Here is a 56,890-nt window from a genome sequence, read left to right on the forward strand (position 1 = left end):
CTCCCCAACAGCCAGATCGAACTGATCGAGCCGCTGGGGGACGATAGCCCCATCCACGCCTTCCTCGCCAAAAACCCCAAAGGCGGCCAGCACCATATCTGCTTCGAGGTGCCAGACATCCTCGCCGCGCGCGACGCCATGCTCGCCAAGGGCGCCACCGTGCTGCGCGGCGGCGAACCCCGCATCGGCGCCCACGGCGTCCCCGTCATCTTCATCCACCCCAAGGACATGGGCGGCGTCCTCATCGAACTCATGGCAGAGGTTCATCATTGACCGGCTGACGCCGGAGAAAGGCGGCGCACTCGCGCCGGCGCCCGTTCGGGCTTGCCGCCTGCGGCGGATCGTCGACCACTGCCGCGCAGTTGCTCCGCCCCCCATTTGAACTGTCACGATTTTTCGCCTATCGGCGGCCATGAACTCGAACGATATCGTCAACGAACTCGCCGCGCTGCATGCGCAATCGGTCGTCAACCTGCGGGACGCGCTGAAGCTCTTCCTGGAAACCGGCACGCCCCCCTCGGCCGAAATGCGCGCCGCGGGCGCCTTCGCCTATCCCGAGCTGCACCTCGCCTCCCCCCCCGATTCGCCGCGCCCGCGCCTGTCGCGCGCCTATGCCCGCCTGGTCGCGCCCGGCGACCACGCCGTCACCATTACCCACCCCAGCCATTTCCGCCGCTACCTCACCGAACAGCTCGACCTGCTGATGGCCGACTATGACGTCACCGTCAGCGTCCGGCGCTCCGGCGTCGAAATCCCTTTTCCCTATGTGCTGGACGGCGCCACCGACCTCGCGCTCGATGCCACCGCCACCCGCGCCCTCTCCCGCCACTTCCCCACCACCGAACTCGCCGCCATCGGAGACGAGCTGGCGGATGGAATCTGGAACCACCGGCCCGACACGCCGCGGCCGCTCGCCCTGTTCGATGCCCCGCGCATCGATTTCTCGCTCGCCCGCCTGAAACATTACACCGGCGCCCCCGCGCACCACACGCAGAACTTCATCCTGTTCACCAACTATCACCGCTATGTCGATGAATTCGTTCGCTGGTCCTGCGCCGAACTCAACCGCGAAGGCACCCGCTTCACCGGCCTGTCCTGTGCCGGCGGCGTCGTCCTCGAACCCGGCAGCGCCAGCCCGGAACGCGCCGTCGCGGACGGCGCCTGGCGCCGGCACCAGATGCCCGCCTATCACCTGATGGCGCCCGACGGCAGCGGCGTCACCCTTGTCAACATCGGCGTCGGCCCCTCCAACGCCAAGACCATCACGGACCATCTCGCCGTCCTCCGCCCGCAGGCCTGGCTGATGATCGGCCACTGCGGCGGGCTTCGTCCCTCGCAATCCATCGGCGACTATGTGCTCGCCCACGCCTATCTGCGGGACGATCATGTGCTCGATGACATGCTGTCCCCCGAAATCCCCATCCCGCCCATCGCCGAGGTGCAGCAGGCGCTCTACGCCGCCGCGCTCACCACCACCGGCCTGGATGAGGAGGCGCTGAAACCCCGCCTGCGCACCGGCACCGTCGTCACCACCGACGACCGCAACTGGGAACTGCGCTTCGGCCTCTCCGCCCGCCGCTTCAACCAGAGCCGCGCCGTCGCCGTCGACATGGAATCCGCGACCATCGCCGCCCAGGGCTACCGCTTCCGCGTTCCCTACGGCACGCTGCTCTGCGTCAGCGACAAGCCGCTGCACGGCGAGATCAAGCTGCCCGGCCAGGCCAACCGCTTCTACGAAGGCGCGATTTCCGAACATCTCCAGATCGGCATCGCCTGTGTCGACCTGCTGCGCGAAGCCGGCCCCAACCTCCACAGCCGAAAACTCCGCGCCTTCGACGAGCCGCCGTTCCGATAGACCGACGGCTCACTCCTGCTTTGGGTCGATCGCCTTCGCCACATCGGCGGTCTTGCCTTGCGGCAGCATGATCATCACCAGGATGAAACCGCAGGCCAGCAGGCAGATGGCGTTGGGCACCACCATCGCCCATTGTTTCTGCAGGAATCCAAAGGCCATCCAGCAGGCAAAGGCGCAGGCGGTCAGGGCATACATGCCCGGCGACAGGCCTTCGGTCTTGCGCTCGCGGATGATCTTCCAGGCCTGCGGCACGAAGCTGCTGACGGATGCGACGGCCCCAACCGCGCCCACGATATCAACAAGCTGCACGTTCAATTCCATTCAGGCGCATCGGTCATTCACCCTATGCGCGCGACCGCTGCTTGTTCCATGGCCGGGATGCGCGCGACCGCTTTGACCGCGAACCCCCCGGTGTCCGCCGCGGCTGCCCGTGCCTTCCGCCACCGTCCCGTCCACAGTTCGGTCGCCCATGCCAGCTTGGCGTCCAGCCGCGCCTGGCGCAGGTAAAGCCTGAGGTCGCGGGCCACCCGCCCCAGCCGATTGTCCCGCCGGTGCATCATCGTTCCGGCGGCGCGGTCGGCGATGTCCAGCGCCCGCAAGGCCGCGCCCTCCACCGCCTCCCCTGCCAATAACACCCGCTCGATCGCATCCGCTGCCCCTGCGGCGACACCCGCCCGTGCCGTCTCGGCCCACAATCGCGCCGATGTTGCCTCCACGATCACCTGTCCCAGCCGATGCTGCTGCACGGCGTCGGCCGGCCGCGCCGAGATGATGTCGGCCAGCCCGGAAGCAACCGCCTGAAGGGCGCCCGCCTGCACCGCCGCGATGCGCCACAGGCCGCCGTGAAAATGCGGCTCGGCAAACATGGCGTCGCCGGCACCCAGCCAGTGGATCGCCGGCACCGTCATGCCGTCCAGCCGCATCGTCCCGGACCGGGTGCCGACCATGCCGTCCATGTCCCACGCATCCGCGTCGTGCCGCGCCACGTCGCCTACGTCCACCAGCATGGCATGGCAATGCCCCTCCGGGCAGCGCGCCGTCACCACCGCCAGCCCGACCACCCCCAGACCCGACGCAAAGGCCTTGCTTCCCTGCAATCGCGCGGTTGATCCGTCGAAGGTCACACGCACCGGCGAATCCGGCATGTCGGCGCCCCATACCCCCAGCAGTTCGCCACGATGCGCCGCCCGCGCCGCCAGCCACTGCGCATCCGCGGTTCCCAGCCGCGCGACGATGCCCAAAGCATCGACATGCCCCTCCAGAAGCCGCCCCAGCGGCAGGCTGGCCTCCCCCACCGCCATCAGGATCCGTTCCACATCCACCGCATGGACCGCCGCCGGCCAAGCCGCCGGCGCCGCCGACACCGGCGCCATGCCCGTCACCACCCCGGCCTCCGCCAGCAAGGCGATTTCGGCTCGCAGATCGCGTGCACCCCGATCCACCGCTTCCGCGCCCTGGGCGATGGCGTCCAGCACGGACACCGGCAATCGCAGTTCAGCCATCGACCGCCTCCCGCGCCACATCCAGATGCCGTTCCAGCCGCGCCAGCTCATCCGCCAGGCTCGCCCGTCCCAGCGGCACGAACCCGGCCTGCGCCTGCGCCTGCCAATAGGCGGTGAAGGCGCGCGTGCCGGCCAGCCCCGGCGGAAAACCCCGCCGGTGGCTTGCCCGGCGCCGCAGGCGCGCGAGCATCGAATCGGCCGCCTCCAGATCGCTGTCCACCACCACCGACCCTTCTGCCCGTGCCGCCAGCGCATCCGCCATCCCGCCCGCCGCGCGCCCGTGCAGCCGCGCCGAAGCGGTCACCAGCGGTTCCGGCGCATGCCGGATCAGCCCGCCGGCGCGTTCCACCGCCAGAAGCAGCGCCCGATCCTCACCGGTCGGGATCAGCGGCACGCCCCCCACGCCTTCGAACATCGCGCGCCGCACCGCCATGTTGGCGCCGCAACGCTGCCGGTGCCGCGGCCAGGGGTCATGATCCACCGGATCGATCAGCGCCTCCAGCTCGGCCGCCGCCGCCTGGTACCGCCACTCCAGCTCGCCGACGCGCAGTGCCGCTTCCGGCAGTGTCTTCAACTCCTCCCACCGCGCCTCCACACGCCCCGCCACGGCGCTGATGTCCGGCGCGAAGGCATCGCGCAGCGATGCCAGCCAATCCGGCGCCGCCACGCAATCCGCATCGGTCGAGACCAGCAGGCTGTCCGGCGCGGCCAACAGGGTCGCGGCCGTCATCGCCGCCGCGCGCGCGCCACCGGCATGGCTGCGATCGGCGGGCAGGTGGACGTGCCGGACGTGGATGGGAATCGGGGACCGCGCCGCCACGGCCCGCGCCACCGCCACACTGCTGTCGGTGCAGTTGTTGCACAGCACCAGCACCGCCACCTCGCCCGGCGCCAGCCCCTCCTGCGCGGCAATCGCCTCCAGGCAGGCCGGCAGCCGCTCGGCCTCGTTGCGCGCGGGAATCGCCACGACCATGGCGTGGCGCGTCATGCCGCCACCTCATAACGTTCCAGCCGGAACCCGGGATGACGGTCCTGCTGCGCCAGCCGAAACCACGCCGGCAGCGATGCCCGCAGCGCTTCGGCCGCCTGCTCGCCCGACATCGCCGCCTGGGTATCCCCCAGCCAGTTCACCGTCAGCAGCACCCCGCCAGGCCGCATCCGCGGCACCACGGCCTCGACCAGCCGCAACAGGCCGTCCAGCCCCAGATAGTAAAGCATGTCGGACAGCAGGATCAGGTCGAACTGACCTTCCGGCACCTCGTCGGGCAGCCGCAGCCGCTGCACGGAAACGCCGGGTCCCAACCGACCGCGCGCCACCGCCACCGCTTCCGCCGAGGCATCGCTCGCCAGCAGCCGGTCGCACTGCGGCGCCAGCATCGCCGTCAGCGCGCCGTTGGCGCACCCCGCGTCCCAGGCATCGGCGAACCGGCGCCCGCCCAGCGCCGCCACCGTCAGCCGGTGCCGTTCCCGCTCATAGGGCTCGCTGTCATAACGCCACGGGTCCGCGGACGCCGCGAACATCGCATCGAAATGCGCGGCATGCACCGGCGCCGATGTCCCCGGCACGCCGATCAGCGGCGACACCAGCTCATCCCCCCCCAGGAATGGCCGCAACGCCTCCCGCGACAGGCAAAATCCGCTTCCGGCGGGCAGCAATTCGCCCAGCTGGCTGCGGTGCGCCGCGATCGCCTGTCGCTTCGCCGACAGCGCGGCGGTGCAATCCACCGCCACAAATCCCGCCGTATCCCCGCCATCCAGCTGCAGCCCGATCGGCGCTGTCGCCAGGCCGGTCGCCGCGCCGCGTTGCACCAGCCGTACCGCCAGGCGAAACGCCGCGCGATGATCCGGATGCCCATCCGCCGCATCGGTCACCAGCAGGGTCCGCGCGCCCGACCGCGCCAGCACCGCCGCCACCTCGGCGACGGTCGCCTCGTCGTCAACCAGGGCACCGTCCACACGGCGAAGGAAATGCAGCCGGTGCGCCGCCAGACCCAACGCGGCCACCGCCGCCACCGTCTCCGCCTCGCGCACCGCCACCAGCCGCTCCATCGGCCAATCGACGTGACGATGCGAGGCGCCGCCACCCGTCAACACCACCACCGTCACATCGGTGCCGTCCGCAACCGCGGCCGCGATGATGCCGCCAAATCCCAGCGTTTCGTCATCGGGATGCGGCGCCAGCACCATGAACGGTCCCTCCCCCAACACCGCCCAGGGAGAGATCGCGTCAGCCGCCGCTGCCATGGTGGCGCTCAAGCGGCCGCCCGCATGGCGTGTCCGGCCTGCGCCGCCGCCACCTGTGCGGCCAGCTGCACCCGGCTCTCCGGCGTCATGGCCAGGTCCGCCGCCACCGCCAGGCGACCGGGATTCACCACCTGCCGCAGCGACACGTTCGCCAGATCCATCGTCTGAACCGGCGCGACGCCATCCCGGCGCCAGGTCTCGATGGCGCGCCACACCGCCTGCCGGTCGCGCTCGCGCCGGCTGCTGCGATAGCCGGTGGCACCCTGCACGGTCAGGCTGTCGGGCGATTCGAATTTGGTCAGCAGCGCATCCTCGATCAGCCAGACATTCGCCCCATGCATCAGCAACCGGTTGCGGATTTCGCGATCCTCCTCGATGCAATCGGCAAAACCGCCCGCCTGCGCCAGCATCTCGCGCCGGAACAGGCCGCTGTTGATCAGCACCCAATCCCCCAAAGGCCCCGTGTTGAACTGCAAGTTCGGGAAGAAATCATCGACCAAGCTCAACGCGCGGCAGATTTTCACCTGCCCGCCATCCGCGGTCACATGGTCATGCGCCGTCAGCACCAGATGCAGCGGCGCCGGCGCCCCGGCACCCTGCCGCGGCCCCCAGGGCAGGCAGGGATCGGCGATCAGGTCGCTACGCGCCATCACCCGCGCCTGCCGCGCCAGCTTGTCGCGGTGCGGCAGGTCATCGCTGTCATGAAAGGTCACGGCATCGAACGGCAGCAACGCCAGCCCGACATTCTTCGCCTGCGCCGTGCCGACATTGCGGGCCAGGTGGATCGCCACGAAACGCGGATCGGCGGCGAACCCGGCACAGACGTCCGCCGTATCGTCGGTCGATCCGTCATCCACCACCGCCACCGTCAGGTCGCGCCAGCTCTGGGCAAGCGCAGCCTCGATGGCCGGCCCCAAAGACCCGGCACGGTTGTAGGTTGGAATCACGATCAGGCAGTGCATGCCACATCCCCTGTTTCATGCGCCGAATCGAGGCAGTAATCCGTCCATTGCGCCGCCGGCAGCGCCAGCCCGGGCAGCAGCAGCACCAGCCCCGCCAGCGGCGCCCCGAACACCGCCAGCACCACGCCCAGCACCATCAGCAGGGCCGTTCCCCACCACAGCAGCGCGGGCAGCGGGGTTCGCGCGCCGGCCTCCTTCGGCGTGCGGCGGAAGCTGAACCGCCGCCCCCACAGCAGGGGCAACCAGGCCAGGCTGGCGGACCACAGCATGGCCACCCGCACCGGCACGGTCGCCGGCTGCCGCTTCACGATCACCGCTTCCACCAGCAGCGTCACGAAACTCAGGATGATGGTCGCCGCCGCCAGCAATTCCATCACCGGCAGCATCGGCGTTGCCACATCGAACAAGCGGCAGAGCGCGGAAAAGGCCAGCGCCAGCACAGGCAGCGCCAGGAACGCCGGCCAGGCCGCCAATTGCGCCCAGACCGAAAGCATCCCCCTGCGCCGCGGCGCCAGCCGCCACATCGCCACCGCGCGCGTCATGGTCTGGGCATTTCCCGCCACCCAGCGATCGCGCTGCACGCACAGCCCGGCATAATCCAGCGGCAGCAGACCACGTCCCACCACCCTGTCGACAAACATGCCGCGCGCCCCGGCGGCATAGAGCGACAGGCCGAGGTCGGCATCCTCGGTGATCGTCCCCGTGGGCCAGCCGCCGACATGGCGCAGGGCATCAATGGCGATCACCGACAGCGTGCCGGTCAGCAGCACGGTCTGGCTGCGGTTGGCGGCGGCGGCGCAATGCCGGAAATAATCGTTCAACTCACCCACCACCGCGTCGGCGTGGCGGCCATGACGATAGGCCTGGGGAAACTGCACATAGTCGCTGCCACCGCGCGCGAACGCGGCGACGGCCGCCCGCAGAAAGTCGGGTTCCACGACATAATCGGCATCCACCACCGCGACATAGCGCGCCCGCGGATCGGTCAGCCCCAGGGCGATGTTCAACGCCCCGGCCTTGGCGCCGCGCACGCCATCACGATGGAAAAAGCGGAAATGATCGCCCAGCCGGCGGGCATGCGCCTCCACCGGTCGCCAGACCGCCGGATCGGGCGTGTTGTTGTCGAGAATGATCACCTCATAGGCCGGATAATCCAGCCGGGCCAGAGCGTTCAGGGTTTCGACCAGGACCTCCGGCGGCTCATCATGCGCGGGGACATGCACCGAGATGAAGGGGATGGCATCGGCCCGCGCGAACGCGATGCCGGGCAGGGGATGACGATGCCGGTGACTGACGCGCGCGCTCCACAGACGCAAACCGGCGGCGGCTCCGGCACAGGCCGCATTCAACGTCAAACCGCCCGCAAGAAGGGTTGCGGCAGCGGTCACAGCCGCCCCGCCGACACTGTCGGGTGCCATTCATCGCTCCTGATGCAACGTCATCCCAGACCGGCGACGACAATTCACAAACGGTTCAGGCCCGCCAAAGTTCCCCGCCGATGACCTGGCGCATCCCGCCCTCGGTCGGTCAGGCCCGTTCCGGAGGGCAGCCAGTCCCCACCGCCCGACCACCTCGGCGACGAAGCCGATCCCCGGCGGCCGCTTGCATTTTCTGACAGCCATGCTAAAAAATCGGCATGAGACCCGCCGGAGCGCCCGCCCCCGACGTGCAGGGCATGCTCAATGCCGAAACCCGCCCCGTGCCGCCCGTGCTGCGCGAAACCGGCGACGCCGTCGTCGCGCCCGCCACCATCGACCGCACGCGCTATACCGACCCCGGTTTCGCGGCCCGCGAACGGCAACAGCTGTGGAGCCGCTGCTGGCAGATGGCCTGCCGGGAAGAAGACATCCCAGAAACCGGCGACTACATCCTTTATCAGGCCGGCGACACCAGCCTCATCGTCGTCCGCACCGCGCCCAACGCCATCCATGCCCATGTCAACGCCTGCCTGCACCGCGGCCGGCTTTTAAGGGAGGCCGACGGTCACGCCCACGAGTTCCGCTGCCCCTTCCACGGCTTCACTTGGGCGCTCGACGGCCGCTGCCAGGCGCTGGTCAACGGCTGGGATTTCGCCCATGTCGACCCCGCCGCCTTCACCCTGCCGCAGGTCGCCGTCGGCCGCTGGGGCGGCTTCATCTTCGTCAACCCCTCGCCGGCCCCCGAAGCCTTCGAAACCTTCCTCGAATTGCTGCCGGCGCACTACGCCACCCGCGGCTGGTCGCTCGCCGACCGGGTCAAGACCGTCCACGTCCGCAAGCATCATCGCTGCAACTGGAAGGTCGCGCTGGAAGCCTTCATCGAAAGCTTCCACGTCACCGAGACCCACCGCACCGCCGCCCCCTACCTCGCCGACGCCAATACCCAATATGACGTTTGGCGGGATGGCCGCCATACCCGCATGATCTCGCCGCGCGGGCTGGCCAGCCCCAATTTGCCGGCCATGACCGACGAGGCGGTGTTCCGCGCCAGCCTGCGCCCGGCGCTGGGCGATGGGGCCGACAGCGTGCCCTTTCCCGCCGGCAGCAGCGCCCGCGCCGCCATGGGTGACCTCCGCCGCCGCGCGCTGCTGGCCGACGGCCTCGACGTCGCGGATGCCACCGATTGCGAGCTGCTCGACACCATCCAGTACCATGTCTTCCCCAACCTGGTGATCTGGGCCGGCTGGGGCAGCTATCTCGTTTATCGCTTCCTGCCCGACGGCGACGACCCCGGCCGCTGCACCATGGAAATCATGTTCGTCGTTCCCCATGCGCCCGGCAAGACCCCCGCCGTGGCGCGCGAGCCGACCATCGTGGGCGCGGACCAGAGCCACCGTGTCGCTGCCGAGCTCGGTGGCTTCGCCGCCGTGTTCGACGAGGATCAGAGCAACCTCGCCGCGCTGCAAAAGGGCCTGAAGACCATGCGCACCGCCGGCCCCAACACCGGCCTTTATCAAGAGGCGCGCATCCGCCATTTCCACGCCATGCTCGACCGGTTCATGGCGGCATGACCATCGCCGACCCGCGCGCGCCCGGCTTCATGCGCGCGCCCCACCTTGCCTATGCCGCCATGCGCGAAGCGGGCCCCCTGTGGCGCGAGCCCGACACCGGCGTCGTCTTCGTCCTCGGCCATGCGCTCGCTTCGCAGGTGATGCGCGACCCCGCCCGCTTCTCCAGCGCCGTCGACCGCGCCGGCATGCGTGCCGGTGGCCTGCCGCCGGAAGTGGCGGAGATCCGTGCCCAGGGCTGGCCGCTCGCCCCAACCCTCAGCCACAATGACGCCCCCAGCCACGACGCCTATCGCAAGCTGGTGATGCCCTTCTTCGCGCCGCGCGCCATGCGCGCCATCGAACCCTTCATCCGCGCCCGCACCGCCCAACTCCTCGCCGCCATCGCGCCAGGCAAAAGCGTCGATGCCATCCCGGCCCTCGCCGTGCCGCTGCCCATTGCCGTCATCGGCGAGCTGCTCGGCATGCGCCATCATGGCGACGACCAGCTGAAAAGCTGGTCGGACGCCTTCGCCGACGAGATCGGCTTCCTCACCGACGATGCCCGCGCCATCGAGATCGCGCACCTGACGCTCGCCTGCCACCGCGCGATGATGGCCGAGGTCGAGACCCGCCGCACCACCCCTACGGACGATGCGCTCTCCGCCCTCGCCAACGCCCGGCTCGATGACCGCCCGCTCGAACCCGGCGAACTGCTCTCCATCCTCACCCAGCTGCTGGTCGCCGGCAACGAGACCACCACCGCCACCATCGGCTTCGCCCTGCTCCGCCTTGCCCGCGACCCCGCGCTGTGGAACCGCCTCGCCGCCGACCGTGCCCTCATCCCCGGCTTCGTCGAGGAGGTGCTGCGCCTCGACAGCCCGATCCAGGGCCAGTTCCGCCGCGCCACCGCCGACACAAGCCTCGGCGGCCACGCCATCCCCGCCGGCACGCTCCTTCATGTCCGCTTCGCCGCCGCCAACCGCGACCCCGCCGTCTGGGGGCCGGACAGCGACCGTCCGCTTCCCGAACGCCGGGGCGGCCCGCCGCACCTCGCCTTCGGCATGGGCCTGCATTTCTGCGTCGGCGCCGCGCTCTCCCGCCTCGAACTCGCGATCGCGCTGAACGCGCTCCTCGACCGCTTCGCCGGCGTCACCCTCGCCACCGATCCCGAAAGCCTGCCCTTCCGCACCCATTTCCACCATCGCGGCCTCACCGCGCTGCCGCTCGTCTTCGCATGACCGCCCGCCTGCTTTCCGCCATCCCCGATCCCACCAGCGTGGAAGAAGGCGAGTTTCGCAAGAGCGGCGAGACCCGCCGCCGCATCCTCGACGCCGGCATGCAGATCCTCGCCGACTATGGCTACAAGAAGCTCTCGACCCCGCTCGTTGCCGAGCGCGCCGGCCTTACCCGCGCCGCCATGCTCTATCACTTCGGCTCGCGGCTCGACCTCGTCACGGCCCTGGTGCAGCACATCACGCGCCGCCGCATCGAAATCTACGCCGATGCCGTGCGCGACATCCCGCACGACCAGGACTTCCTCGCCCGCGCCATCGACCTCGCCTGGGACCAGCTGAAGCTGCCGGAATTCGCCGCCTTCACCGAACTGTCGCTCGCCGCCCGCTCCGATCCCGAGCTGGCCGCCATCGTCCGCCCCGCCATGGCCGCCTTCGACGCCGCCCGTCGCCAGGCCGCGCTCAGCATCTTCCCCAGCGCCGTCGCCGAAAACCCCGCCTTCGACCTGCGCCGCGACATCGTCCGGTTTCTGGCGGAGGGCGTGATGCAGCAGGACGGCATCATCCAGAACCGCGCCGAACGTGTGGAGGCGCTGCGCCGCTTCCTGAAACTTCTCGCCTCCAGCCGGGAAGGCAAGGCGCTGCTCGCCCGCACCCTCGCCACCGGAGACGGCGATTGACCGGCTTCCCCCCGGCACGGCTGGCCTGGACCGCGGTCGCCCTGCTCGCCGCCGCCAACATCCTCTCCTATCTCGACCGCATCATCATCAACCTGCTGGTCGGCCCGATCCAGCGCGACCTCCAGATCAGCGACACGCAGTTTGGCGCGCTCCAGGGCCTCGCCTTCGGCCTGTTCTACACGCTCGCCGCCGTGCCGCTGGGGCGCCTGGTGGACAGCCGGCCGCGCCGCTTCATCATCGCCGGCGGCGTCTTCGTCTTCAGCCTCTTCTCGCTGCTTTCCGGTCTCGCCCGCAGCTACACCCAGCTCTTCCTCGCCCGCATCGGCGTCGGCGCCGGGGAGGCGAGCCTGGTGCCCGCCGCCTATTCCCTCATCAGCGACCTGTTCCCGCCCGAACAGCTCGGCCGCGCCATGTCCGCCTTCACCATGACCGCCTTCATCGGCATCGGCCTCGCTTATGTCGCCGGCGGCACCGCCATCGGCTGGGTCAGCGCTGCCGACTGGTCGGGCGTGCCCTTCCTCGCCGATCTCGAAGGTTGGCACCGCGTCTTCATCCTGGTGGCGCTGCCCGGCCTGTTGCTGGCGCCGCTGCTGCTGCTGCTCCCCGAGCCACCGCGCACCGGCCGCACCCGGCCGGACAGCCTGCCCTTCCGCCAGGTGCTGGCCCACCTCCACGCCCGCCGCGCCGTGCTCGTGCCGCTGTTCGCCAGCTTCGCCGCCGTCACCTTCGGCAGCTACGCCGCCGCGGTCTGGACGCCGGCCTTCTTCATCCGCAGCTTCGGCTGGTCGCCGAAGGAAATCGGCCTGTGGATCGGCCTCGGCTATCTGATCCTCGGACCGCTCGGCGTCCTCGTCGCCGGCCGCTGGTGCGACGCGCTGACCGCGCGCGGCGTCACCGACGCGCCGCTGCGCGTCGCCGCGTGGGCCGGCCTCGCCGGCGGGCTGCTCTCCATCCTCAGCCCGCTGATGCCCAGCGCCAACCTCGCGCTCGCCGTCCTGCTGCTCTCCGTCCCCTTCGGCACCATGCCCTTCCCGATGGCCGGCACCGCCATCGCGCTCATCACGCCGAACGAACTGCGCGGGCAGGTGAGCGCCAGCTACATGCTCACCATCAATGCCGTCGGCCTTGGCCTGGGCCCGGTGATCGTCGGCCTGCTCTCCGACACGCTGTTCACCACGCCGGACGGCGTGCGCTACTCGCTCGCGCTGGTTGCCGCCGTCACCACGCCGCTCGCCTTCCTGCTGCTCTGGCGCGGCCTCGCCGCCTACCGTGCGGTGCGCGGGTGAAGCTCGCCGGCAGAACCATCCTCATCACCGGTGCCGCCGGCGGCATCGGCGCCGCCATCGCCCGCCGCTGCGCCGCCGAAGGCGCCATGCTGTGGCTCGCCGACATCGTCGATTGCACCGCGCTCGCCGGCGAAACCGGCGGCACCCCGCTGCTGCTCGATGTGTCCAAGGAGGCCGACTGGGCCGCCACCGCCACCCGCATCGCCACCCTGCACGGCCTGGTGAACAACGCGGCCATCAGCGGCTTTGCCGACATCGAGACGCTGACGCCCGCGCAATGGCGCCGCTTCCAGTCCGTGAACGCCGACAGCATCTACCTCGGCACCCGCGCCATGCTGCCGGCGCTGCGCCGCGCCGCCGCGCCGGCCGGCGCCAGCGCCGCCATCCTCAACATCGGCTCCACCCTCGGCCTGCGCCCGAAATCCCAACTCCCCGCCTATGCCGCCGCCAAGGCCGCGCTGATCGCGCTCACCAAAAGCACCGCCCTGCACTGCGCCGAACGCGGTCATCGCATCCGCGTCAACGCCCTCCACCCCGGCAGCACCGAAACCCCGATGATGGCCGCCAACCTGGCGAACGACCCCCAGGCCCGCGCCCGCCGCATCGCCGCCCACCCCCTCGCCACCGCCATGAACCGCCTGATCCAGCCCGAAGACGTCGCCGCCGCCGCCCTCTTCCTGCTCTCCGACGACAGCGCCATGATCACCGGCATCGACCTCCCCGTGGACGCAGGCGCGACGATTTAGAGACCGTTTGAGAAATCGCCCATGCCGGGCTGCGAACGCCGATTTCCTGTGCTCCGATGCTCACGACCCTTAAGGCCGCTGCGCTTCGGTGCTCGCAAATCAACGTTCTCGCCGTCGGCCTGAGCAATTTCTCAAACGGTCTCTCAATAATGCACCCGCTTCGTCTGGCCGCCATCGATAATCACATTCTCGCCGTTGATCCAGCTCGCCGCCGGTGACAGCAGGAACACCGCCACATTCGCCACTTCTTCGGCCGTCCCCAGCCGCCCTTCCGGAATACTCGTGCGGATGCCCTCGAAAAAGGCCGGGTTCGCGTCGCGCGCCTTCTCCCAGTTGCTGCCCGGATAGAGGATGCTGCCCGGCGAGATGCAGTTTACCCGCACGCCCTTCGCCCCCAGGGTCTGCGAAAGTTGCTTGGCATAGACGATCAGCGTCGCCTTCATCACATTATAAGGCTGCACCACCGGGAAATGCTCGATCGCCGCGGTCGTCACCATGAACAGCGCCGCGCCCCGGCTCGCCACCAACTGTGGCCCGATAATCTCCATCCCCCGCACCGCGCCCAGCAGGTCGACCTCGAAATTCGCCTGCCACTGCGCCTCGCCCGTCAATCCGCCCTTCGCCGAGACATTGGGGATGAAGGCATCCACCCCGCCCAGCCAGTCCACGGCCTCCTCCAGAAAACCGCGGTAGGCGTCGGCATCGCGCACATCGCACACCCAGCCGCGCACCCGCCGGCCGGACGCCGCGAAGTCCGCCGTCGCCTCTTCCACGCCCGCCGCCGTCCGCGCGCAAAAGGCCAGATCGCACCCCTCCGCCAGCAGCAGCCGCGCGATGCGCAGCCCCAGCCCCTTCGTCGCCCCAGTGATGACCGCGCGCTTGCCCGCCAGCCCCAGCTCCATCAGTCCCTCCCAAATCCCGCGGGCAATCCCGGCACACCGTCCTCCGGCTGAACGCCCAAACTGTTCAGCAGCAGCGCCACCGTCATGAACTGCCCGGTGACATAGAGCAGATCGACCAGCTGCTGCCGGCTCCAGCGCGCGGCCAGCACCGCCCAGGTCGCGTCGCTCACCCGGCTGTCCGCCATCATCTCATCCACCGCCCGCAGGATCGCCGCATCGTCCGCGTCCCACCCCGCCGCGTCGGGCCCGTGCGGCACCCGCGCAATATCGTCCTCCGCCACCCCCAGCTGCCGCGACAGCCGCGCATGCAGGCCCCATTCGTAATCGCAGCGCGCATTCACCGCCACGCGCAGGATCGCCAGCTCGCGCTCCCGCGCCGGCATCGCATTCTTCAGCAGCACATGTTCGGCCCAGGGCAACCAGGCCACCAGCGTGTCGGGCGCGTGCGCCAGCGTCCGGTGCAGGCGATAGGGCCAGCGCTCCAGGATCGGCCGCACGCTGTCCGGCAGCTCCTCATCGGTCAGCGGCGGCAGGCGTGGTGGCATGGCTCTTCTCCCGCCGGTTGAGTGCCACGCCGGGGCCTTGACAGCAACGGATTTTCTATACAGGCTTGTAAAAAATACTAAGGGGAGGTTTCCATGCATCATCCCGCCCGCGAATATCCCGTCGGCCGCCTGCTGCTCGCCGGCCTGCTCGCCACCACCACCGCGCCGCTGCTGGCGCAGACCGCCGCCGCTCCTGCGCTCGAAGATATCGTCGTCACCGCGCAGAAACGCGCGCAGGCGGTGCAGGACGTGCCCATCGCCGTCTCCGCGCTCGACCAGGTCACGCTGGAACGGCTGAACGCCCGCGACATCCGCGACATCACCGGCGCCGTCCCCAACCTCGTCCTCACCGAGGTCTCGATCGGCCCCTCGATGAGCCAGATCAGCCTGCGCGGCGTCAACAGCCAGGATCCTGAGAAGAGCTTCGACCCCGCCGTCGGCGTGTTCATCGACGGCGTCTATCTCGGCACCTCTGCCTTCAACCTGCTCGACAGCTTCGACCTGGAACGGGTGGAGGTCCTGCGCGGCCCGCAGGGCACGTTGTTCGGCCGCAACACCACCGGCGGCGCCATCAACGCCTTCCGCACCCGCCCCACCGGGGAGTTCGGCATCCGCCTGCGCGGCACGCTGGGCAGCCACGACCGCCGCGACCTCACCGGCGTGCTCAACATCCCCATCGGCAATATCGTCAGCGCGAAACTCAGCGGCTTCATCCTGAAGGACGACGGCGTCTATGCCAACGGCGCCGGCGGCGCCACCGGCGCCAAGGACCGCTGGGGCGTCTCCGGCACGGTCATGGTCAAGGCCGACCGCGGCGAGCTCATCGTCACCTACGACCACCAGAAAGACGACAGCCAGCTCGTCCCCTACATCCCGCGCAACATCACCACCCTCGATCCGCTGCCGGCGCTGCGCATCACCCAGACGGTCTTCCCCGTCCCCGCCACCATCACCCCCGGCTTCGGCCCCGACCTGCTCTGCCTGCGCGGCGGACGCTGCGACAACCCCAACGACCGGCGCTCCTTCGCCACCGACGCGCATTTCCAGAAGAGCAGCCTCGATGCGCTCACCGTCCAGGGCAATCTCGACCTCACCGACAGCCTGCGGCTGGAAACCGTCTTCGGCTGGCGCCAATCGAAGGAAAAGGTCTACATCGATTTCGACGGCACCGAACGCACGGTCTTCAATGTCTATCGCGGGCAGGATTACCACCAGCTCTCCGGCGAAGCCCGGCTGGCGTACAATGCCGGCGATGCCCTCTCGCTCGTTGGCGGCGTCTTCTATTTCGAGAGCCAGTATCGCCTGGAACAGGCGATCAAGCTCGACCTCGCCATGACCGGCGCCCCGCTGCCGCTCGGCCTGCTCTACGCCAACGGCTCCGGCGACGAGGACCGGCACAGCGCCCGCACCGTCGCCCTGTTCGGCCAGGCCGACTGGAAACTCGCCGACACGCTCACCCTGTCACTGGGCGCCCGCGTCAACTGGGATCACAAGACGATCGACACCGCCTTCTTCGGTGCCGCCCGCGCCCCCGGTGCGCCTTACTCCGTGCTGGAAGGCGCCATCCCCACCCGCCCGCTCACCAGCAGCGGCGGCGCCAGCAAGGGCTGGACGCAATTCACCCCGCGCGTCATCCTCAACTGGAAACCCACGCCCGACCTGCTGCTCTACGTCAGCTACTCGCGCGGCTACAACGCCGGCGGCTTCTCCGCCCGCGCCGGCACCGTCCCCGACGTCACCACCCCCTTCAACCCCGAAACCATCAACGCCTACGAGGCCGGGGTGAAAAGCGACTGGCTGGACGGCCGCCTGCGCCTCAACGCCGCCGCCTTCTGGAACGACTATCGCGACAAGCAGGAGGAGGCAATCGAACCTGGCCCGCCGCCCACCTTCACCTCCACCACCGTCCGCAACGTCGCCCGCGCGCGCCTGCGCGGCCTGGAATTCGAACTCTCGGCGCTCCCCGTCGACATGTTCCGCCTCGATGCCTCGCTCGGGCTTCTCGATGCCAAATACACCCGCTACAGCGGCTTCCTCGGCTCCGGCCAATATGTCTCCGTCCCCGGCCAGCCGGCGGGCACGCTGATCGCTGCCGACCTCTCGAACCTGCGCCTGCGCCGCGCGCCCAAGGTCACCGCGTCGATCATCCCCACCTTCACCGCCGACCTCGGCGAGGCGACCTTCAGCATCAACGGCCAGGCCCGCTACGCCTCCAGCCAATATGTCGAGTTCTTCAACTCCGCCCGCGGCCTCATTCCGGCAACCTGGACCTTCGACGCCTCGGCCCAGATCGGCTTCGGCGGGCCGAAGAACGACCGCTACCGCGTGACGGTCTTCGGCAAGAACCTGTCGGACCGTGTCAACATCGCCAGCTTCACCAACAGCCTCGTCGATTTCTCCACCGTCTCGGCACCCCGGACCTGGGGGGTCGAGCTGCAACTGCGCTACTGAGAAAGCATCCGGGAGAACCCGTGCCGTCAGGCTGGCTCATGCCAGATGTTCCTGCTATGTTCCCCTCATGCCAACCCGCGGTGCGCCCACCAACGCCCTCTCCACCCGCTTCGACGATCCCGCCCGCACGCCCGACGGCGACTGGCGCGACCATGCCGACGCCCACGAGGACCTGCCGCCCCTGCGCACCACCGTCACCGTCGAACATCCCCGCATCATCATCACCCGCAACCGGTCGCCGGACATTCCCTTCGACCGCTCGCTGAACGCCTATCGCGGCTGCGAACATGGCTGCGTCTATTGCTTCGCCCGCCCCACCCACGCCTTCCACGGCCTCTCCCCCGGCCTCGATTTCGAAAGCCGCCTGTTCGCCAAACCCGGTGCCGCCGCCCTGCTCCGCGCCGAATTCGCAAAACCCGCCTATACCCCCGCCGTCCTCGCCATGGGCACCAACACCGACCCGTACCAGCCGATCGAGGCCCGCTTCCGCATCACCCGCGCCGTCCTGGCGCTGTGCCGCGAAACCCACCACCCCGTCAGCATCACCACCAAATCCGCCCGCATCCTCGATGACCTGCCCGTCCTCGCCAGCCTGGCCGCCGACCGCCTCGCCATGGTCATGCTCTCGATCACCACGCTCGAGCCCAGGCTCGCCCGCGCCATGGAGCCCCGCGCCTCCGCCCCGCACCGCCGCCTCGCCGCGCTGCGGGCGCTCAGCGCCGCCGGCGTCCCCACCTGCATCTCGATCAGCCCGGTCATCCCCGGCCTCAATGACCATGAACTGGAATCCCTCGTCGCCGCCGGTGCCGCGGCCGGCGCCACCGCCGCCGTGTCGATCCCCATCCGACTGCCGCACGAGGTCGCGCCCCTTTTCGAGGCATGGCTCGACATCCACCAGCCCAACCGCAAGGCCAAGATCCTGAACGCCATCCGCGCCATGCGCGGCGGCAAGCTGAACGACCCCCGCTTCACCCACCGCTTCCGGCCGGACGGCGAATGGGCCCGCCTGCACAGCGCCCGCCTCGCCGCCGCCCGCCGCCGCCACGGCCTCCTGCCGCGCAGCTGGGACCTCCGCACCGACCTGTTCGTCAAACCCGCGGCCGACCCCCGGCAACCCGGCCTATTCGATCAGTTCGACCCGCACCGGTGACCCCTCGGCACGACGCGCGAAATCCCTGTCGAAGGTCGCAAAACTTTCGCATTGCCTCGCCGCCACCAGATGCAGCATGTCCGCCAGATCGGCACCCACCCGGCTTTTGCCAATCGCCCACCGCACCAGGTCCGGCACATCGACAACTATCCCCGGCAAATCCAGCAACCCTTCCAGCGTGTCGGCCACCGCCTCCCGCTTCATCGCCATCCGCGACCGCAACACCCAGTCCAGCTCCAACAGTACCGTGATCGGCACATGGGCGCCGCCACGCAGCCATTCGATGGCAAGCGGCGTCTGAATCGGATCATCCTGCATCAATGCCCGCGCCAACACGCTGGTATCAACGGCGCGCAAGAATCAGATCTCGTCGCGCGTTCGGAAATATTCGCCGATCGACTCTTTCCATTCTTCCTTGGAAATCGGCGGCCCCTGGTAATTGATGATCGCCCGGATCTTCGCGATCCGTTCATCGAACGTCATGCCACCGTGGGCCGGCTTCGGCCTCACAGACCGCAACAGCACCCCATCGGGCCGCTGCACCACCTCTACCGACGTCCCCGCCTTCCAGCCGAGCGCGTCGCGCACCTCCTTGGGCACCACGATCTGGCCCTTCACCGAAAACTTCGTCATCGCGTTCATGCCCGGTAAGATGCATCTTACCACCGCGAAAATCAACTACAGCACATGGTCCCCCACGAACGGATTGTTCCGCCGCTCCGCGCCGAAATTGCTCACTGCCCCATGCCCCGGCACGAAGGTCGTCGCATCCCCCAGCGGCCACAGCTTGCCGGTGATGCTGTCGATCAGCTGCTGATGGTTGCCGCGCGGAAAATCCGTCCGGCCGATGCTGCCCTGGAACAGCACATCCCCCACGATCGCCAGGTTCGACGGCGCATGGTGGAACACCACATGCCCCGGCGTGTGCCCCGGGCAGTGATAGACGTCCAGCACCAGCTCGCCCACCGTCACCTGGTCGCCGTCGTCCAGCCAGCGGTCCGGCGTGAACGCCTCCGCGCCGGCGATGCCATATTGCGCCCCCACCACCGGCGCCATGTCGATCCAGAATTTATCCTCCGGATGCGGCCCCTCGATCGGCACCCCCAGCCGCCGCGCCAGCACGCCCGTCAACCCGCAATGATCGATATGCCCGTGCGTCACCAGCAGCTTCTCGATCGTCACGCCCCGTTCGTTCGCCACCTTCATCAGATGGTCGATGTCCCCGCCCGGATCGGTGAACGCCCCGCGCATCGTCTTCGTGCACCACAACAGCGTGCAATTCTGCTGCAACGGGGTCACGGGCACGATCACGGCCTGCATCGGGGGAAGGGGCTTCGTCATGCCGCTGCATGTGGCATTGCCGCCGCCCCGCCGCAATGCCACATAAGCGCCCATGCCCCCTGACGCCCCCGCCAGCACCGAATCGGCGGACTTCCGAACGCTGAAACGCTTCCTCCCCTATCTCTGGCCGCGCGACGACCCGGGCCTGAAACTCCGCATCGTCATCGCCATGGCGCTGGTGCTGCTGTCAAAGGCGATCCAGCTCTCCATGGGCTTCCTCTACGCCGGCGCCATCGACCGCATGGCGCCGGGCATGCAGGCCGCCGCCGGCCTCGCCATCGCGCTCGTCGTCGCCTACGCCGGCGCGCGTTTCGCTGGCGTCCTGTTCGACAACCTGCGCAACACCGTGTTCGAACGCGTTGGCCAGGACGCCACCCGCAAGCTGGCGGAACATGTCTTCGCCCACCTGCACCGCCTGTCGATGCGCTTCCACATGAACCGGCGCACCGGCGCCGTCGCCAAGGTGATCGAGCGCGGCACCAAGAGCATCGACGTCATGCTCTACTTCCTGCTCTTCAACATCGCCCCCACCGTCATCGAACTCGCCGCCGTCGCCATCATCTTCTGGACAAAGTTCGGCGTCGAACTCGTCCTTGCCACCGCCGTCATGGTCGCCGCCTACATCCTGTTCACGCAAAAGGTCACGGACTGGCGCAACGCGCTGCGGGAGGAAATGAACGACCTCGACACCGCCACCGTCGCCCGCTCCATCGACAGCCTGCTGAACTATGAAACCGTCAAATATTTCAGCGCCGAGGACCGCGAGACCGTCTATTACGCCCGCGTCGCCCGCCGCTATGCCGATGCCGCGGTCAAATCGGAAAATTCGCTCGCCTGGCTCAACATCGGCCAGTCGCTCATCACCAACCTGCTGATGGCCGGCGCCATGGCCTACAGCGTCTGGGGCTGGTCGCAGGGCCGCTTCACCACCGGCGACGTCGTCCTCGTCAACACCCTCCTCGCCCAGCTCTTCCGCCCGCTCGATCTGCTCGGCATGGTCTATCGCACCATCCGCCAGGGTCTCGTCGACATGGCCGCCATGTTCGACCTCATCGACACCCCCGCCGAAGTCCGCGACGCCCCCAATGCACCCCCCCTCGCCGTCCGCGGCGGCACCATCAGCTTCGACCATGTCCGCTTCGGCTATGATCCCGACCGCGTCATCCTCCACGACCTCAGCTTCACCGTCCCCGCCGGCGGCACGCTCGCCATCGTCGGTCCCTCGGGCGCCGGCAAATCCACCCTCGCCCGCCTGCTGTTCCGCTTCTACGACGTCACCGGCGGCAGCATCCGCATCGATGGCCAGGACATCCGCACCATCACCCAGGCCTCGCTGCGCGCCGCCATCGGCATTGTGCCGCAGGATACCGTGCTCTTCAACGACACGATCGGCTACAACATCGGCTATGGCCGCGACGGCGCCACCCAGGCCGACATCGTCGGCGCGGCGCAGGGCGCCGCCATCCACGACTTCATCGCCGCGCTCCCCAGGGGCTATGAGTCGATGGTCGGCGAACGCGGCCTGAAGCTCTCGGGCGGCGAGAAGCAGCGCGTTGCCATCGCCCGCACGCTCTTGAAAGACCCCCCGATCCTGATCCTCGACGAAGCGACGAGCGCACTCGACAGCCGCACCGAGGCCGACATCCAGTCCACGCTGCGCGCCGTCGCGCAGCGCCGCACCACCCTCATCATCGCCCACCGCCTGTCGACCATCGCCGACGCCGACCAGATCCTCGTCCTGGACGCCGGCCGCGTGGTCGAGAGCGGCACCCACGCCGACCTCCTCAAAGCCGCCGGCCTCTACGCCGAAATGTGGACCCGCCAGGCCGCGGAGGATGTGGCCTGAACATCTCTCCGCCGCATCGCAGGGAGGGCAAGCGCGTGATGACAGCCGCTCCTACCGCTTTAATCGCTTGCCAAATCGGCTCATGCGTGATAACCATATTGGAATTATCGAGTCAACATTCAACGCACAGCCACCCCGCGCAACCCGCCCAAAACCCCGGAAATCGCTAAGGCCTTGATTCAGGCTGTCACTTTTTGCGCAAAACCTTCCAGATTTCCTGCCCGCAACAAACCAACAGCCTCACTCCACCCCGTCACCCCGGGCTCGACCCGGGGCCGTCACCCCGGGCTCGACCCGGGGCCCGGGGCCCATTCGACACTCCGCTCACACTATCGGCTCCAGCGCCAAAGCCCCTCCCCCGCTTGCGGGGGAGGTGTCAGGCAAAGCCTGACGGAGGGGGCCAGCGCCTCCGCACCAACCCCGAACCATCGCCCCTGCGCGGCCAAGCCGCGCGAACTCGGGCGGCAGGCGAGGCGAAGAGAGCGAAAGAAGAAAGAAGAAAGAAGAAAGAAGAAAAAAGAGCGCGGGCAAAGCCCGCGTGTCGGACGTGTCGGGCGGCCACGAGCCGCCCGCACGCCGGCCAGGCACCGGCGGGAGTCGAGCCGTTTCAGAAAATTGCTGCGCAATTTTCCTCCAACGGCTACGCCCCGCCGGGCCATGAACAAACTTCTCGAGATCTGCGCCCACAAACGCACCCAGGTCGCCGCCCGCAAACCCCGCGGCCTCGGCCACCTGCCGCCGCCGGGCACCCCCCGCGGCTTCGAAGCCGCCCTGCGCGCCGCCACCCCCATGGCCCTGATCGCCGAAATCAAGAAGGCCAGTCCTTCCAAAGGCCTGATCCGCGCCGACTTCGACCCTCCGGCCCACGCCCGCGCCTACACCGCCGGCGGCGCCACCGCCCTCTCCGTCCTCACCGACGAACGCTACTTCCAGGGCCACGACAACCATCTCGTCGCCGCCCGCGCCGCCTGCCCGCTCCCCGTGCTGCGCAAGGACTTCATGGTCGATCCCTGGCAATGCGCCGAAGCCCGCGCGCTCGGCGCCGATGCCATCCTCATCATCGTCGCCGCCCTCGAAAACAACGAGATGGCCGACATCGAAGCCGCCGCCCACGAAGCGGGCCTCGATGTCCTTATCGAAGTGCATGACGAAGCCGAACTGGACCGCGCCCTTACCCATCTCAAGACCCGCCTGATCGGCATCAACAACCGCAATCTCAAGACCTTCGAGGTCGATCTTCAAACCACGATCCGCCTTGCCAGCCTTACCCCGCCCAACGTGCTCCTCGTCTGCGAAAGCGGCATCGCCAACCACGCCGACTGCCTGGCGATGGCCGATCACGGCGTCCGCACCTTCCTCGTCGGCGAAAGCCTGATGCGCCAACCCGATCTCGAAGCCGCTACCCGCACCCTCCTCTCCCCCTGCGAAGCGGGGGGAGCGACTCACGGCGCAGCCGCGGCGGTGGGGGGCAGCTCTCCCCCGGCACGGGGGAGCGACTCGCCGCAGGCGAGCGGAGGGGGCCAGCCGGCATGACCCTCACCCATCTCGACGCCGCTGGCCAGGCCCATATGGTCGACATCGGTTCCAAACCCGCCACCGCCCGCCGCGCCATCGCCCGAGGCACGATCACCATGTCCGCCGCCGCCCGCGCCGCCATCGCCACCGGCACCGCCCCGAAGGGCGACGTCCTCGCCACCGCCCGCATCGCCGGCATCATGGCGGCCAAGCAGACCGCCGGCCTCATTCCGCTCTGCCATCCGCTGCCGCTGGACGCCGTGTCGCTCGACCTCAGCCTCACCGACACCGGCGTCACGGCCACGGCCACGGTCGGCACCACCCACGGCACCGGCGTCGAAATGGAGGCGATGACGGCCGTCAGCATCGCCCTCCTCACCCTCTACGACATGGCCAAATCCATCGACAAGGCCATGATCATCAACGATATTCGCCTCATCCTGAAGGAAGGCGGCAAATCCGACACCTACCATGCCCCCTGAACGTCTCTCGGTCGATGCCGCCCAGGCTAGGCTGCTCGCCACGCCGCCCCTGCCTGCCGAAACCGTCCCGCTCGCCGACGCCGCCAATCGCGTCCTCGCCGCGGATCTCGCCTTCCGCCTCACCCAGCCGCCCTTCGCCGCCAGCGCCATGGACGGTTACGCCATCCGCTGGCAGGACATGCCCGGCCCCTGGTCAGTGGTGGGAGAGGCCGCTGCCGGCCACCCCTGGACAGGCATGCTCGGCCCGCATGAGGGCCTCCGAATCTTCACCGGCGCCCCCGTCCCCGCCGGCGCCGACACCGTCATCGTCCAGGAAGACACCCACAGCAGCGCCGGCACGCTCACCCTGACCCGCTCCGGGCCCGCACATGCAGGCGCCCACATCCGCCCCGCCGGCCTCGATTTCGCCGCCGGGGCGCCCGCCCTTCCCGCCGGCACCCGCCTCACCCCCGCGCGCCTGGGCCTGCTCGCCGCCGGCGGTCATGCCACGCTGCCCGTCCACTGCCGACCCCGCGTCACGCTGATCGCCACCGGGGACGAGCTGGTGCCGCCCGGCACCACGCCGGCCCCAGGCCAGATCATCAGCAGCAACGGCGCCATGCTCGCCGCCCTGCTGACCGCCACCGGCGCCATTGTAACGGATGCCGGCATCGTCGCCGACGACCGCGAAACGCTCGCCCAGGCCCTCCAATCCGCCGACGCCGACATCCTGGTGACCATCGGTGGCGCCAGCGTCGGCGATCATGACCTGATCCACCCCGTCCTCACCGGCCTCGGCGCCCGTCTCGATTTCTGGAAGCTCGCCCTCAAACCCGGCAAGCCCCTGCTCGCCGGCACGCTCGGCGGCACCCGCGTCATCGGCCTCCCCGGCAACCCGGTCAGCGCCTTCGTCTGCGCGCTGCTGTTCGTCGCGCCGCTCATCCGCCATCTCTCGGGCGACCCCCACCCCCTGCCCTTCACCGAAACCGCCCGCCTCACCGCGCCACTCCCCGCCAACGGCGACCGCCGCGACCATCTGCGCGCCACCCTCGGCCCCGATGGCGTCACGCCCGCCCCCCGCCAGGACAGCTCGATGCTGACCATCCTCGCCACCGCCGACGCCCTCATCGTCCGCCCCGAAAACGCCCCCGCCGCCGGGATCGGCGAAGCCGTTCACATCATTCGGCTTTGAATGATTGCCCCCTTGACAGGCCCGCTTTTGTTCCCCTAATGTCTCATCACTGTTCCTTGTGCAGGTGTGGGTAACAGAGGGATACGCTATGCTGACGCGCAAACAACATGAGCTGCTGGTGTTCATCAACGATCGCCTTGCCGAAACCGGCGTCTCTCCCTCGTTCGAGGAGATGAAGGAAGCGCTGGCACTCAAGTCCAAATCCGGCGTCCATCGCCTGATCGGCGCGCTGGAAGAACGCGAGTTCCTGCGCCGCCTGCCCAACCGCGCCCGCGCGCTGGAGGTCGTGAAACTGCCCGAGGCCATGAAGGCCGGCGTGCAGAAGGCCGCGGATGCCGGCCGCGCTGTCCTCCGCGCCGCCGCCCAGGTGGCCAATGACATCATCGAAATCCCGATGGCCGGCCGCATCGCCGCCGGTTCCCCGATCGAGGCGATCGAGGATCGCGCCATGCTGCAGGTGCCCGCCATGCTGCTCGGCAGCGGCGACCATTATGCGCTGGAGGTCAGCGGCGATTCGATGATCGACGCCGGCATCTTCGACGGCGACTATGCCCTCATCCGCAAGACCGAAGAGGCACGCGACGGCGACATCGTCGTCGCGCTCATCGACGACAGCGAAGCCACGCTCAAATATCTCCACCGGGACAAGGGCCTGATCCGGCTCGATCCAGCGAACAGCGCCTACCAGCCGCAAATCTACCCGCCGCGCCGCGTCCGGGTGCAGGGCCGCCTTGCCGGCCTGCTCCGCCGCTATCACTGACACGCGGGTGCCGCCCGTTGCCGAGACGCGGGCCATGCTCGCCGGCATGAACGCCGTGCGCATGCCGGGCCGCTGGCGTTTCTCCACGCTTGCCGCACCCGATCCGGCCCTGCGTGCCGCCGCCATCGGGTCCTTTCAGGAGGCTGAGGGCGAAACCCTGATCCTCCCTCACGACATCGCCGTCGCCCACGGCCTCCCTGATGGACCGGTCATGGCGTACATCACCCTCACCGTCCATTCGGCGCTCGATGGCGTCGGACTCACCGCCGCCGTCGCCCAGGCGCTCGCTGCCGCCCACATCCCCTGCAACATGGTCGCCGCCTTCCACCACGACCACATCTTCGTGCCCGTCACCCAGGCCGAAACCGCACTTGCCATTCTCCACCGCCTGCAATCAACGCATCAGGGCTGAACCCCCTTGCGGAACAGCAGCGTCAGGTTGTTCGCCGGCATCGCCACCACCCCTTCCAACCGCAGTCCCGCGCCCGCAGCGCAGGCTTCCACATCCGCCACTCGTCGCAAGCCCCAGCGCGCATTCCGCGCCCGCAGGTCGGCATCGAACGCCGCATTGCTCGGCGCCAGCGCCACCCCGTCCCGCACGAACGGCCCATAAAGCAGCAACAGCCCGCCCGCCGGCAATAGCCGCCCCGCGCCCGCCATCAGGCCTTCGGTCGCCGCCCACGGGCTGATGTGCACTATGTTGATGCACAGGATCACATCCGCTGCCACCACCGGCCAATCCGCCAGTGCGACATCCAGCGCCAAGGGCGGCAGCACATTCGCCAATCCTGCACAATGCGCCGCTACCGAAGCCCTCGCCTCGTCCGACGGATCGCTCGGCTGGAACCGCAACCCCGTCAGTGCCGCGGCGAAATGCGCCACATGTTCCCCCGTGCCGGACGCCACCTCCAGCACCAGGCCATGTGCCGGCAACAGCGGCCGAATCACCTCCAGGATCGCGCCCCGGTTGCGCAGCGCGGCGGGCGAAGACAGGGCATTCATGGCCCCACCCTAGTCGGCACATTGGCGCCGGCAACCCCATGCCCTACACTCCACCCCATGCTTCGCCTCGACGATTTCCTGCCCTACCGCCTCTCGCTGGCCTCCAATGCCGTCAGCGCCGCCATCGCCCGCGTCTATGACGCGCAGTTCGGCCTGAAAATCCCCGAATGGCGCGTCGTCGCCGTGCTCGCCGAACATGCCGCCCTCACCCAGGCCGAACTGTGCGATCGCACCGCCATGGACAAGATGACCATCTCCCGCGCCGTCACCGCCCTCTCCGCACGCCGGCTCGCCACCCGCGATACCGACGGTACCGACCGCCGCGCCAGGCGGGTCCGCCTTACCGCCGCGGGCACCGCGCTCTACACCCGCGTCGCACCCGAAGCGCTCCGCATGGAAAGCAAACTCCTCGCCAGCCTGTCCCCGGCCGACGTTGCCCACCTCACCGCCACCCTTGCCCGCCTGCAACAAGCCGCCAGCGCGCTTGACGGATTTAGTAACAATGGTTACTAAATCCGTCGCAGCAGGAGCGCGCGCGTGACCGACAAATTCGCCGACAATTTCATGGGCCTCAACGGCTTCGAGTTCGTCGAGTTCACCTCCCCCGAACCCGAGAAGCTCGCCCGGCTGTTCACCGCGCTCGGCTTCCGCCACGCCGGCACGCACCGCAGCAAGAAGGTGCGCCGCTACACCCAGGGGGACATCAACTTCCTGCTCAACTGGGACGAAAGCGGCCAGGTCGCGGATTTCCGCGCCCACCGCGGCCCCAGCGCCAACGCCATGGCCTTCCGTGTGAAGGACGCGCGCGCCGCGCTGGCTGAAGCCGTCCGGCGCGGCGCCGAGCCCGTCACCGGTGCCGTTGGCCCGATGGAACTGAACATCCCCGCCATCCGCGGCATCGGCGGCGCCAACCTCTATCTGGTGGAGGAACGCCAGCCCGACATCTACGCCGTCGATTTTGAATCCGTCGACAGCCCCGACATCGGCGTCGGCCTGCACACGCTCGACCACCTCACCCACAATGTCGGCCGCGGCCAGATGGCGCGCTGGGCGGACTATTACGAACGCATTTTCGGCTTCCGCGAAATCCGCTACTTCGACATCCAGGGCCAGAAGACCGGCCTCTTTTCAAAGGCGATGACAGCACCGGACAACAAGATACGGATTCCCTTGAATGAATCCCAGGACGAACACAGCCAGATCGAGGAGTTCCTGAAAGCCTACAACGGCGAAGGCATCCAGCACATCGCGCTCGCCACCGACGATATCTTCGCCACCGTCGATGCCCTGAGAGCCAATGGCATCGCCTTCCAGGACTCGCCCGACACCTATTTCGACCTGATCGACAAGCGCCTCCCCGGCCATGGCCATGATATCGAGGCGATGCGCCGGCGCCGCATCCTGATCGACGGCGCTCCCGAAACCGGCGGCGGGCTTTTGTTGCAGATCTTCACCGAAAACATGATCGGCCCGATCTTTTTCGAGATCATCCAGCGCAAGGGCAATGACGGCTTCGGCGAAGGCAATTTCAAGGCGCTGTTCGAAAGCCTCGAACTCGACCAGATGCGACGCGGCGTCATCCCGGCCGGCATGCGCGCCTGATGGGCCTCGGCGACCATCACGAGAGCGAGGTTCTCCCCGGCGTCCTCCCCATCGGCCGCAATTCGCCGCAACGACCGGCGCATGGCCTCTATGCCGAGCAACTCAGCGGCACCGCCTTCACCGCGCCACGCCACCAGAACCGCCGCAGTTGGCTCTACCGGCGCACGCCCTCCGCCGCCCACGCCGCCTTCACGCCCCTGTCGCACCCGCGCCTGCTGACCGGCCCCTTTGCCAGCCCGCCCGCCCCCAACCGCCTGCGCTGGGATCCGCTGCCGCTGCCCACCGCCCCCACAGACTGGCTTGACGGCCTCGTCACCTGGGCCGGCAACGGCGATCCGGACAGCGGCCAGGGCGTCGCCCTCCACCTCTACGCCGCCAACAGCAGCATGAACCGCGCCTTCTTCGATGCCGACGGCGAACTCCTCCTCATCCCCCAGGCCGGCACGCTGAACATCACCACCGAATTCGGTCCCCTCACCGCCCCGCCCGGTCATATCGCCTTGATCCCGCGCGGTGTCCGCTTCCGCATCGCGCTCGATGGCCCCGCCACCGGCTATGTCTGCGAAAACTACGGCGCGCCCTTCACTCTGCCCGAACTCGGCCCGCTCGGCAGCAACGGCCTCGCCTCCGCACGCGATTTCATCGCGCCGAATGCCGCCGCCGAACCCGATGCACCCACCACCCTCGTGCAGAAATTCGGTGGCCACCTCTGGCAGACGCGCCTGCCGCACACCCCTTTCGACGTGCTCGGCTGGCATGGCAACCTCTGCCCCCATGTCTATGATCTCGCACGGTTCAACGCCATCGGCACGGTCAGCTTCGATCACCCCGACCCGTCGATCTTCACCGTCCTCACCAGTCCGTCGGACACGCCCGGCACCGCCAACGCCGATTTCGTCATCTTTCCGCCGCGCTGGATGGTCGCCGAGGACACGTTCCGCCCGCCCTGGTTCCACCGCAACGTGATGAGCGAATATATGGGCCTGATCCACGGTGCCTATGACGCAAAAGAAGGCGGCGGCTTCGTCCCCGGCGGCGGCTCGCTGCACAACCGGATGAGCGCGCACGGCCCCGACGCCATTACCCACGCCCGCGCCAGCAGTGCCGACCTGAAACCGGTGAAGCTGGACAACACGCTGGCGTTCATGGTGGAAACGCGCATGCCCTATCGCCTCACCGACCAAGCCGCGCGCACGCCGCAACCCGATTATGATGCTGTCTGGAGCGGCTTTCGATGACCGATCCCGCCACCGACCCGACGCTCGATCCCGACATGCGCAGCTGGGTTCCCGGCGCCGACGGCCACCCAGATTTCCCGGTGCAGAACCTGCCCCACTGCGTCTTCTCCACCCCCGGCACCGGCGTTAGGGGCGGCATGCGCATCGGGGACTGGCTGCTCGACCTCGGCCTTATCGCCCCGCGCCTCCAGGGGGAACCCGGCACCGCGATGGCGCTCGCTGCCGCCGCACCGCTCAACGCCTTCCTCGCCGCCGGCCCCGGCGCCCGCCGCATGGTGCGCGAAGCGGCCTTCGCCGTCCTCACCCTCGACCAGCTGCGCGCCCTCGGCGAAAGCGCGCTCGTGCCGCTTGCCGACGCCACCCTGCACCTGCCCTGCGCCATCGGCGACTACACCGATTTCTACGCCGGCATCCATCACGCCGTGAAGGTCGGCAGCCTGTTCCGGCCGGACAATCCGCTGCTGCCCAACTACAAACATGTGCCCATCGGCTACCACGGCCGTGCATCGTCGGTCGTGCCGTCGGGCACCGCCATCCACCGCCCGCACGGCCAGCTCGCCGGCCCCGATGGCCCGCGCTTCGCGCCCGCCGAACGGCTCGATATCGAGCTCGAACTCGGCCTCTGGATCGGCACCGGCAATGCCCCCGGCACCCCCATCCCGATTCAGCAGGCCGCGGACCATATCGCCGGCTACTGCCTACTGAACGACTGGTCCGCCCGCGACATCCAGGCCTGGGAGTATCAGCCGCTGGGGCCCTTCCTCGCCAAGAGCTTCGCCACCAGCATCAGCCCCTACGTCATCACGCCCGATGCCCTGCGGCCCTTTCGCACCGCCCAGGCGGCACGCCCCGATGGCGACCCCGCCCCCCTGCCCTACCTCGGCGATCCTGCCGACCAGGCCCGCGGCGCGCTCGCCCTCAACCTGGAGGTCTGGCTCTCCACCGCCGCCATGCGCGCCGCCGGCCTGCCGGAAACCCGCATCAGCGCCAGCGACGCCCGCCACCTTTATTGGACCCCGGCGCAGATGGTCGCCCACCACAGCAGCAACGGCTGCAACCTCCGCCCTGGGGACCTGTTCGGCAGCGGCACGATCAGCGGGCCGACGCCCGGCAGCGAAGGCAGCCTGCTCGAAGCCACCAACGGCAGCAAAGCCCCGCTGACCCTGCCCGGCGGCGAAACCCGCACATTTTTGCAGAGCGGCGACCGCATCACGCTCCGCGCCTGGGCCGAAGCCCCCGGCCACGCCCGCATCGGCTTTGGCGACTGCACCGGCGAGATTGTCGGCTAACCCGCCGCGCGCAACCACCCCGTCACGCTCAGCCGCTGCCCCGTGGCGAAACTGCTCACCTGGCTTACGCTGTGCGGATGCGGCACCGCGAACAAGGACAGGCTGTTCCACGCCGGCGCCCATGCCTCTGACCGGCCAGCGTCGTGCAGCAGCAGTAATCCGCCCCAATCCGCCCGCCAATCCCGCGTCAGGTTCAGCACATAGGCGGCGCGCCGGTGCTTCCCCGCCACATCATCGTCATGCACCGTCAGGAAATCGCCCGCGGAATAAAGCGTCGCCTGCGCATCCAGCAGCGCCACATCCGCCACCCCGGTCACCGCCCGCAGCAACACCAGCACCGGCCCGCTGTTCAGAAAATCTCCGAACCGCGACAGCAGGCTCCCGTCCGCCGCCCGCCCCGCGGCATCGTCCGCCACCCGCAGCCCCTCGAACCGATACTGAAACCCGCGCGCCGCCTGGGCATTCACCGCCGCCTCCAGCGCCGCGCGCCGCTCCGCGCTGAACCCCGCGCGCGTCTCCCGGTCCAATTCGAACCACTTCTCACCGCTGTTGATATGCTGTTTCCAGTCGTCGCGCGCCAGCAGGTGCGCCGCCAGCCTGTCTGCGCAATCGTCACGCAGAAACGGGGCGATCCGCACCCGCCCCCGCGCTGCGAAGGCCCCCCGCAACGCCTCCACGTCCAGATCAGGATGCAGCCAAAACCCCGTCATCGCCCCCGACAACCCCGCCATGAGATGGTGCTGCTGGGGAGGATTGAACTCCCGACCTCAGCCTTACCAAGGATGCGCTCTACCACTGAGCTACAGCAGCCCACTCACGGGAGGCGCGCCCTTGCCGCAACTGTCCACGCAAGTCAACCGACCGCGCCCGGCAGCTTCAACGATGCCGCCAGCCCGCCCAGATCCTCGCTCTCTCCCAGCGTCACGCTGCCACCATAGATCTCCGCGACATCCCGTACGATTGCCAGCCCCAACCCCGTCCCCGGCCGTCCGGTGTCCAGCCGCGCCCCGCGCTCGAACAGCCGCGTCCGCTCGGCCTCGGGAATGCCCTGCCCGTCATCCTCCACCAGGATCTCCACCACGCCATCCGCCTGGGACACCGTCACGAACACCCGGCCGCCGCCATAATTCGCAGCATTGTCGATCAGATTGCCCGCCATCTCCTCCAGGTCCTGCCGCTCCCCGCGGAACACCGCCTGCCGGTCACCCGCCAGGTCGATGGCGACCCCTTCATGAATCTGTTCCACCGCGCGCCGCACGCCCTCCAGCGCCGGCCACACCTCCGCCCGCGCGCTCGCCGCGCTGCGTCGCCCCGCGGCCCGCGCCCGCGCCAGATGATGGTCGATATGCCGCCGCATCGTCGTCAGCTCGCGGGTGATCGCGTCCGCCGGCACGCTGCCGCCCGCGCTCGCCTCGTTCATCAGCACCGACATCGGCGTCTTCAGCGCATGGGCCAGATTGCCGGCATGCATCCGCGCCGCCTCCGCCGCCTTCTCATTATGGTCCAGAAGGTCGTTCAGCTCCCCCACCAGCGGCGCGATCTCCGGCGGCACATCCTCTGTCGGCGCCCGCCGCGCCCGCCCGGCGCGGATGTCCGCCATCGTCGCGGACATGCGCCGCAGCGGCAGCAGGCCCACCACCGCCTGCAACGCCGCCAGCAGGAACAGCCCCGCCCCCACCGCCCCCAGCGACCACCACAGGATGCTGCGCACGCGCCGCACCTGCGCATCCAGCGCATCGGTCGCCTGCGCCACCTGGAACCGCAGCGTCTGCACCGTCCCCGGCAGCCGCGCGTCGCGCTCCACCACCCGCAGCGATTCGCCGGCGCGGCCTTCGGTGCGGTAGGAACAGATGGTCACGCAATTGGCGTCCAGGTTCACCGCCAGCGCCCGATCCCACAGGCTGCGCGAACGGAATGGCTCCTGCCCGGCGGCATTCACCTGCCAGTAAAGGCCGGAATAGGGTTCGGAAAAACGCTGGTCCCCCAGCGGCCGCGTGAACCGCACCTCACCGGAGGCATCGAGGTCGGCCGACGCGATCATCGCCGTCAGCGCATAGCTCAGCTGGGCATCGAAGTTGCGCGTCAGCGTCCCCACCAGCACCCGGTCGAGCGCGAACCCGCCCAACAACAGCAGCGCCACGATCCAGCCGAACGCCAGCCAAACGATGCGCGCGGTCAGCGACCCCGGCTGCAACCACCCCGTCTGACGGGGCAGCGCGGCCTCAGCGCCCTTCGAGACTATATCCAAGGCCACGAATGGTCTGGATCAGCTCGGCGCCCAGCTTCTTGCGGATCCGCGTGATGAACACCTCGATGGTGTTCGAATCACGGTCGAAATCCTGGTCATAGATATGCTCGATCAGCTCGGTCCGGCTCACCACCTTGCCCTTGTGGTGCATCAGGTAACTCAGCAGCTTATATTCCTGCGCCGTCAGCTTCACCGGCTCGCCGGCCAGCGTCACCCGGCCGGAGCGCGTGTCCAGCCGCACCTCGCCCGCGGTCAGCTCTGAACTCGCATTGCCCGATGCCCGCCGGATCAGCGCCCGCAACCGCGCGATCAGCTCCTCGCTGCGGAATGGCTTGGTCAGATAATCGTCGGCGCCGGCATCCAGCCCCGCCACCTTGTCGCTCCAACTGTCACGCGCCGTCAGCACCAGCACCGGCATGCGGTGCCCGGCGCGCCGCCAGCGGTCCAGCACCGTCAGCCCGTCCACCTCGGGCAGGCCAAGATCGAGAATGACCGCGTCATAGGCCTCATTCTCGCCCAGATACTGGCCTTCCTCGCCATCATGCGCGCTGTCCACGGCATAGCCCGCGCCTTCCAGCGTCGCCCGCAACTGCCGCGCCAGCGTCGGCTCATCTTCCACGATCAGAACACGCATTATTGGGTCCGCAGCACGCGACCGGTGCGGCCGTCCATGTCCACTGCCACCACCGATCCGTTCGGCCGCATGAACTTGAAGCGATAGGTGTTGCTGTCCTGATCGAAATCGACACCCAGATATTCGCCACGACCGGCCGCCTGCGCCGCCGGCAACAGCTGGTCGAGCGGCTTCAGGTCGCCGCGCTGCCGCGCGCTGCTGGCGGCCGACTGGTCGGACACATCCCGGGCAAACCGCTGCGCATCGGCGGGCAGCGACACCACCGCCACTGCCAGCAGGCCCGCGGCCAAAAGCTGAGAAATCTTCACGCGCATCATCCTTCTTTACACCGTCTGCCATAGAGTTGAGGCCGTGAACAGCTTGTGAATACAGGCTTCATCCCGCTAACAGGCGCCATGCCCGCACCCATCCTCGCCGTCGAAAACCTCGCCCTGCAACAGGGTGACGGCTGGCTGTTCACCGACCTGTCGCTGTTCGTGGGCGAAAACGACCGGCTGGCGCTCATCGGCCGCAACGGCGCCGGCAAGACGACGCTGTTCCGCCTGCTCGCCGGCCAGGTGGAGGCCGACCGCGGCCGCCGCACCGTGCAGCCCGGCCGCCGCATCGTCACCCTGCTGCAGGACCCGTCGGTCGAGGGCTTCGCCACGCTCGCCGATTTCGCGCTCGCCGGCGCCGATGCCCCGCCCGCCCATGCCGTCCAGGCGATCGCCGACCAGCTCGGCATCGACCTCGGGCGCGACGCCGCGACCGCGTCCGGCGGCGAACGCCGCCGCGCCGCCATCGCCCGCGCGCTCGCCTCCGAACCGGACCTGCTGCTGCTCGACGAACCGACCAACCACCTCGACCTCGACGCCATCCAATGGCTCGAGGATTGGCTCACCCGCTTCCGCGGCGCCTTCATCGTCATCAGCCATGACCGCGCCTTCCTGACCCGCCTCACCCGCGCCTGCCTGTGGCTGGACCGCGGCACGCTGCGCCGGCAGGAGGTCGGCTTCGGCGGCTTCGAGGCCTGGGCGGAGTCCATCGCCGAGGAGGACGCCCGCGCCGCGCAGAAGCTCGATTCGAAACTCCGCCTCGAACTCCACTGGCTGCAACGCGGCGTCACCGCCCGCCGCCGCCGCAACCAGGGCCGTCTCGCCAAGCTGCACGAGATGCGCGCCGCGCGCCGCGCCATGCTCGGCGCCCCCGGCGTCGCCAAACTCGCGCTCGCCAGCGATGATGTCAAAACCAGGATGGTGATCGAAGCCGACGCCATCACCAAAAGCTATGGCGGGCGCATCATCCTCAAGCCCTTCAGCATTCGTATCCAGCGCGGCGACCGCATCGGCATCGTCGGCGGCAACGGCACCGGCAAGACCACGCTGCTCCGCCTGCTGACCGGCGAACTCGAACCCGATAGCGGCACTGTCACCCGCGCCAAAACGCTCGCCGGCGTCCTCATCGACCAGCAGCGGCGGCTGATGGACCCTGCAAAGCGCGTCCGCGACATCCTCGCCAACGGCGGGGACTGGGTGACGGTGCGCGGCGAGAAGAAGCATATCCAGGGCTATCTCAAGGATTTCCTGTTCGAACCCGGCCTTGCCGACGCCCGCATCGGCACCTTCTCCGGCGGCGAACGCTCCCGGCTTCTCCTGGCCCGCGAATTCGCCCGCGAATCCAACCTGCTCGTGCTCGATGAACCGACGAACGACCTCGACCTCGAAACCCTCGACCTGCTGCAGGACGTCATCGCCGACTATGACGGCACCGTCCTCATCGTCAGCCACGACCGCGACTTCCTCGACCGCACCGTCACCATGACCATCGGCCTCGACGGCAGCGGCCAGGCCCTCCTCGTCGCCGGCGGCTACCAGGAAGTCGCCGCCGCCTGGGCGGCACAGAAACAGCCACGCAAGACGTCGTCAGCCTCTCCCCCGGCACGGGGGAGCGACCCGTCTCTCTCCTCCGGCACGGGGGAGCGACTCGCGGAACGCGAGCGGAGGGGGCCAGCGAGCGGAGGGGGCCAGCCATCGCCAGGCAAGAAACTCAGCTTCCGCGACCAGCACGACCTCGACCGCCTGCCCGCCGAGATCGCCCGCCTCGATGCCGAGATCGCCGCCGCCGAAACCGCCCTCGCCGATCCCGACCTCTACACCCGCAACCCCGCCCGCTTCACTGCGCTCAGCAAAGCCGCCGACGAATTGCGGGCACGAAAGGACGCCGCCGAAACCCGCTGGCTGACCGTCGCCGAACTGGCCGAGGCGCTCGGCTGACGACTGCCCGAGAGCCCTTGCCTCGCCCCCTGATCCATGGTCACCTTGCGGCAGCACGGGGACAGGGGGGAAGCGTAATGCCCTATACAATGGCAGACCTTTATTCGACGCGTCACGCCGAACTGGTCAAGACCATGACCAGCAACGATTTTTCCAAGGATGGGGACTGGAAGACCATCATCCCCGAGGCGAAGGCGGCCATCGTCACCGCCGGCTTCAACGCCGACAAGGCCGAGGTCTGCGAATCGATTCGCAAGGCGGTGAAGAAGGGCGAGAAAGCCAACGCCAAGGCGGTCAAGACCATCGTTACCGGCGCCGGCGGCACCATGCCCGACAACAGCACCGGCACGCTTCCCGATGCGCTGGCCAAACGCGTCGCCGCGCTGGACACGCTGCGCCACCTCTGGATGCTGAAGAAAAGCGGCAGCCACAAGCTCTGGGTGCTCTCGCTGCCGATGAGCTACGCCAACTGGCCCGACGTCGATCTCACCGGCAAGACCTATGCCGACGCCACCACCCGCCTCAATGACAGCAGCGAGCGCTTCGGCGCCGGCGACCGCAAGCATCTGTCGCAGGCGACGCAAGAGGGCCTGAAATGGATTCACAAGGCGATGATCGTCGCCGCCGACCCCAAGACCGAGAAACACAAGAAGATCCTGAAACGCTGGTTCGCCGACCCCGACACCACCGACGAGCAGCTGGCAGCCGCCGCCGCCACGATCAACGAGGGCCTCAAGAAGATGAGCGCCACGATCAAGTCCAGCTTCCTGCTGATGACCGACATGCCGAAGGACCGGTCCGACGCCGGCAGCGCCAACACCAACGCCTTCGTCTTCAAGGACGAGGCCGTCAGCGTCATCTACATTGAACGCGCCTTCTTCGGCACCAGCGACACCTGGAAGGACCTGAAGAACTGGACCCGCATCGTGGTCCACGAACTCACCCACCGCGATGCCAAGACCGAGGACCATCGTTACCGCCACCACGGCGACGGCCTGAAACCCAACAAAACCACCTTCACCCACGCCAAGGCCATCACCAACGCCGACAGCTGGGCCATCTTCTGCATGGACTGCGCCGGCAAGATGACCTCCTCCGATTACAAGAAGGTCAAGGTCGATTGAGACCGCCCGCCATTCTCGCCCTGCTGCTCGCTGCCTGCACCGCGGCCGCCCCGCCACCCACGCCGGTTGAAACCCCGGCACCCACCGCCCAAAGCGCCCCGCCCAAGGAACCCATCATGGACCTCAACCCCTCCAAAGACCGCCTCGGCCCCCCGGACGTCAAACCTGTCGAGCGCGACGGCGTCCGCTATGCCCAGGCCAGCGACGGCCGTGACCACGGCGCCGCCAACGCCGACGGCGTCCTGGTCGCCACCGACGCGAAAAGCGGCAAAAAGCTCTGGACGCTTGCCGTTTACAGCAACCCCATCGACCCGAAGCTTGAACTCGACATGCAGTGGCGTTTCTTCACCAGCATGGCCTTCGATACAGACGGCCGCCTGCGCATCACCAACGAGGACGGCAAGACCTTCCTGGTCGATGTCACCACCAAAACGGTCGCACCCGCACCCTGAGTGCATTTCGGAAAGGTGCGAGGCGGTTTTCCGACAAAAATGCACGACAGCAAAAAGACTGACCCTCACGCCGCCGCGATAAAATCCTCGACCGCCGGCGCGATGATGTCGCGCCACTTGCTGCCATTGAAAATCCCGTAATGCCCCACGCCCGGCACCATGAAATAGCGTTTCTTCGCCTCGGAAAGCCCGCTCGCCAGCGCCAGCGCCGCCTTGGTCTGCCCCACGCCGCTGATGTCGTCGCGCTCACCCTCGATCGCGAACAGCGCCACGTCCCTGATCGCCGCCGGATCGACCCGCACGCCGCGGTGCGTCATCTCACCCTTCGGCAGCAGGTGCCGCTGGAACACCACATCGATGGTCTGAAGATAGAATTCCGCGGTCATGTCGCAGACGCTGCGATACTCCTCGTAAAAGGCCTTGGTCGCATCCGCGCTGCTGTCGTCGCCCTGCACCAGATGCTTGAACAGCTCCCAATGGCTCAGCATGTGGCTGCCCAGGTTCATGCTCATGAATCCCGACAGTTGCAGGAACCCCGGATAGACCGGCCGCCCGGCGCCGGGATGATGCAGCGGCACGGTTGCGATCACATTCTGCTCGAACCAGGCGAACGGCCGCTCCATCGCCAACCGGTTCACAGCCGTCGGCGCTTCCCGCGTGTCGATCGGCCCGCCCATCATGGTCAGGGATTTGGGCAGCGCGGGATGCTTCGCCGCGCTCATCAGCGCCACGGCGGCATAAACCGGCACCGACGGCTGGCACACCGCCAGCACATGCGCCCCCGGCCCCACAACGCCCAGCCAGTCGATGATATAGTCCAGATAGTCCTCCAGGTCGAACCGCCCGGCCGAAAGCGGCGCCGCCCGCGCATCGCGCCAGTCGGTGATGTAAACGTCATGCCGCGGCAGCATCCGTTCCACCGTGCCGCGCAGCAGCGTCGCATAATGGCCGGACATCGGCGCCACGATCAGCAGCTTCGGCGCCTCGCCTGCCCCCACCCGCTCGAACCGCTTCAGCTGCCCGAACGGCTTGCGGTCCACCACCACCTCGTTGACCGGCACATGCCGGCCCTCCACCACCGTCGCGGCGATGCCGAACGCCGGCTTCCCGCGCGGCGCCGCGGCATGGCTGAACACGTCCAGCGCCGCCGCCGCGATCGGCCCGCTGGCGAAATAGGCCAGCGGATTCGCCGGATTCGCCATCCAGTCGGAGCCCATGCGCGCCATCGCGCTCGCCCCGCTCAGCCACTGTTTCGTCACTTCATAGCCATAATACAGCATCGAATTCCCCATCGCTCTGCCCATATGGTCTCTTTCAGGCGGACCAGTTCTTTGCCGTTGACGCTACCCAAGTTGCGCGCAATGTCCATTTCACTGCTGCAACGCAGCACATGTTAACGATGCTTTTGTACAGGAGTTGCCGCCATGACCGCCCCATCCGCCGATAAACCGCTCGCCGGCCGCGTCGCCGCCGTCACCGGCTCCACCAGCGGCATCGGTCTTGCCATCGCCAACGCGCTCGCCGAAGCCGGCGCCGACGTCGCGCTCAACGGCTTCGGCGATCCCGCCCCTGCCCTCGCCGCCGTCGGTGCCGCAGGGGGCGGCGCCACCCGCGTCGCCTTCCACGCCGCCGACCTCTCCAAAGGCCCCGACGCCGACGCCTGGGTAAAGGCGGTCGAAGCCGACTTCGGCCGCCTCGACATCCTCGTCAACAACGCCGGCATCCAGCATGTCGCCCCCATCGAGGAGTTTCCGCCGGAGAAGTGGGACGCGATCCTCGCCATCAACCTCAGCAGCAACTTCCACACCATCCGCGCCGCCGTCCCCGGCATGAAGGCGCGCGCCTGGGGCCGCATCATCGCCATCAGCAGCGCCCACGGCCTGGTCGCCAGCCCCTATAAATCCGCCTATGTCGCCGCCAAACATGGCGTCAACGGACTCACCAAAACCGTCGCCCTCGAACTCGCCGAAACCCCCATCACCTGCAACGCCATCTGCCCCGGCTTCGTCCTGACACCTCTGGTCGAAGGCCAGATCGCCGACCAGGCCAAGGCCAACAACATGCCCCAGGACCAGGTCATCCGCGACATCATCCTCGCCTCGCAACCCAGCAAGCGCTTCGTCACCCCCGAAAGCATCGGCGCCATGGCCGTGTTCCTGTCCACCGACGCCGGCGCCAACATCACCGGCACCATGCTCAGCGTCGACGGCGGCTGGACCGCCAGATAACAAATACCCCTCCTGCCCCGCGAAGCGGAGAGCGGGGAGTCGAAGACGGCGCAAAGCGCCAGCGGCGACTCGCGCGTCAGCGCGGCGGGGGTGGGTGGAGGCGCGGTTACGCCGCCATCGCCCTCCGCGCCAGCGCACATTCGCTCCAGATGTCGCTCAAAGCCCGCACCAGCCGGTCCACATCATCGTCGCTGTGCACCGGCGACGGCGTGATCCGCAGCCGTTCCGTGCCCTTCGCCACCGTCGGATAGTTGATCGGCTGCACATAGATGCCGTGCTCGGCCAGCAGTCGGTCGCTGATCAGCTTGGCATGATGCGCGCTCCCCACCATCACCGGGATGATGTGGCTGTCATTGTCCATCATCGGAATGCCCACCGCCTCCAGCCGCCGCCGCACCTTGGCCACCCGCTCCTGGTGCCGCGCACGCTCCACGCCGCTCGCCTTCAGATGCCGGATGCTGGCGAGCGCGCCCGCCGCCACCGCCGGCGGCAGCGCGGTTGTAAAGATGAACCCGCTCGCGAAACTGCGCACGAAATCGCAGATGCTGGCAGACGCCGCGATATAGCCGCCGACCACGCCGAACGCCTTGCCCAGCGTCCCCTCGATCACCGTCAGCCGGTGCATGATCCCCTCACGCTCCGCCACGCCGCCGCCGCGCGGACCGTAAAGGCCCACGCCATGCACCTCGTCCAGATAGGTCATCGCCCCATGTTTGTCGGCCACGTCGCACAGCTCGGCGATCGGCGCGATGTCGCCGTCCATCGAATAGACGCTCTCGAACGCCACCAGCTTCGGCCGCGCCGGGTCCAGCGCGCTCAGTCGCCGGTCCAGGTCCTCCGGGCTGTTGTGGCGGAAAATCTGCCGCTCCGCCCGGCTGTGGCGAATCCCCTCGATCATCGAGGCATGGTTGCCCTCGTCGCTCAGCACCACGCACCCCGGCAGCCGCCCCGCCAGCGTCCCCAGCGCCGCCCAGTTGGAAACATAGCCGCTGGTGAACAGCAGTGCCGCCTCCTTGCCGTGCAGGTCCGCGAGTTCGCGCTCCAGCAGCACATGGCTGTGCGTCGTGCCGCTGATGTTGCGCGTGCCGCCGGCGCCCGCGCCGAACGCATCCAGCGCCTCGTGCATCGCCCCCACCACCGCGGGATGCTGCCCCATCCCCAGATAGTCGTTCGAGCACCACACCGTCACCTGCTCGGTCGCGTCCTCCACGAACCGCGTCGCGTGCGGATAGGCGCCGCGCTTGCGCTCCAGCTCCGCGAACACCCGGTAATTCCCGGCTTTGCGCAGCTCATCCAGCTGGACCTCGCAAAGGGCATCATAATCCATCATGCTTCTCCCGCTCATTCCTTGTTGTTCCATCATCACCAGGCCGGCGCCAGCCGCACCGTCGCGGGCAACCGGTTTTCCTTCACCGGCAACAGATAGAGCCGCGCGAACGCCGCTCCCGCCGCCGCCATGTTTCCGATCCGCGCCAGCGCGCCGCCCACACCGCCACGGGCCTTCGCCGCGGCGATGCCGTCGCTCGCCCGCCGCAACGCCTCCATGCCGGCCCGAAAGCGCGGATCATGATGGTTCAGCTCCAGCGGAAACACCTGCCGGCTGATCGTCGTGCAGATGTCGAACACCCGATAATCATAATCGGTCGGATCGACCCCCAGCGCCGCATGGAATTCCGGCCGCAGATGGTCGCGCACATACATGGTGGCATAGACCGACAGCAGGAAAAACCGCACCCACAGCCGGTTCACACCCGTCAGCAGCTTCGGATCGGCCCGCAGGATCAGCGCGAACGCCTCGCCATGGCGGAACTCGTCGTTGCACCACTGCTCGAACCAGTTGAAGATGGGATGGAACCGATATTCCGGATGCGCCGCCAATTGCCGGAAAATGGCGATGTAACGTGCATAGCCGATCTTCTCCGACAGATAGACCGCATAGAAAATGAACTTGGGCCGGAAATAGGTGTATTTCTTCGCCTTGGTCAGGAAACTCAGGTCGATCCCGATCCGCGCATCCTTCAGCGTGTCGTTGATGAAGCCCGCATGCCGGCTCTCGTCGCGCGCCAGCAGCTTGAACAGCCGCTTCATGTCCGGATTCTTCACCCGCCGCGCGATCTCGGCATAAAGGATGCAACCCGAAAACTCCGACGTCAGCGAACTCACCAGGAAATCGGTGAACTCCGCCTTCAACGCCGGCGGCAACCCCTCGATCACCCCGTCGAACGCCGCCGTCCGCTTGAAATGCCGCTTGTTCGGGTCGGCTTCCATCTCGGCCATCAGGCTTTCCCACTCGGCGCGCACCGGCGACACGTCGATCGCATCCATCGCCGCGAAATCGGTGGTATAGAAGCGCGGCGACAGCATCGTGTCCGTCCGCGCCATCGCGTTGGTATCGGGCACATCGACCCCAAGCGCGCGCTCCATCACAGCAGTCGTCATGCCAGCCTCCCCGGCGTAAAGCTCACATCATACAACTCGCCCATCTCGAAATGCCCCGTCACCCGCGTCAGCAACCGGTTCAGCGCCGTCGCCCGCTCGATCACCGCGTGCCGCCGCAGCACCCGATGCTCACCGGGCACCACCTCGATTGTTCCGCCCAGCACCCGTACCCGATCGCCGGCGCCGATCGCCGGCTCGCCGTCCAGCCGCACATGCGCCCCCAGATTCTCCGGCGAATGGTCGATCTCGATGGTGCACCCCACCGTCAGCCCGCGCTGCCACATCAGCCGGCTCACCGTTCCACCTCCAGCGCCTGGCTGGTGTAGAAACCGCTGGAAACCCGCGCCTGCCGGCCGTTCCGCAACCCCGCCGCCGCCAGCTGCCGCCGCAATCCCTCCACCCTCACCGGCTGGATCGCCGGCGCCCGGTCATCGCGCGGGAACAGCTTGCCCACCCCGTGCATCACGCTCAACAGCGGCGTCCTCGGCGCCACCGTCGCCACCACATGCGGCGCCCGTGCCGACAGCGCCCCCAGCGCCCGCGCAATGTCCGCCGCCGGGTAGTGAATCAGCGAATCCATCGCCACCACATGATCGAAGCCATCACCGCCCGCGGTCAGCATGTCCCCCACCAGCCACTCGATCCGCAGCCCTGCCCCTGAAGCCGAAGACGCCGCCCGCTCGCGCGCCAGGTCGATCAGCTGCCCCGACACGTCCACCGCCACCACCTGCGCCCCGCGCTGCGCCGCCGCCACCGCCAGCGCGCCCGTCCCGCACCCGGCATCCAGCAGCCGCGCCCCGCGCAGATCCTGCGGCAACCAGTCCAGCAGCAACGCGCGCATCCGGTCGCGTCCGGCGCGCACCGTCGCGCGAATGCGGCTCACCGGCGCGTCGCTGGTCAGCGCCGCCCATTGCGCGAACGCCGTGCGGTCGAAATAGGCGGTCAGCGCCTCCCGCGTCCGGCCATAGCTCGCGGTCGCGTCCATCACTCGAACCCCAGAAACTCGAAAATGTCGCGATCCTTCATCGGGTTCGCCTCCAGAGGCCGTGTACCCGCCCATAGCATCGCCGCCAGCCGTTTATACTCATTCCGCACGGCCTCGATTTCCGGCGTATCCTCCATCTCGAAAATCGTGCATTTCTTCAGCCGCGACCGCCGGATCGCGTCCAGGTCGGGAAAATGCGCCAGCCGCTCCAGCCCGGTCGCCCCGGCGAAGCGGTCGATCTCGTCGGTGTCGCGGCTGCGGTTCGCCACCACGCCGGCCAGCCGCACCTCGTAATTCTTGGACTTCGCCTTGATCGCTGCCACGATGCGGTTCATCGCGAAGATGCTGTCGAAATCATTCGCCGCCACCACCAGTGCCCGCTCGGCATATTGCAGCGGCGCCGCGAAACCGCCGCACACTACGTCGCCCAGCACGTCAAAGATAACGACGTCCGTGTCCTCCAGCAGATGGTGCTGCTTCAACAGCTTCACCGTCTGCCCCACCACATAGCCGCCACAGCCCGTCCCCGCCGGCGGCCCCCCGGCCTCCACGCACATCACCCCGTTGAAGCCCTCGAACATGTAATCCTCGGGGCGCAACTCCTCGTGGTGGAAGTCATTGGCTTCCAGCACGTCGATCACCGTCGGCATCAGCTTGCGGGTCAGCGTGAAGGTGCTGTCATGCTTGGGATCGCAGCCGATCTGCAACACCCGCTGCCCCAGCAGGCTGAACGCGGCGCTCAGGTTGCTGCTGGTCGTCGACTTGCCGATCCCGCCCTTGCCATAGACGGCGAACACCTTGGCACCGCCGATCTTCGCACCCGAGTCCAGCTTTACCTGAACACTGCCCTCGCCGTCTCCCGGCCGCTCCAGCGTCAACGTGCTCATTGTCCGTTCCTCATGAAATGCCTTCCAGCCGGTCTTCCAGCGCATCCGCCGCCGCGTGCAGCGCGGCAAGCGTCGCCGCATCCGGCGCCCAAAACTGCCGCTCGCTCGCCTCGATCAGGCGGTTGGCCACGCGGTTCGCCGCCGTCGGATTCAACGCCGCCAGCCGCTCCCGCATCCCCTCGTCCAGGATGAAGGTCTCGCTCAGCCGCTGATATACCCAGGGGCTGACCTGCCCCGTCGTGGCGCTCCACCCCAGCGTCGCCGTCACGCCGGTTTCGATCGCGTGCACGCCCTCGCCGCCATGCTTCAGCATCGGCTCATACCAGGCGGGGTTCAGCATCCGCGTCCGCGTTTCCAGCGCTACCTGCTCATTCAGGCTGCGCACCGTCCCCGCGCCTTGCGTCTGGTCACCGATATAGACGGGCGCCACCGCGCCGCCATGCCGCGCCACCGACCGCGAAATCCCGCCGAGCGTATCGACATATTGGTCCACGCTGGTCAGCCCCAGCTCGATGGATTCCAGATTCTGATAGGCCAGCTCCACCCCCGCCATCGCGCTGCCGAAAATCGCCGTCTGCCGCGCCGGTGCCCCCGTGCGGCCATAGGCAAAGCTCTTCTGCCGCTCGAACGCCACCGCCAGCTCGTCGGGATCGCTCCACAGGCTGGCATCGATCAGCCGGTTGACGTTCGCGCCATAACTCCCCTCGGCATTGCTGAATACCCGCAGCCCCGCCGTCTCCAGGTCGCAGCCATGTTTCGCCGCATGCGCCAGGCTGTGCTTGCGGATGAAGTTCCACTCCAGCGGCTCATCCGCCTGCGTCGCCAGCCACGCCGCCTCCGCCAGCACCCGCACCTGGAGGGGCAGCAGGTCGCGGAAAATGCCCGACAGCGCCGCCACCACATCCACCCGCGGCCGCCCCAGCTCCGCCAGCGGGATCAACTCCGCCCCGGCCATGCGCCCATAGCTGTCATGCCGCGGCCGCGCCCCCATCAGCGCCAGCGCCTGCGACAGCTGCGCCCCCTCGCTCTTCAGATTGTCGGTGCCCCACAGCACCATCGCCACCGTCTCCGGCATCCGGCCACTGTCCGCCCGCGCCCGTTCCAGCAGCCGCGTCGCCTGCGCCGCGCCATCGGCCAGCGCGAAGGCACTTGGAATGCGGAACGGGTCGAAGCCATGCAGGTTGCGCCCGGTCGGCAGCATCTCCGGATTGCGCGTCAGGTCGCCACCCACCGCCGGCGGCACGAATCCGCCATCCAGCGCCCGGATCAACGCCGGCAGTTCCGCATCCACCGCCAGCAGCGCCGCCGCCCGCTCCCGGTCCGCGTCCGCCGGCATCGCCGCCAGCATTTCCGCCCGCGCCGCTGCATCGGGCACGTCGCCCACCACATGTAGCCCCTGCGGGATCAGCGCGCGCTCCATCTCATAGATGCGCCCCGCCAGCGCCTCGATGTCGTCCACCTCCAGATCCACCGCCGCCGCCTGGTCGCGGATCACCTCCACCAGGTCATCGCGCTCCGGCGCTTGCCGATCCGTCCGCCGCCAGCGCTCCACGCTCGCCTTCAGCGCCTCGATGCCCGCCGTCAGCCCGGCGGCCGCCACCGGCGGGGTCAGGTAGCTTACCAGCGTCGCGCCACTGCGCCGCTTCGCCAGCATGCCTTCCGAAGGATTGTTCGCCGCATACAGGTAGATGTTCGGCACATCGCCGATCAGCCGCTCCGGCCAGCAGTCCGCGGACATCCCCGCCTGCTTGCCCGGCATGAATTCCAGGCTGCCATGCGTGCCGAAATGCAGCAGCGCGTCCGCGCCAAAGTCCTCCCGCAACCAGCGATAGAAGCTGCTGAACGCATGCGTCGGCGCGAACCGCCCTTCGAACAGCAATCGCACCGGATCGCCCTCATAGCCCAGGCCCGGCTGCAAGCCGACAAACACCTTGCCGAACATCGCCCCCAGCACATGCACATGCCGCGCATCAGCCTGCACCCGTCCCGGCGCCGGCCCCCACTCCGCCTCGATCGCCGAAAGATGCGGCTCCCGCGCCACGATGTCGTCCGCGCCCACCCGCGCATGCACATTGGCTTCCGCGCCGAACGTCGCCGCATTGCCGCGCAACACCCGCTCCCTCAGCGCCTCCACATCCGCCGGCAGTTCCACGTCATAGCCGGCATCGCGCATCGCCCGCAGCGTGTTGAAGGCCGATTCAAACACACTCAGGAACGCCGCGCTCCCCGCCGCCCCCGTCCCCGGCGGGAAGTTGAACAGCACCAGCGCCACGCGCCGTTCCGCCCGCGCCATGCGCCGCAGCGCCACCAGCTTCGCCACCTTCGCCGCCAGCGCCCCGGCCCGCTCCGGGCAGGCCCGCATCGCCCGCGCCGGGCCTTCGCTCTCGAACACGCAAGCGCGGGCGCAGCCGCCGCAGGCCACCCCCGCGCAATCGCTGCGTCCGCCGAACACATGCGGGTTGGTGGCCCCGTCCAGCTCGGGAATCGCCACCATCATCGTCGCCTCGACAGGCAGCAACCCCTGCCTGGACGCACCCCACGCCTCCAGCGTCTGGAACTCCAACGGATGCGCCGCGATCAGCGGCACATCCAGCTTGTCGAGCATCGCCGCCGCCGCCGCGCTGTCATTGTACGCCGGGCCGCCCACCAGGCTGAACCCGGTCAGGCTGACCATCGCATCCACCGTCGGCCGGCCATCCTTCACCAGAAACTTCTCGATCGCCGGCCGCGCGTCCAGCCCGCTGGCGAACACCGGCACCACCGCCAGCCCCTTCGCCTCCAGCGCCGCGATCACCCCGTCATAATGCGCCGCATCCTTCGCCAGGATGTAACTGCGCAGCAGGATCAACCCCACCCGGCCGGTCGCACCCCCCTTCACCGGCAGTGCCACCGGCAGCGCTTCGGCCCGGGCCGAAATCCGCCCCGGCAGCTTCGGATGGTAAACCCCCTCCTCCGGATATTCCACCGGCGCCGCCACGCGCAGCACGCCCCGCCATCCCTTGCGCGGCCCGTCGGCATAGCGATCCACCAGTGCCGCGATCATCGCGCCGGCATTGTCGTCCGACCCCGCCAGCCAATATTGCAGCGTCAGGAAATAGGCGCGCACATCCTGCGCCGGCCCCGGAATGAAGCGCAATATCTTCGGCAGCCGCCGCAGCATCGCCATCTGCCCCGCGCCACTGCTGGCGCCCGGCTTGCCGCTGCCACGCAGCTTCTTCAGCAGCGCCAGCGGGCCCTTCGCCGGCGCGTCCATCCGATACGCCCCCATCTTGGTCAGCCGCACCACCTCGCCGGCCGACATCAGCGCCACCATCGCGTCACAATCCGCCTGCCGCGCCTGCAGCTCCGGCAGGATCGCCCGGATATGATCCTCCAGGAAGAGCATCGTCACCAGGATGATGTCCGCCCGCGCCACATCGGCCTTGGCCTGCGCCAGCGCCGCCGCATCCTCCCAGTCCGCCGCCGCATGGAACCCCACCGTCAGCCCCGGATGCGTGCCGGCAAACCCCATCCGCGCCCGCTCGACCGCACCGGCCAGGTGATTGTCCAGCGTGACAATCACCACATGGCAGGGAGCGCGCTCACCGGGCATGATGCGCCTTCGCCTCATACAGCGTATCGAGCGTGATCACCCCCACCCCGCGATCCCGCGCATAGCTCTCGGTGTTCCGCCGCGCCTTCCCCCGTACGAAAAACGGAATCTTCAACAACTCCCGCTCCGCCTCGGCCGTCCACCCCCCCTCCCCTGGAACTAGGGAGACTTCGCCACCACTCCCCTCCCGTTCACCTTTGGTGGCCTTCGGCTCAGGGGAGGGGCCGGGGGTGGGGGAGTTCACTGCCTCACCTACCAAAGCCCCTCCCCCGCTCGCGGGGGAGGCGACTCGCGCCAGCGAGCGGGAGGGGGCCTCTCCACCAGAGCCAGCCCCCAGATGCGACGGCCCCACGCCATCATGAAACTCATGGTCCTCGCGGAACATCGTCAGCAGATGCTCCTCCAGCCCCATCACCAGCGGGTGGATGAGCGTATCGAACAGCACGTTCGCGCCCTCGAAACCCATCACCGGCGAATGCCGCGCCGGAAAATCCTGCACATGCACCGGCGCCGAAATCACCGCGCACGGGATCCGCAGCCGCTTGGCGATGTGCCGCTCCATCTGCGTCCCCAGCACCAGCTCGGGCTGCAAGGCCGCGATCGCGCTCTCCACCTGCAGATAATCGTCGCTGATCAGCGGCTCCACGCCATACAACGCCGCCGCCGTCCGCATCTCGCGCGCGAACTCGCGGTTGTAGCAGCCCAGGCCCACCACCTCGAACCCCAGCTCGTCGCGCGCCACCCGCGCCATGGCGATGGCATGCGTCGCATCGCCAAAGATGAACACCCGCTTGCCCGTCAGATAGGTCGAATCCACCGAATGGCTCCACCAGGGCAGGCGGCTTTCCTCCGGCCCCACCGGCGCCACGCCCGCCACCGCCGCCACCTCGGCGATGAACGCCGCCGTCGCGCCCTGGCCGATCGGCACCGTCCGCACCACCGGCTGCCGGAACGTCTTCTCCAGCCAGCGCGCCGCCGTATCCCCGGTCTCTGGGTACATCAGCACGTTGAAATCCGCCTCGCCCAGCCGCGCGATATCCTCCGGCCCAGCTCCCATCGGCGCCACCACCGCCACATCCACGCCCATCCGCGCCAGCAGCGCGCTCACTTCGCGCACATCATCGCGATGCCGGAACCCCAGCGCCGTCGGCCCTAGCAGATTCGCCCGCGGCCGCCGCCCTTCCATGGGCGCGCGCGTCACGGACTTGTCCGCCAGCCCCCGCACCATCGCGTAAAAGGTCTCCGCCGCCCCCCAATTCTCCTTGCGGCTGTAACTCGGCAGCTCCAGCGCGATCACCGGCATGCCCAGTCCCATCGCCGTCGCCAGCCCGCCGGGATCGTCCTGGATCAGCTCGGCGGTGCAGGACGCCCCCACCAGCATCGCCTTCGGCTGGAATCGCTCTGCAGCATCGCGCAGCGAGGCCTGGAAAATCCCCGCCGTGTCGCTCCCCAGGTCGCGCGCCTGAAAGGTCGTGAAACTCACCGGCGGGCGGTGCCCCCGCCGCTCGATCATCGTGAACAGCAGGTCGGCATAGGTATCGCCCTGCGGCGCATGCAGCACCAGATGCGTGTCGCGCATGCCGGTCACCACCCGCATCGCCCCCACATGCGGCGGTCCCTCATAGGTCCAGACCGTCAGCTGCATCAGACCCTCAGCATTTCACGCCGCCGCAGCGGCCGCGCGAACAATTCCGCCAGGTCGCCCGCCTGCTCAAAGCCATGCACGGGGCTGAACACCAGCTCGATCGACCATTTCGTCGTCAGCCCCTCCGCCTCCAGCGGGTTCGCCAGCCCCAGGCCGCACACCGTGATATCCGGCCGCTCCCTGCGCACCCGATCGAGCTGCCGGTCGACATCCTGCCCCTCGCTCAGCAAAACCCCGGCGGGCAACGCCGCCAGCTCGGCCGCCATGTGCTGTTTGTGAAGGTAGGGCGTCCCCACCTCCACCGGCACCATCCCCAGCTCGTTCGCCAGAAAGCGCGCCAGCGGAATCTCCAGCTGGCTGTCCGGCAGGAAGCTGATCCGCTTGCCCTGCAAAACCGTCCGCGCGCGCTCCAGCGCCCGCTTCGCCCGTTCCCGTCCCGGCGCCACCGCCCGCCGCAACGCCATCGGGTCGATGCCGAACGCGTCCGCCGCCGCGCCTGCCCAGGCGGTCGTTCCTTCGGCGCCGAACGGGAACAGCGCATCCACCCGCACCGCGCCGCGCCGCTCCAGCGCCGCCGCGGTCTCGCCCAGAAACGGCTGCGCCATCAAAAACCGCGTGCCCGCGCCCACCGGCGGCAGATCCATTGCCCGCCGCCCCGGCAGGCAGCGCACCACGGGAATGCCGATCTCCGCGAACAGCCGCAGGAACTGGTCCTCCACGATATCGGGCAGCGCCCCCACCAGCAGCAGTTGCGATACGTCGCCGGCCGGCATTTCCGGCACCAGCGCCGCCAAACAGGCATCCTCGCCCTGCGTGAAGGTCGTCTCGATGCCGCTGCCCGAATAGTTCAGCACGCGCACGGCACCACGGGCATTGGGCGTCCGGTCGAGCCGCTGCGCCGCCTTCGCCAGGTCCAGCTTGATCACCTCGGACGGGCAGCTTCCCACCAGGAACAAGGTGCGGATGTCCGGCCGCCGGTCCAGCAGCCGCCCCACCACCCGATCCAGCTCCTCATTGGCATCCGCCAGCCCCGCCAGATCGCGCTCCTCGATGATCGCGGTGGCGAAACGCGGCTCGGCAAAGATCATCACGCCCGCCGCCGATTGCAGCAGATGCGCGCAGGTCCGGCTGCCCACCACCAGGAAGAAAGCGTCCTGCATCTTGCGGTGCAACCACACGATGCCGGTCAGCCCGCAGAACACCTCGCGCTGCCCGCGCTCCTTCAGCACCGGCGCGCGTATGGCCGTCATCGGGCCCTCCTGCACCTGCACCGTCGCCATGGGCATTTCGCGCTCCCAACCGCCTCAGCACATGCTAAGGCCGCGCGCCGCCAAGTGTCAAATCATCTTTACGTCAATCACCCCTTACACTCACTCGGCCGCCATGGCGGGTTTTAGCGACTGCGCCACCCGCCACAATTTCTCCGGCGTCGCCGGCATTTCCACCTGCACGCCGTCCAGCGCGTCGATGATCGCGTTCATGATGCTCGGCATCGCGCCGATGGTCCCGGCCTCGCCGCAACCCTTGGCGCCCAGCAAGTTGGTGGGGCTCACCGTCGGCAGATTGTCGAACCCGATATGGTTCGGCATGTCGTCCGCCCGCGGCAGGCCATAGTCCATGAAGCTTCCGCTCAGCAGCTGGCCATTGTCGTCATAGACGACATTCTCCAGCACCGCCTGCCCGAGCCCCTGCGCCACGCCACCATGGATCTGTCCCAGCAGCAGCAGCGGGTTCACGATCGTGCCGAAATCATCGCACAGGCTGTACCGCTTCACCGCGATCACCCCCGTCTCGGGGTCCAGCTCCACCTCCGCCACATGGCAACCGTTGGGGAAGGTCGGCTTGGGGATTGCCTGCTTGTAATGCGTCCGGCCGTCCAAGGCGCCGGGATGCTGCGCCGCCAGGTCCGCCAGGCTCACCGTCCGGTTGCTGCCGCGCGCCCGGAACAGCCCGCCATCATAGTCCACCTCATCGCCCAGGTCCGCCTTCGCCAGCTCGATGCCGCGTGCCACCACATCGTCGGACGCCTGCTGGCAGGCGCTGCCGCCCACCGCCATGCTGCGCGATCCGCCGGTGCCGTTGCCGCGCTCCAGCCGGTCACTGTCGCCCTGCACGATCCGCACCTGCGCCATCGGAATGCCCAGCCGCTCGCTCACCACCTGGGCATAGACCGTCTCATGCCCCTGCCCGTTGCTCTGCGTCCCCACCGCCACATCCACCATGCCGTCGGCATGCACCTTCACATCGACATGCTCGTCCGGATTGCCGCCACCGGCGATCTCGACATAATAGGCCAGGCCGCGCCCATAGCGCTTGCCGCGCCGCGCGGCCTCCGCCTTGCGCGCCGGAAAACCGGCCCAGTCGGCATTGTCCAGCGCCCGCTGCAACACCGCCGGAAAATCGCCGATGTCGAACTCCAGCCCCAGGCCGTTGGCATGCGGCAGCTCAGCAGGCGTCAGCAGGTTGCGCCGGCGGATTTCGTCCACCTCGATCCCCAGCTCCCGCGCCGCCGCCTCGATCAGCCGCTCCATGACATAGGCGCTCTCCGGCCGCCCCGCCCCGCGATAGGCATCAACGGGCGCGGTGTTGGTCATCACGCCATGCACCCGGTTGTGGATCGCCGGAATGCGATACACGCCGCCCATGATCCGCCCGCCGGCCATCGTCTGGATGGCCGGGCCATATTGCGCCTGATAGGCGCCCAGGTCGCTCCACGTCTCCACCGTCAGCCCGGTAATGCGCCCCTCGCCGTCGAACCCCAGCGCCGCGTCGCTCACCATCGCCCGGCCGTGCGTGTCGGTCTGGAAAGCGTCGCCGCGCTCCCCCGTCCACTTCACCGGCCGGCCCAGCGCTTTCGCCGCGTGCAGCACCAGCGCATATTCGGCATAGATGAAGGTCTTCATCCCGAACCCGCCGCCGACATCGCCGGTCAGGATGTGCAGCTGCTCCGGCGGGCACTTCATCACCGCGCCCGCCAGCATCGCCCGCATGCCCGCCACGCCCTGGCTGCCGACATGCAGCGTCCAGCGCGCACCGTCCCATTGCCCGACGGCGGCACGCACCTCCATGCTGGTCGGCGCCACCCGGTTCTGCACGACCCGCAACCGCGTCACATGCTTCGATGCCGCCACTGCTGCCGCCGCCGGTGCCGCCTCGCCCGCGTCCCAGGTGAACACCACATTGCTCGTGCCCCAGATCGCCGGCGCGCCCTCGGCGATCGCCGCCTCGATGCTCGCCACCACCGGCAGCTCGTCATAGTCCACGACAATCGCATCCGCCCCGGCGCGCGCCGCCTCGCGGCTCTCCGCCACCACGAATGCCACCCCGTCCCCCACGAACCGCGCCCGCTCGCCCGCCAGGATCGCCCGCGGTGTTTTCAGTTCGCCCGACAGCGGCACCAGGCAGGGAATCTCGCCATAGCCGGCCATGTCCGCCGCCGTGTAAATCGCCACCACGCCAGGCACGTCCATCGCCGCGTCGGTGTCGATGGAAACGATCCGGGCGTGCGCATGCGGCGACCGCAACGTCACGCCATAAAGCTGCCCGTGAAACTGCACATCATCAGTGAAACGCCCGGCGCCGGTCAGCAACCGCGCATCCTCCACCCGCACCACCGACTTGCCCACACCACTGTCGCCGAACTTCATGATGCGCTCCTCAAACAGGCCACGAGACCGCTCTTATAGTCCGGAAAGCGCAACCGATAGCCCAGCATTCCCGTCAGGCGGCCATTCGCCACACGCCGCCGCTCGGTCCAGAAGCCAAGCGCCATCGGGCTCAACCCCGCCTCATCCAGTGGCAGCAGCGGCGGCAGCGGCGACCCCAGCAACCCGCAGGCAAACTCGGTCACCGCGCGCGGCTCCGCCGGCAAGTCATCCGCCACATTCACCACACCCCTGAAATCGCGTTTCATGGATGCAACCACCGCCCCCGCGATATCCGCCACATGCACCCGGCTGAAAACATGCCCCGGCCGGTTCACTCGCCGCGCCGTGCCCTCCCGCACCGCCTCGATGGCACTCCGCCCCGGACCATAGATTCCCGGCAACCGGAACACCGTCGCCCCCAACGCCTGCCAGTCCGCATCCGCCGCACTCCGCGCCGTCCGACGCCCGGTCCCCACCGCTGCGCTTTCATCCACCCAGGCCCCGCCGCAATCGCCATAGACTCCGGTCGAACTCAGATAACCCGTCCACCCCCGCCGCGCGCGAAGGGCCGCGCCGAACCGCGCCAGCACCGGATCGCCCTCCGCCCACGGCGGCACGCTCGACAGCAGAAAGTCCGCCTCCGCCACCAGCCCCGCCACCGCGGCTTCATCGAACCCGATCACATCGGCGGACGCCGCCCGCCGCACCCCCACCACCTCAAGGCCCGCTGCCTCTGCCGCCCGCCCGATCCACGCGCCGCTGTATCCCATTCCCACTATGCACAGCCGCATCATCCGCTTCCCTTCACCGCCCTCCTTCCGTCATCGGCGGGCAAAGGCAAGCGATGCGGCGCGCTTTCCCGCGCGCAGCGTCAATAGCTGAACCGCAGCGTCAGCCGCACATCCCGGCCACTCAAGGGCGCATAATCCTTCAGGAAACTCGCGTGCCGTCGCGCTTCCACATCGAAAATATTGTTCGCGCTCAACAACAAGGTCGTCCGGTTGCCATCGAACGGCCGCCAGCTCGCACTGGCATTCACCAGCGTGAACCCTTGCGTTTCCGTCTCGAACGCCGTCACCCGTCGCTGCGCCCCCACATGCTCCACCTCAGCCCGTACGCTCCACCGGTCGGCAACCGCCTCCAGCCCGCCCAGCAGGCGATAGGGCGGAATGCGCGGCGCCGGTCCCACGTCCAGCACCTCCGCATGCACATAATCCCCCAGCACATCGGCATTGATCGCCGCGGTTCCCAGCTGCGCCAGCGTCACCGACAGCTCGCCTTCCACGCCATAGTAACGGGCGCGTGCCTGCCGATACAGGAACACCGGCAGGTCGTCCTCGACCTCGCCGGTCGCATCCTCATAGATATAGTTGCTGAACCGGTTCCAGAAGGCGGAGGCCTCGAACCGGTATCCCGTGCCCTTGCCGCGCAGCACCGCTTCCACGCCGGTGCTGCGCTCGGTCTCGAACGCCGGATTGCCGATCTCGAACGCCTGGGTGCCGGCGTGCGGGCCGTTGGCGAACAATTCCTCGCCGGCGGGCGCCCGTTCGCTGCGTGACAGGTTCACCCCCAGGCGCCAGCCCTCCATCAGTCCCACGCTCAGCCCCGCCGAACCGGACAAGGCATCGAAGGTCCGCCGCACGTTCAGGCTGTTGGCGCTCGCCGTGGTGCGCTCATAGCGACCGCCGAACTCCGCCTTCACCCCGCCGAAGTCCAGCTCCTGCAAGGTAAACAGCCCGAACTGCACCGTCTCGTTGCGCGGTACGAAGGCCTCGTCCCCGACCGCCTCGAAATCGCGGATGAACAACTGCACGCCGCTCGCCCCGCGCCAGATGCCGCGCTCCGCCTGCACCAGCTCCAGCCGGCCCTCCAACCCCTTGTTCAGGAAGGTCGTGCCGATCGCCCCCTCGGGATCGATCTCGCTGTGCCGGTAATCGGCAAAGCCGAAGCGGAACTTCACCCGTTCGATGAAGCCGCCCGTCTCCACCTCGGCACGCGCATCCACCCGCGTCTGCCGCATCTTCAACCGCACCTCCTCGGCCTCGGCGTCGGGCTCGACACCGAACCGGATCGGCACACCATAGAGCGAATCATAGTGGCTGACGGTGAACCCCGCGTTGCCGCTGTCGCCCACGAACGAAAGCCCACCCGCCACATCCCAGGTCCGGGCCGCCGTGTTCGGCACCCGCCCGCGCAGTGTCGCCAAGTCGTCCAGCCCGTTCGCCGCCGCCTGCGCCCGCAACGCCGGCGACAGCACGAACCCGCCCACCCGCAGGTCGCCGGTCTTCAGGTAACTGCCATCGACATGCGCCACCAACGTGGCCGACAGCGGCACATCCACCGACAGCCCGCCGCTGCGCTCCTCCGCCGCGCTGCCATAGGTGGCCTGGCCATCCACATGGACCGCCTCGCGCGGCACCTCGCGCGGGATGCGCTTGTCGGTCACATTCACCACGCCGCCGATGGCCGCGCTGCCATAGAGCAGGCTCGCCGGGCCCCTGATCACCTCCACCCGGTCCGCCAGCAGCGGGTTGATCACCACCGCATGATCGACACTGGTGTTGGAGACATCGAAACTGCCGATGCCATCGGTCAGCACGCGGATCCGTTCCCCCTGGAACCCGCGCAGTACGGGGCGCGAGGCATTGGGGCCGAAACTGGTCGAGGACACCCCCGGCTGCCGCGCCAGCGTGTCACCGATGGTCGGCCGGATCGCCGCCAGCAATTGCGTTCCGGTCAACACGCTGACGCCCGACAGCAGGTCGGCGCGATCCCGCAGATAGGGTGCCGTCACGATGATGTCCGCCGGTGCATCCTCGTGCAACGATGGCGGCGCCTCCTCCGCCAACGCCGGACCCGCCAACAACAACAACATCCCGAACAGGTTACGCATCGCCACTCCGATCTTGCAATCGGAGAGTGATAATATCACATGACGCGAATTTTCAACCCCTATTCCGCGGTACGCTCGCGATATTGCTGTCGCATGGCGTCCAGCGGCACCAGCTTGCCGCGTTGTTCCAGATGCCAGAAGGTCCAGCCGTTGCAGCTCGGCGCCCCCTGCGCCGCCGCACCCACCCGGTGGATCGAGCCACTGTCCCGCCCCAGTTGCAGCGACCCATCGGCCCGCACCCGCGCCCGATAGCGCCGCTTCAGGTCGGTCAGTACCGTGCCCGGCGTCACCATTCCCATCTCCACCAGCGCCCCGAACGGCACCTTCGGCGCCGCGCGCGCGCTCATCGTCGCCTCCAGGTCGGCGGTGTCCATCGGTTCCACCGCCGCGATGCGCTCCGCCGCCACGGCGGCATAGCCGGCGTCGCGCTCGATCCCGATCCAGTTGCGCCGCATCCGCCTGGCGACCGCCCCCGTCGTGCCACTGCCCAGGAACGGGTCCAATACCACGCCATCCACCTCGGTGCAGGCCAGCAGCACGCGATACAGCAGGCTCTCCGGCTTCTGCGTCGGATGCGCCTTCACCCCGTCCAGCTTCACCCGCTCCGCGCCCGAACAGATCGGCAGCACCCAGTCGGAGCGCATCTGCAGGTCCTCGTTCAGCGCCTTCATCGCCCGATAGTTGAAGCGATAGCGCGCCTCGGGCGTCTTCGCCGCCCAGATCAGCGTCTCATGTGCATTGGTGAACCGCGTGCCCTTGAAATTCGGCATCGGATTGGCCTTGCGCCAGACGATATCGTTCAGGATCCAATATCCCAGGTCCTGCACCGCGGCGCCCACCCGAAAGATATTGTGGTAACTGCCGATCACCCACAGCGCGCCATCATCCTTCAGCACCCGCCGCGCCGCCCGCAGCCAGTCGCGGGTAAAGCGATCATAGTCGGCAAAACTGTCGAACCGGTCCCAATCGTCCGTCACGGCGTCCACCATGCTGCCGTCGGGCCGCCGCAGATCACCCCCCAGTTGCAAATTGTACGGCGGATCGGCGAACACCAGGTCCACCGATTTTTCCGGCAGCGCGTCCATCGCCGCCACG

The 56,890-nt window shown here is 68.5% G+C and carries 52 protein-coding genes and 1 tRNA gene (2 of these 53 running past the window's edge); 23 read left to right on the top strand and 30 right to left on the bottom strand.

Annotated features, from left to right (window positions below; translation table 11 throughout):
* Together mce and H3309_RS10100 are read left to right on the top strand one after the other, a co-directional pair.
* Positions 1-273 carry the 3' portion of a methylmalonyl-CoA epimerase gene (mce, locus tag H3309_RS10095; RefSeq protein WP_182294599.1) on the top strand. The gene continues 144 nt to the left of window position 1, outside the view, so 273 of the gene's 417 nt are visible here — the last part of the coding sequence; the start codon falls outside the window, past its left edge; it ends in the stop codon at positions 271-273.
* A gap of 139 nt (positions 274-412) precedes the next feature.
* Positions 413-1,855, top strand: coding sequence for an AMP nucleosidase (locus H3309_RS10100; RefSeq protein ID WP_182294600.1), 1,443 nt, complete (start codon positions 413-415; stop codon positions 1,853-1,855).
* Between the two features lie 9 nt (positions 1,856-1,864).
* Here the strand turns inward: H3309_RS10100 and H3309_RS10105 are convergent, their stop codons facing one another.
* From H3309_RS10105 to H3309_RS10130, 6 genes are read right to left on the bottom strand one after another with little or no spacing between them, the layout of a single operon-like run.
* Positions 1,865-2,164 carry a SemiSWEET family sugar transporter gene (locus H3309_RS10105; protein WP_243453683.1) on the bottom strand — a complete coding sequence of 100 codons (300 nt, stop codon included), beginning with the start codon at positions 2,162-2,164 and terminating at the stop codon, positions 1,865-1,867.
* Between the two features lie 29 nt (positions 2,165-2,193).
* Positions 2,194-3,357 (bottom strand): hypothetical protein, encoded by a 1,164-nt coding sequence (locus H3309_RS17670; RefSeq protein WP_182294601.1) that lies wholly within the window; start codon positions 3,355-3,357, stop codon positions 2,194-2,196.
* A complete protein-coding gene (locus tag H3309_RS10115; RefSeq protein ID WP_182294602.1) occupies positions 3,350-4,345 on the bottom strand; it encodes a glycosyltransferase in 996 nt (331 codons plus the stop codon). Before H3309_RS10115 ends, H3309_RS17670 begins: the two co-directional genes overlap by 8 nt.
* Entirely contained in the window at positions 4,342-5,601 is a 1,260-nt protein-coding gene (locus tag H3309_RS10120; protein WP_182294603.1) for a bifunctional PIG-L family deacetylase/class I SAM-dependent methyltransferase, read from the bottom strand. Before H3309_RS10120 ends, H3309_RS10115 begins: the two co-directional genes overlap by 4 nt.
* 8 nt (positions 5,602-5,609) lie before the next feature.
* Complete coding sequence (locus tag H3309_RS10125; RefSeq protein ID WP_182294604.1) at positions 5,610-6,563, bottom strand: glycosyltransferase family 2 protein; 954 nt, start codon at positions 6,561-6,563, stop codon at positions 5,610-5,612.
* A complete protein-coding gene (locus H3309_RS10130) occupies positions 6,551-7,981 on the bottom strand; it encodes a glycosyltransferase (RefSeq protein WP_182294605.1) in 1,431 nt (476 codons plus the stop codon). The genes H3309_RS10125 and H3309_RS10130 overlap by 13 nt, the downstream gene beginning before the upstream one ends.
* Before the next feature lie 218 nt (positions 7,982-8,199).
* Between H3309_RS10130 and H3309_RS10135 the strand changes: the two genes are divergently transcribed.
* From H3309_RS10135 to H3309_RS10155, 5 genes are read left to right on the top strand one after another with little or no spacing between them, the layout of a single operon-like run.
* On the top strand, positions 8,200-9,552 hold the full coding sequence (locus H3309_RS10135) for an aromatic ring-hydroxylating oxygenase subunit alpha (RefSeq protein WP_182294606.1): 1,353 nt from the start codon (positions 8,200-8,202) through the stop codon (positions 9,550-9,552).
* Positions 9,549-10,769 carry a cytochrome P450 gene (locus tag H3309_RS10140; protein ID WP_182294607.1) on the top strand — a complete coding sequence of 407 codons (1,221 nt, stop codon included), beginning with the start codon at positions 9,549-9,551 and terminating at the stop codon, positions 10,767-10,769. Before H3309_RS10135 ends, H3309_RS10140 begins: the two co-directional genes overlap by 4 nt.
* Positions 10,766-11,443: a TetR/AcrR family transcriptional regulator gene (locus H3309_RS10145; RefSeq protein ID WP_182294608.1), complete on the top strand. Its 678-nt coding sequence runs from the start codon at positions 10,766-10,768 to the stop codon at positions 11,441-11,443. The genes H3309_RS10140 and H3309_RS10145 overlap by 4 nt, the downstream gene beginning before the upstream one ends.
* The gene (locus tag H3309_RS10150) at positions 11,440-12,729 is read left to right on the top strand and encodes an MFS transporter (protein ID WP_182294609.1); all 1,290 of its coding nucleotides are present in this window, start codon (positions 11,440-11,442) and stop codon (positions 12,727-12,729) included. The genes H3309_RS10145 and H3309_RS10150 overlap by 4 nt, the downstream gene beginning before the upstream one ends.
* On the top strand, positions 12,726-13,475 hold the full coding sequence (locus tag H3309_RS10155; protein WP_182294610.1) for an SDR family oxidoreductase: 750 nt from the start codon (positions 12,726-12,728) through the stop codon (positions 13,473-13,475). The genes H3309_RS10150 and H3309_RS10155 overlap by 4 nt, the downstream gene beginning before the upstream one ends.
* A 143-nt stretch (positions 13,476-13,618) precedes the next feature.
* Here H3309_RS10155 and H3309_RS10160 read toward each other — a convergent pair whose 3' ends face one another.
* On the bottom strand, positions 13,619-14,377 hold the full coding sequence (locus tag H3309_RS10160; RefSeq protein ID WP_182294611.1) for an SDR family NAD(P)-dependent oxidoreductase: 759 nt from the start codon (positions 14,375-14,377) through the stop codon (positions 13,619-13,621).
* A complete protein-coding gene (locus tag H3309_RS10165; protein WP_182294612.1) occupies positions 14,377-14,922 on the bottom strand; it encodes a carboxymuconolactone decarboxylase family protein in 546 nt (181 codons plus the stop codon). The genes H3309_RS10160 and H3309_RS10165 overlap by 1 nt, the downstream gene beginning before the upstream one ends.
* Positions 14,923-15,015: 93 nt before the next feature.
* On the opposite strand from H3309_RS10165, the gene H3309_RS10170 reads away from it, so the two are divergent.
* Positions 15,016-17,373, top strand: coding sequence for a TonB-dependent receptor (locus H3309_RS10170; protein ID WP_182294613.1), 2,358 nt, complete (start codon positions 15,016-15,018; stop codon positions 17,371-17,373).
* 67 nt (positions 17,374-17,440) lie between these two features.
* Positions 17,441-18,523 carry a PA0069 family radical SAM protein gene (locus H3309_RS10175; RefSeq protein ID WP_182294614.1) on the top strand — a complete coding sequence of 361 codons (1,083 nt, stop codon included), beginning with the start codon at positions 17,441-17,443 and terminating at the stop codon, positions 18,521-18,523.
* On the opposite strand, the gene H3309_RS10180 is transcribed toward H3309_RS10175, so the two are convergent.
* From H3309_RS10180 to H3309_RS10190, 3 genes are read right to left on the bottom strand one after another with little or no spacing between them, the layout of a single operon-like run.
* Complete coding sequence (locus H3309_RS10180; RefSeq protein WP_182294615.1) at positions 18,494-18,880, bottom strand: type II toxin-antitoxin system VapC family toxin; 387 nt, start codon at positions 18,878-18,880, stop codon at positions 18,494-18,496. The two genes, H3309_RS10175 and H3309_RS10180, sit on opposite strands and share 30 nt — an antisense overlap.
* 3 nt (positions 18,881-18,883) lie before the next feature.
* A complete protein-coding gene (locus H3309_RS10185) occupies positions 18,884-19,165 on the bottom strand; it encodes an AbrB/MazE/SpoVT family DNA-binding domain-containing protein (protein WP_182294616.1) in 282 nt (93 codons plus the stop codon).
* Between the two features lie 36 nt (positions 19,166-19,201).
* Entirely contained in the window at positions 19,202-19,864 is a 663-nt protein-coding gene (locus tag H3309_RS10190) for an MBL fold metallo-hydrolase (RefSeq protein ID WP_182294617.1), read from the bottom strand.
* 52 nt (positions 19,865-19,916) lie between these two features.
* On the opposite strand from H3309_RS10190, the gene H3309_RS10195 reads away from it, so the two are divergent.
* The 6 genes from H3309_RS10195 (at position 19,917) to H3309_RS10220 (ending at position 26,050) form a co-directional block, all read left to right on the top strand.
* The gene (locus H3309_RS10195; RefSeq protein WP_182294618.1) at positions 19,917-21,710 is read left to right on the top strand and encodes an ABCB family ABC transporter ATP-binding protein/permease; all 1,794 of its coding nucleotides are present in this window, start codon (positions 19,917-19,919) and stop codon (positions 21,708-21,710) included.
* Positions 21,711-22,367: 657 nt separating this feature from the next.
* Complete coding sequence (trpC, locus tag H3309_RS10200; protein ID WP_182294619.1) at positions 22,368-23,243, top strand: indole-3-glycerol phosphate synthase TrpC; 876 nt, start codon at positions 22,368-22,370, stop codon at positions 23,241-23,243.
* Positions 23,240-23,707, top strand: coding sequence for a cyclic pyranopterin monophosphate synthase MoaC (moaC, locus tag H3309_RS10205; RefSeq protein WP_182294620.1), 468 nt, complete (start codon positions 23,240-23,242; stop codon positions 23,705-23,707). The genes trpC and moaC overlap by 4 nt, the downstream gene beginning before the upstream one ends.
* A complete protein-coding gene (locus H3309_RS10210; RefSeq protein ID WP_182294621.1) occupies positions 23,697-24,878 on the top strand; it encodes a molybdopterin molybdotransferase MoeA in 1,182 nt (393 codons plus the stop codon). The genes moaC and H3309_RS10210 overlap by 11 nt, the downstream gene beginning before the upstream one ends.
* A gap of 88 nt (positions 24,879-24,966) precedes the next feature.
* Positions 24,967-25,638: a transcriptional repressor LexA gene (lexA, locus tag H3309_RS10215; RefSeq protein WP_182294622.1), complete on the top strand. Its 672-nt coding sequence runs from the start codon at positions 24,967-24,969 to the stop codon at positions 25,636-25,638.
* A gap of 7 nt (positions 25,639-25,645) precedes the next feature.
* Positions 25,646-26,050 (top strand): ACT domain-containing protein, encoded by a 405-nt coding sequence (locus tag H3309_RS10220; RefSeq protein WP_243453684.1) that lies wholly within the window; start codon positions 25,646-25,648, stop codon positions 26,048-26,050.
* Here H3309_RS10220 and H3309_RS10225 read toward each other — a convergent pair.
* Positions 26,041-26,640, bottom strand: a complete 600-nt coding sequence (locus H3309_RS10225; protein WP_182294623.1) for a DUF938 domain-containing protein — start codon at positions 26,638-26,640, stop codon at positions 26,041-26,043. The genes H3309_RS10220 and H3309_RS10225 overlap by 10 nt on opposite strands.
* 57 nt (positions 26,641-26,697) lie before the next feature.
* Here H3309_RS10225 and H3309_RS10230 point away from each other — a divergent pair, with 57 nt between their 5' ends.
* From H3309_RS10230 to fahA, 4 genes are read left to right on the top strand one after another with little or no spacing between them, the layout of a single operon-like run.
* Positions 26,698-27,153 (top strand): MarR family winged helix-turn-helix transcriptional regulator, encoded by a 456-nt coding sequence (locus H3309_RS10230; protein ID WP_182294624.1) that lies wholly within the window; start codon positions 26,698-26,700, stop codon positions 27,151-27,153.
* Between the two features lie 51 nt (positions 27,154-27,204).
* Positions 27,205-28,242, top strand: coding sequence for a 4-hydroxyphenylpyruvate dioxygenase (gene hppD, locus H3309_RS10235; protein ID WP_182298661.1), 1,038 nt, complete (start codon positions 27,205-27,207; stop codon positions 28,240-28,242).
* Complete coding sequence (gene hmgA / locus H3309_RS10240) at positions 28,242-29,480, top strand: homogentisate 1,2-dioxygenase (RefSeq protein WP_182294625.1); 1,239 nt, start codon at positions 28,242-28,244, stop codon at positions 29,478-29,480. Before hppD ends, hmgA begins: the two co-directional genes overlap by 1 nt.
* The gene (gene fahA / locus H3309_RS10245; protein WP_182294626.1) at positions 29,477-30,769 is read left to right on the top strand and encodes a fumarylacetoacetase; all 1,293 of its coding nucleotides are present in this window, start codon (positions 29,477-29,479) and stop codon (positions 30,767-30,769) included. Before hmgA ends, fahA begins: the two co-directional genes overlap by 4 nt.
* Here fahA and H3309_RS10250 read toward each other — a convergent pair.
* The 5 genes from H3309_RS10250 to H3309_RS10270 form a co-directional block, all read right to left on the bottom strand.
* Entirely contained in the window at positions 30,766-31,479 is a 714-nt protein-coding gene (locus tag H3309_RS10250) for a 2OG-Fe(II) oxygenase (RefSeq protein WP_182294627.1), read from the bottom strand. The two genes, fahA and H3309_RS10250, sit on opposite strands and share 4 nt — an antisense overlap.
* Before the next feature lie 25 nt (positions 31,480-31,504).
* Positions 31,505-31,579: transfer RNA gene (locus tag H3309_RS10255), tRNA-Thr, on the bottom strand.
* A 43-nt stretch (positions 31,580-31,622) separates the two neighbouring features.
* Positions 31,623-33,023 (bottom strand): sensor histidine kinase, encoded by a 1,401-nt coding sequence (locus H3309_RS10260; RefSeq protein ID WP_317983318.1) that lies wholly within the window; start codon positions 33,021-33,023, stop codon positions 31,623-31,625.
* Positions 32,992-33,651 (bottom strand): response regulator transcription factor, encoded by a 660-nt coding sequence (locus H3309_RS10265; RefSeq protein ID WP_182294628.1) that lies wholly within the window; start codon positions 33,649-33,651, stop codon positions 32,992-32,994. Before H3309_RS10265 ends, H3309_RS10260 begins: the two co-directional genes overlap by 32 nt.
* Positions 33,651-33,959: a PepSY domain-containing protein gene (locus H3309_RS10270; protein WP_243453685.1), complete on the bottom strand. Its 309-nt coding sequence runs from the start codon at positions 33,957-33,959 to the stop codon at positions 33,651-33,653. Before H3309_RS10270 ends, H3309_RS10265 begins: the two co-directional genes overlap by 1 nt.
* An 87-nt stretch (positions 33,960-34,046) precedes the next feature.
* Here H3309_RS10270 and H3309_RS10275 point away from each other — a divergent pair, with 87 nt between their 5' ends.
* From H3309_RS10275 to H3309_RS10285, 3 genes are all read left to right on the top strand, one after another.
* Positions 34,047-35,903 (top strand): ABC-F family ATP-binding cassette domain-containing protein, encoded by a 1,857-nt coding sequence (locus H3309_RS10275; protein WP_182294630.1) that lies wholly within the window; start codon positions 34,047-34,049, stop codon positions 35,901-35,903.
* Positions 35,904-35,980: 77 nt separating this feature from the next.
* Positions 35,981-37,027 (top strand): M35 family metallo-endopeptidase, encoded by a 1,047-nt coding sequence (locus tag H3309_RS10280; protein ID WP_182294631.1) that lies wholly within the window; start codon positions 35,981-35,983, stop codon positions 37,025-37,027.
* Positions 37,028-37,143: 116 nt separating this feature from the next.
* Complete coding sequence (locus tag H3309_RS10285; RefSeq protein ID WP_182294632.1) at positions 37,144-37,479, top strand: hypothetical protein; 336 nt, start codon at positions 37,144-37,146, stop codon at positions 37,477-37,479.
* Between the two features lie 65 nt (positions 37,480-37,544).
* Here H3309_RS10285 and H3309_RS10290 read toward each other — a convergent pair whose 3' ends face one another.
* Complete coding sequence (locus H3309_RS10290; protein WP_182294633.1) at positions 37,545-38,759, bottom strand: polyhydroxyalkanoate depolymerase; 1,215 nt, start codon at positions 38,757-38,759, stop codon at positions 37,545-37,547.
* A 144-nt stretch (positions 38,760-38,903) separates the two neighbouring features.
* On the opposite strand from H3309_RS10290, the gene H3309_RS10295 reads away from it, so the two are divergent.
* On the top strand, positions 38,904-39,707 hold the full coding sequence (locus H3309_RS10295) for a 3-hydroxybutyrate dehydrogenase (protein ID WP_182294634.1): 804 nt from the start codon (positions 38,904-38,906) through the stop codon (positions 39,705-39,707).
* Positions 39,708-39,813: 106 nt separating this feature from the next.
* Here the strand turns inward: H3309_RS10295 and hemA are convergent, their stop codons facing one another.
* From hemA to H3309_RS10355, 12 genes are all read right to left on the bottom strand, one after another.
* The gene (gene hemA / locus H3309_RS10300; RefSeq protein ID WP_182298663.1) at positions 39,814-41,034 is read right to left on the bottom strand and encodes a 5-aminolevulinate synthase; all 1,221 of its coding nucleotides are present in this window, start codon (positions 41,032-41,034) and stop codon (positions 39,814-39,816) included.
* Positions 41,035-41,069: 35 nt separating this feature from the next.
* Positions 41,070-42,146: a magnesium-protoporphyrin IX monomethyl ester (oxidative) cyclase gene (gene acsF, locus H3309_RS10305; RefSeq protein ID WP_243453686.1), complete on the bottom strand. Its 1,077-nt coding sequence runs from the start codon at positions 42,144-42,146 to the stop codon at positions 41,070-41,072.
* On the bottom strand, positions 42,143-42,442 hold the full coding sequence (locus tag H3309_RS10310) for a hypothetical protein (protein WP_243453687.1): 300 nt from the start codon (positions 42,440-42,442) through the stop codon (positions 42,143-42,145). Before H3309_RS10310 ends, acsF begins: the two co-directional genes overlap by 4 nt.
* On the bottom strand, positions 42,439-43,131 hold the full coding sequence (gene bchM / locus H3309_RS10315) for a magnesium protoporphyrin IX methyltransferase (protein WP_182294635.1): 693 nt from the start codon (positions 43,129-43,131) through the stop codon (positions 42,439-42,441). The genes H3309_RS10310 and bchM overlap by 4 nt, the downstream gene beginning before the upstream one ends.
* Positions 43,131-44,018 (bottom strand): ferredoxin:protochlorophyllide reductase (ATP-dependent) iron-sulfur ATP-binding protein, encoded by an 888-nt coding sequence (gene bchL, locus H3309_RS10320; RefSeq protein ID WP_182294636.1) that lies wholly within the window; start codon positions 44,016-44,018, stop codon positions 43,131-43,133. The genes bchM and bchL overlap by 1 nt, the downstream gene beginning before the upstream one ends.
* A gap of 10 nt (positions 44,019-44,028) precedes the next feature.
* A complete protein-coding gene (locus H3309_RS10325) occupies positions 44,029-47,610 on the bottom strand; it encodes a magnesium chelatase subunit H (RefSeq protein WP_207791492.1) in 3,582 nt (1,193 codons plus the stop codon).
* Complete coding sequence (gene bchB / locus H3309_RS10330) at positions 47,600-49,255, bottom strand: ferredoxin:protochlorophyllide reductase (ATP-dependent) subunit B (RefSeq protein WP_182294638.1); 1,656 nt, start codon at positions 49,253-49,255, stop codon at positions 47,600-47,602. Before bchB ends, H3309_RS10325 begins: the two co-directional genes overlap by 11 nt.
* The gene (locus H3309_RS10335) at positions 49,255-50,505 is read right to left on the bottom strand and encodes a ferredoxin:protochlorophyllide reductase (ATP-dependent) subunit N (RefSeq protein ID WP_243453688.1); all 1,251 of its coding nucleotides are present in this window, start codon (positions 50,503-50,505) and stop codon (positions 49,255-49,257) included. The genes bchB and H3309_RS10335 overlap by 1 nt, the downstream gene beginning before the upstream one ends.
* A gap of 120 nt (positions 50,506-50,625) precedes the next feature.
* Positions 50,626-52,902: a xanthine dehydrogenase family protein molybdopterin-binding subunit gene (locus H3309_RS10340; RefSeq protein ID WP_182294639.1), complete on the bottom strand. Its 2,277-nt coding sequence runs from the start codon at positions 52,900-52,902 to the stop codon at positions 50,626-50,628.
* A complete protein-coding gene (locus tag H3309_RS10345; protein ID WP_182294640.1) occupies positions 52,899-53,696 on the bottom strand; it encodes a Rossmann-fold NAD(P)-binding domain-containing protein in 798 nt (265 codons plus the stop codon). Before H3309_RS10345 ends, H3309_RS10340 begins: the two co-directional genes overlap by 4 nt.
* A 77-nt stretch (positions 53,697-53,773) precedes the next feature.
* Complete coding sequence (locus H3309_RS10350; protein WP_182294641.1) at positions 53,774-55,795, bottom strand: TonB-dependent receptor; 2,022 nt, start codon at positions 55,793-55,795, stop codon at positions 53,774-53,776.
* 59 nt (positions 55,796-55,854) lie between these two features.
* A protein-coding gene (locus H3309_RS10355) for a site-specific DNA-methyltransferase (protein WP_182294642.1) crosses the window boundary here: on the bottom strand, positions 55,855-56,890 show its 3' portion. The gene runs 29 nt beyond the window's last position; only the last 1,036 of its 1,065 coding nucleotides appear in the window; its start codon lies off the right edge, out of view — the gene reads right to left on this strand; it ends in the stop codon at positions 55,855-55,857.

The organism is Sandaracinobacteroides saxicola, from assembly GCF_014117445.1.
GTDB lineage: Bacteria > Pseudomonadota > Alphaproteobacteria > Sphingomonadales > Sphingomonadaceae > Sandaracinobacteroides_A > Sandaracinobacteroides_A saxicola.

What these genes read in the sequence shown, in the direction of transcription:
- H3309_RS10100 (WP_182294600.1), top strand. Translation starts at nt 413, where the DNA reads ATGAACTCGAACGATATCGTCAACGAACTCGCCGCGCTGCATGCGCAA.
- H3309_RS17670 (WP_182294601.1), bottom strand. Translation starts at nt 3,357, where the DNA reads ATGGCTGAACTGCGATTGCCGGTGTCCGTGCTGGACGCCATCGCCCAG.
- H3309_RS10115 (WP_182294602.1), bottom strand. Translation starts at nt 4,345, where the DNA reads ATGACGCGCCACGCCATGGTCGTGGCGATTCCCGCGCGCAACGAGGCC.
- H3309_RS10120 (WP_182294603.1), bottom strand. Translation starts at nt 5,601, where the DNA reads ATGGCAGCGGCGGCTGACGCGATCTCTCCCTGGGCGGTGTTGGGGGAG.
- H3309_RS10125 (WP_182294604.1), bottom strand. Translation starts at nt 6,563, where the DNA reads ATGCACTGCCTGATCGTGATTCCAACCTACAACCGTGCCGGGTCTTTG.
- H3309_RS10130 (WP_182294605.1), bottom strand. Translation starts at nt 7,981, where the DNA reads ATGGCACCCGACAGTGTCGGCGGGGCGGCTGTGACCGCTGCCGCAACC.
- H3309_RS10135 (WP_182294606.1), top strand. Translation starts at nt 8,200, where the DNA reads ATGAGACCCGCCGGAGCGCCCGCCCCCGACGTGCAGGGCATGCTCAAT.
- H3309_RS10140 (WP_182294607.1), top strand. Translation starts at nt 9,549, where the DNA reads ATGACCATCGCCGACCCGCGCGCGCCCGGCTTCATGCGCGCGCCCCAC.
- H3309_RS10145 (WP_182294608.1), top strand. Translation starts at nt 10,766, where the DNA reads ATGACCGCCCGCCTGCTTTCCGCCATCCCCGATCCCACCAGCGTGGAA.
- H3309_RS10160 (WP_182294611.1), bottom strand. Translation starts at nt 14,377, where the DNA reads ATGGAGCTGGGGCTGGCGGGCAAGCGCGCGGTCATCACTGGGGCGACG.
- H3309_RS10165 (WP_182294612.1), bottom strand. Translation starts at nt 14,922, where the DNA reads ATGCCACCACGCCTGCCGCCGCTGACCGATGAGGAGCTGCCGGACAGC.
- H3309_RS10170 (WP_182294613.1), top strand. Translation starts at nt 15,016, where the DNA reads ATGCATCATCCCGCCCGCGAATATCCCGTCGGCCGCCTGCTGCTCGCC.
- H3309_RS10175 (WP_182294614.1), top strand. Translation starts at nt 17,441, where the DNA reads ATGCCAACCCGCGGTGCGCCCACCAACGCCCTCTCCACCCGCTTCGAC.
- H3309_RS10185 (WP_182294616.1), bottom strand. Translation starts at nt 19,165, where the DNA reads ATGAACGCGATGACGAAGTTTTCGGTGAAGGGCCAGATCGTGGTGCCC.
- H3309_RS10190 (WP_182294617.1), bottom strand. Translation starts at nt 19,864, where the DNA reads ATGACGAAGCCCCTTCCCCCGATGCAGGCCGTGATCGTGCCCGTGACC.
- H3309_RS10195 (WP_182294618.1), top strand. Translation starts at nt 19,917, where the DNA reads ATGCCCCCTGACGCCCCCGCCAGCACCGAATCGGCGGACTTCCGAACG.
- trpC (WP_182294619.1), top strand. Translation starts at nt 22,368, where the DNA reads ATGAACAAACTTCTCGAGATCTGCGCCCACAAACGCACCCAGGTCGCC.
- moaC (WP_182294620.1), top strand. Translation starts at nt 23,240, where the DNA reads ATGACCCTCACCCATCTCGACGCCGCTGGCCAGGCCCATATGGTCGAC.
- H3309_RS10210 (WP_182294621.1), top strand. Translation starts at nt 23,697, where the DNA reads ATGCCCCCTGAACGTCTCTCGGTCGATGCCGCCCAGGCTAGGCTGCTC.
- lexA (WP_182294622.1), top strand. Translation starts at nt 24,967, where the DNA reads ATGCTGACGCGCAAACAACATGAGCTGCTGGTGTTCATCAACGATCGC.
- H3309_RS10225 (WP_182294623.1), bottom strand. Translation starts at nt 26,640, where the DNA reads ATGAATGCCCTGTCTTCGCCCGCCGCGCTGCGCAACCGGGGCGCGATC.
- H3309_RS10230 (WP_182294624.1), top strand. Translation starts at nt 26,698, where the DNA reads ATGCTTCGCCTCGACGATTTCCTGCCCTACCGCCTCTCGCTGGCCTCC.
- hppD (WP_182298661.1), top strand. Translation starts at nt 27,205, where the DNA reads ATGGGCCTCAACGGCTTCGAGTTCGTCGAGTTCACCTCCCCCGAACCC.
- hmgA (WP_182294625.1), top strand. Translation starts at nt 28,242, where the DNA reads ATGGGCCTCGGCGACCATCACGAGAGCGAGGTTCTCCCCGGCGTCCTC.
- fahA (WP_182294626.1), top strand. Translation starts at nt 29,477, where the DNA reads ATGACCGATCCCGCCACCGACCCGACGCTCGATCCCGACATGCGCAGC.
- H3309_RS10250 (WP_182294627.1), bottom strand. Translation starts at nt 31,479, where the DNA reads ATGACGGGGTTTTGGCTGCATCCTGATCTGGACGTGGAGGCGTTGCGG.
- H3309_RS10265 (WP_182294628.1), bottom strand. Translation starts at nt 33,651, where the DNA reads ATGCGTGTTCTGATCGTGGAAGATGAGCCGACGCTGGCGCGGCAGTTG.
- H3309_RS10275 (WP_182294630.1), top strand. Translation starts at nt 34,047, where the DNA reads ATGCCCGCACCCATCCTCGCCGTCGAAAACCTCGCCCTGCAACAGGGT.
- H3309_RS10280 (WP_182294631.1), top strand. Translation starts at nt 35,981, where the DNA reads ATGCCCTATACAATGGCAGACCTTTATTCGACGCGTCACGCCGAACTG.
- H3309_RS10285 (WP_182294632.1), top strand. Translation starts at nt 37,144, where the DNA reads ATGGACCTCAACCCCTCCAAAGACCGCCTCGGCCCCCCGGACGTCAAA.
- H3309_RS10290 (WP_182294633.1), bottom strand. Translation starts at nt 38,759, where the DNA reads ATGCTGTATTATGGCTATGAAGTGACGAAACAGTGGCTGAGCGGGGCG.
- H3309_RS10295 (WP_182294634.1), top strand. Translation starts at nt 38,904, where the DNA reads ATGACCGCCCCATCCGCCGATAAACCGCTCGCCGGCCGCGTCGCCGCC.
- hemA (WP_182298663.1), bottom strand. Translation starts at nt 41,034, where the DNA reads ATGGATTATGATGCCCTTTGCGAGGTCCAGCTGGATGAGCTGCGCAAA.
- acsF (WP_243453686.1), bottom strand. Translation starts at nt 42,146, where the DNA reads ATGACGACTGCTGTGATGGAGCGCGCGCTTGGGGTCGATGTGCCCGAT.
- bchM (WP_182294635.1), bottom strand. Translation starts at nt 43,131, where the DNA reads ATGGACGCGACCGCGAGCTATGGCCGGACGCGGGAGGCGCTGACCGCC.
- bchL (WP_182294636.1), bottom strand. Translation starts at nt 44,018, where the DNA reads ATGAGCACGTTGACGCTGGAGCGGCCGGGAGACGGCGAGGGCAGTGTT.
- H3309_RS10325 (WP_207791492.1), bottom strand. Translation starts at nt 47,610, where the DNA reads ATGCCCGGTGAGCGCGCTCCCTGCCATGTGGTGATTGTCACGCTGGAC.
- bchB (WP_182294638.1), bottom strand. Translation starts at nt 49,255, where the DNA reads ATGCAGCTGACGGTCTGGACCTATGAGGGACCGCCGCATGTGGGGGCG.
- H3309_RS10335 (WP_243453688.1), bottom strand. Translation starts at nt 50,505, where the DNA reads ATGACGGCCATACGCGCGCCGGTGCTGAAGGAGCGCGGGCAGCGCGAG.
- H3309_RS10340 (WP_182294639.1), bottom strand. Translation starts at nt 52,902, where the DNA reads ATGAAGTTCGGCGACAGTGGTGTGGGCAAGTCGGTGGTGCGGGTGGAG.
- H3309_RS10345 (WP_182294640.1), bottom strand. Translation starts at nt 53,696, where the DNA reads ATGATGCGGCTGTGCATAGTGGGAATGGGATACAGCGGCGCGTGGATC.
- H3309_RS10350 (WP_182294641.1), bottom strand. Translation starts at nt 55,795, where the DNA reads ATGCGTAACCTGTTCGGGATGTTGTTGTTGTTGGCGGGTCCGGCGTTG.